We start from the raw sequence: 57491 nt of genomic DNA on the forward strand, positions 1-57491 counted from the left end.
TCCTGCGCACGAACGCCATGTCATGCTCGATGACGAGCACGGTGTGTTCGCCGGCCAGTGCCAGCAGGAGCTCGGCCGTCTTGTCGGTTTCGGCGGCGGTCATTCCGGCGGCTGGTTCGTCGAGAAGAATGACCTTGGGATCCTGGCTGAGGACCATGGCCAGCTCCAGCCATTGCAACTGGCCGTGAGACAATTCCCCGGCCTTGCGCTTTATGAAGGAAGACAGCCCCGTCCGTTCGGCGACCGCCAATTCCCGGTCGCTCGGCCCCCGCGAGAAGCGCCGGAACAGATTGTCGCGAACCTTGACGTACCGGTTGCTTGCGATCTGCAAATTCTCGAGCACCGTCATCTCCTTGAAGACGGCGGGTGTCTGGAATTTCCGGCCGACACCGCTGCGTGCAATCGCCGCCTCGCCGATGCCGGTGATGTTGCGGTCGCGCAGCCAGATTTCGCCTTCCGACGGGAGCACCTTGCCGCACAGCAGGTCGAGCAGCGTCGATTTGCCGGCACCGTTCGCACCGATGATGACCCTCAGTTCACCATCCTCGATGGACAGGTCGACATTGCTCACGGCCGGAAAGTCATCGAAGCGGACGGTGAGCTGGCGGGTCGTCAGAATGGGCGGGGTCGCGGCCTGCGGTCGCGCAGCCTGTATCCTGGTCACGGCGTTCATGGGTAAGCCTCCCGTCGCGAGGAATTGTCACGCGGGGTGCGTTCGAACCACGCCTTGATGAGGCCCACGAGGCCATTGGGCATCACCAGCACCACGAAAACGAACAACCCGCCCAGGATGATCGGCCAGACCGGCTGGAGCACGGCATTTTCGCTGGCATAGGAGCCGACGAAATTCACCAGCAGCGCACCGATGCAGGCCCCCAGCAGGGAGGCTCGCCCGCCCGTCGCGGCCCAGATCACCATGGAGATGCTGAAGGATGTCGCCATCAGGGAGGGCGAGGCGAACTCCGCCGTCAGGGTAAACAACATGCCTGCCAGCCCTGCTATGGTGGCCGAGAGGCAGAACACGAACAATTTGTAGCTCTCGACGTCATAGCCCAGATAGCGGGCCCGGGCCTCGTCCTCGCGGATCGCCTTGAGAACCTGTCCGATGCGGGCCGAAAGAAGCAGGCGAAGTCCGAGCACGACGAGGAACAGAATGCCGGCAACGGCGTAATAGACACTGGGCCCGTAAGGGTCGAATTCAAAACCGGCAATCGTCAGCGGGGCAAAGCTGGCAAGGCCGTTGAAGCCGCCGGTCAAGGGCTGATTGTTGATCACGAGCAGTTGCCCGATCAGCGCGAACGCCAGGGTGATGATGCTGACATAGACACCCGTCGTGCGCCGCTTGAACATGACATAGCCAAGTCCCGCGGCCAGGGCGCAGGGCACCAGCAATCCCGCCACCATGCCGATCGCGATCCATCTGAAAGGAATCCACAGGAAGGAACCCGGGGTCACGCAGCAAAGATCGCGCACGGCATCCGGCTGCATGTTGAGCAGCATCAGATCCGGCACGGGGTTGTTTTCCGGCACCGCCAGCGTGAGCGACATGGCAAGCATATAGGCGCCCATTCCAAAGAACAGGCCCTGGCCGAGGCTAAGTATTCCCGTATAGCCCCAGGCCAGACTTATCCCGACGGCACAGATTGCATAGACGAGATATGTCGCAACCCGATTGGTCCAGAAGCTGTTGAGGAAGAACGGGAGGGCGAACACCACCGCAAAGAACACTATGTAGGCGGCAATGGAAGTGCTTCGATATGTCATACGCTCATCCATGGTCTTTGGGAGTGTCAGCGGCTCTTGGTCACGAACAGGCCTTGCGGCTTGAACAGCAGGATGAGGATGACCACGGCAAACAGAACAGTGCGGCCATACACATCATTGAGCCAGGTGGCGACGAAGCTCTGAACCTCGCCGAGTATTCCGGCCGCGGCGAAGGTACCCAGCAACTGGCCCACGCCTCCGGCGACCACCACGAGGAAGGCGTCGACGACATAGGACGTTCCCATGTCCGGCGACACCGTCTTGAACCCGGAGACGAGAACGCCTGCTACACCCGCAAGGCCGCAGCCATAGGCGAAGGCGAGGGCATTGACCTTCTTGTCGTTGACGCCGCAGGCGGCAGCCGTGTTCCTGGCTACCGATACGGCTCTTAGCTGGCTACCAAATCGCGTGCGGTAAAGGAGCCACCAGGTCGCGGCCCCAAGCAGGACGGCAACCCCGAAGACAAAGGCCCGATAGACGGGGATATTGGCTCCCAGCAGATGCCAAGTCTGCTGCAGCTCGACCGGTACCGGGACATTTTGCAGGTCCGCTCCGAGCCCATCGATCTTGATGCCGAACAGTGCCAACCCGAAATGGATGCGGACGAGTTGCTGAAGAATGAGGGCGATGCCCCAGGTCGCCAGCAGAGTATCAAGCAGACGTCCGTAGAGGCGGCTGACGACCGAACGTTCGATCACCAGGCCGAAGATCGCCGTGACGAGGAACGCCAAGGGCAGGCACAGATAGATATTCAAGCCCAGATGACGGGTCGCCAATACGGTGACGTAGGCACCGATCATCACCATTTCGCCATGGGCGAGATTGATGACTTTCATGGTTCCGTAAATGATCGCAAGACCGAGCGCGACCATGAACAGGATCGACCCAATACTCAGCCCGATGACGAAGGTTTCCATCTCAAACCCGATCGCAAGTGGCCGGTGGCCGTGCAGCGCCTGCAACGGCCTGGAGTCCGACCGTTGACGCGTTAGAGCGATGCGCCGCTCGTGGTGCAGAGACGCTTCTCCGCGCTTTCCCCGACGCTGGAATAGGGGAGCGGCAGCAGCGGTTCGGGATATTGATCGACGATGTCGAGCAATCCATCGGCTCGTGTCTTGCCGATGCGGGGCGTCAGGTAGCTGTGGAGGTTTTGCGGGTCGATCGTGACCTTGCCTTGCGGGGCGTCGAAGGACATCCCGCCGACGGCCGAAACCACCCCTTTGGCCGAAAATTCACCGGCTTTTTCAGCCGCCATCGCCCACATGTGAACGCCGATATAGACAGCCTCCATGGCGGCATGGGTTACGGCATCGGCGCCGGCATAGGCCTTGAACGCCTTCACGAAAGCCTGGTTCTGCGGCGTTTCGACAGTCTGGAAATAGGGCAGTGATACGTAGCTGCCGAGGGCATATTCCGGCCCCATGGCCTTGATCTCGACTTCGGTCGTGGTCGAGGAGCACAAAGGCAATTTGTCGAAACTATAGCCCTGGTTGCGCAACTCGCGATAGAAAGCGACGATTGAATCTCCGACGACATTGGAAAAGATCACGTCCGCCCCGCTCGATCCGATCTTGGACACCATCGATGCCCATTCGGTGTGACCGAGCGGAAGATATTCGTCGCCGACCACTTCCATGCCGATCTTCTGGCAGATGGTTTTCGAAGTCTTGGCCATGCCCCGAGGAAAGGCATAGTCGGAACCGACGATGAAGAGCTTGTTGCGTCCGAGCTTCTTTTTCAGCCATGGCAACGAATTCTCGAGCTGCTGATTTGGGACCGCGGATCCGGCATAGAGCACGTTCTTGGAGCACTCCTCTCCCTCGTACCAGGTCGGCCATACCAGCAGGCTTTTGCGACGCTCGACCACGGGCAGAACCGCCTTGCGGCTGGCGGTGGTGTAGCAACCGAAGATGACGGGCACCTGGTCTTCCATCACCAGCTTGCGTGCTTTTTCGCTGTAGGTGCGCGGCTCGGAAGCAGGATCTTCGATCACCGGGCGCAATTGCTTGCCGAGCACGCCTCCTTTGGCATTGATCTCCGCAATTGCCATCTGGGCACATTGATTCATCGATTTCTCGACGATCGCCGTCGTACCGGTGAGCGAATACATGATGCCGACCGGCACCTCTTCGGCTGCCCAGGCGCGATCGCCCAGACGCAGGATGGCCGGTGCCGCCAGTCCCATAGCCGCAAATCCGCTTGCCTTGAGAAAGGCACGCCTTGTCTTGTCGTTCATTACCCCTCCTCTGCGCCTCGATGGGCGCGTCCTTGTCTTCGAGCCGCCCCTCGCGGCCGTGCAGGATCATTCGGAAGTCTCGCGGGCGTGCCGAGCACGCCCTGACCATTGCGGTCCAGCCTCTCCAATCTCGGCGGGAGGCTGCCGTCGAAAGACGATGAACTGGGTTCCTTCTTTTCGATGTGGGTCCTGCCGCCTGGGCGCACACAAGCCCCAGGCGACAAGGTCTGGTCAGAGATTTCGGATAGAGAGTAAAAGCATTGCCTCGCATGCGCCGGCTCGCGCATGCTCAGTGTCGCCGATATTGCAGGATAGGAGGCCAACAGCCTTGTCGGCCCAACCAAAACAAAAAACCCGCCAACTCCGAACGGGAGTTTGCGGGCTGCACAGCCAAATGGCGCGGACTACACTGTCCATCGCCGAGATTGACGCCGTTTCACCGGACGTCAACTAAGTTTCATACTAGGCACGACTTTCCTTGAACGTCAAGAGCTCATAAGCATTGATAATTGCGGTGGCGACATCGTCCATTGCCACGCGTTTGCCCATCGCCTGTTTGCGTATGCTTTCATAGGCTTCCGGCTCGCTGAGCCCCTGCGTTTCCATGAGGATGGTCTTGGCTCTCAAGATCCGGTTGTTGCCGGCGAGTTTGCGTTCGAGCTTGCGGATGCGCTTGGCCGCGCTTTGGCGCTCCATCCAGAGCGAACGGGCGATGATCAGGTTTGTGAGCAATCCGAAGGGACGAATGGGCCTCTCGATGACGGCCAGTGCCCCGCACTCCAGCACCACTTGCAGCGTGCTCGGATCCTCGAACGAGACGACGGCCAGGACGGCGGGGTCCGAAGGTTCGACAGGCCTGAAAAGGCGCAGAATCTTGTCCCGGTTTTCCTGCTCGATGGAGACCAAGACCACGACGGCGGTCGCACTCACGGCCTGTGGCAGCGGCCATGTCGTTTCACAACTGCAGCCGATACGGCGCAGATGTTCGACCAGCGCCACGCCCTGGGCATCGGGCGGATGTATGACCTGCACACGCAGGCCTTTGAGATCCTTGAGCAGATGGGCTGTCATCGCCTGCTCCCATCAGGCCTTGCGACGCGCGCGGGTCAGGCCGCTGGCCCAGCCATCATGCGCCGCCGTGACGAAATAAGGGTCCGGCCTTACCCGTGTCTCCGACTCCCAGATGACGTCGAATTTGCCTTGCGGATTGAGCCTGCCGATACGGGCCCACAGCTCCGTATGATGGTTGTCGGGGTCAATACGAATCCGCCCCTGCGGTGCGTCGAATTCCAAGCCCGCCAAGTGGCGCACAAGGGCGTCGGGATTGTCGGTCCCTGCCCGCTCAAGCGCCGCTGCGTAGAGATGTGTCTGAAAATACGCGGCTTCCGCGCTGGCTGTCACAGGCGCCCCCTCGCCGAAACGCTGTTTGAAAGCCGCAACGAAACGCCTGGCGGCAGGCGTGTCCAAGGTCTCGAAAAACGAGGCAGCCGTCAGGTGGCCTGCAGCCAATCCCGCCGGCATCAGGGCCACCTCGGCCTCGGTCGTCGCCAAGCTGGCAATGGGCATCGAATTGGGGTCGAAGCCCGCTTCACGATAGGCCTGATAGAGGAGCACCGCTCCCGTGCCAACGACGTTGGACACCAGCACGTCCGGCTTGAGCTCTCTTATACGTTTGATGACCTTGTCGAAGTCCTTCCGAACCGCTTCGACCGGAACATAAATCTCATCCAGAATCGTTCCATCGGCCAAGGTAACCAGATCGCTTACGACGCGATTATATTCATATGGAAAAACATAATTTGAACCAACCAGCAGAAATCTCTTGCCGTAATTCTCGATCAGATACTGCGCCAATTGGACAGCATTCTGATTTGACGATGAACCCGTGTAGAAGCAATTGTTGGAATATTCAAATCCTTCATAAAATGTAGGATAGAACAACAATCCGCGATAGGCCTCGATCTCCGGAAGAACGGCCTTTCGGGCCGTCGACATATAGCAACCGAAGATGGCCTGGATCCGGTCCTCGGTCAGGAGCCGAACGGCCAGTTCGCGATATCGACGCGCGGAACATTCCGGATCGTAGAATGTCGGCGCAATTCTTCGCCCAAGCACGCCTCCCGCAGCGTTGATTTCTTCGGTGGCCAGGAGCGTCGCATTTGCTTCGGCTATTTCCGCGGCAGCTGTTACGCCGCTCTTGGAAAATAGAACGCCGATTTTCCAATCGTCATTGGTCACAACTATCACCTGAGAACGGAGCACAGACAGGAATACGCCTGTCGGGCCGGTCGACAAAGGCGAGAGCGGGAAACGCCACTGTTTCTCCGGCTATAGGAGTATACTCGCACGGTGGCGAGCGCAATGCGTCACCAGCCCGGGACGGCATAGAGGGGTGGTGTTGCGAATCTCTCGGTAAGCGGCGTGCGACACTGGAGTGTCATCCGTCCTATGAACTGGGTTTCATGTGCAAAGCCAGCTATTTCGACGGTTCGGTAATCCCACTTCGTGTGCGCTGGTACCTAGAGCGCATCTTGGATCCGGCTCCAGGGCATGTGCGGACTTTATCGGAGCCCGATCCACCTGTGGCGCGAAGCTTGGCGATCATTTCCTCATTATTGGGCAGGGTCACTCGACTTCGATGTCGGGATATTTTCTTTCGAACAGCGAGATTACCTCGTCCGAGGCGTCGCCGCCCTCCCATGTGCGCAGCTTCTCCGCCTTGGCGCCGGCGACCACAACGGTCGTCGCCAACAGGGTAGCCATCACCCGTTCTGAAATCCGGTGCATGAACATCTTTCCCCTCCCCGATGAGAAAACCATCGAGGAAGAAGGCTGCGATAGCGGGCAGCGCCATTCCCGAAAGTTTGGGTATCCACCTTGGAACGCGGCGGCGCGCCTCGCTCAGACTTTCTGTTCCTTGCCGCGCTGCACGAGAATACTGAGCAGCGCCAGCAGGCCCGACCCGACCATCAGGAAGACGGAAACGGCATTCAGAACCGGCGTGGAACCCACCTTGACCATGCGATCATACATGGTGATCGTCAGCGGCGCGTCGGACCCCACCAGCATCAAGGTGGTGTTGAAGTTCTCGAAAGAGACGAGAAAGGCCACGACGAAGGCGGAGAACAAGGCCGGCGCCAGATAGGGCAAGGTGACGGTGCGGAGCACCCGCAGGCGCGATGCGCCCAGATTGAGCGCCGCCTCCTCCAGGGCCACGTCGAATTTGCGCAGGCGCGCCGCGATCACCAGCGAGGTGATGGTGACCAGGAAGGAAAACTGGCCGAGCACGACAAGGAAAGTGCCGGGCCGCAGAAAATCCCATTCCAGGCCGAGCCCGTCCTCCAAACCATTGGCGATGGCGCTTGCAAACACCAGGATGGAGATGCCGAGGATCACGCCCGGAATGACCAGCGGCACGATCATCAGCACATAGAGCAGGCTCTTGCCCGGGAACTGCTTGCGTTCGAACAGGAAGGCGTTGCAGGTGCCGACCACGACCGACAGGGCCGATACGACCAGGCCGATATAGAGCGAGTTCCACAGGCCTTCCATCAGCCGGCGATCATGAAACATACCGAGCTTCGGACCGCTGGTGCCGAAGAACCATTCCAGCGTGAACCCTTTCCAGGGCAGTGCCGGAAAGATCGAATCGTTGAAGGCGAAGATGGCGGCGGCGGCCAGGGGCGCGGCGAGGTAGAGGAAAAAGGCGAGCATATAGCCGCCATAGATCCAGCGCAGGAGAAGAGACTGAGGAGCGGCAACGTTCATTGGCTCAATCCTTCGCCACCGTGGAGGCCAGGTTCTGCCCGGTCAGCCGGAGCCCCAGCCACACGACCAAGGACGTGAACGCCAGGAGAAGCACGCCGAACGTGGCGCCGGACTCCCAGTTGTAACGGGTCACGAACTGCTCGTAGATCTGCTCGGTGAACCACATGCTGTTCTTGCCGCCAAGCAGGATCGGTGTCAGATAGCTTCCGGCCGTCAGCATGAAGACGATGATGCAGCCGGCGACGATGCCGGGCATGGCATAGGGCACGACGATGCGGCGAAACACGGTGAAACGGCTGCCGCCCAGATTGTAGCCGGCCTCGATCAGCGAATTGTCCATGCCGTCCAGGGTCGAGACCAGGGGAACGATCATGAACAGCACCACGGTGTAGACGAGGCCGATCACCACGGTGACATCGTTGTAGAGCAATTCGATCGGGCCGCTGGCAAGGCCGATATATTGCAGCAAGGCGGAGATCAGGCCGGTCTCGCGCAGGAGCACGATCCAGCCGAAGGCGCGCACGAGGTCGCTGACCCAGAGCGGGATCAGGCACATCAGGAACAGGGCCGCGCGCGAACGCTGATTGGCGATCTTGGCGATGTAATAGGCGACCGGGAAACCGACGATCAGGGCCAGGATCGTCACCAGCACCGACATCCAGGCTGTGCGCAACAGGGTATTCCAGTAGACGGGCTCGCGCAGGAAGTCGACGTAATTGGCGAAGCCGAAGGCATATTCGCCCGGCCCCAGCTTTTCGCGCAGGGACAGATAGCCGATGCCCAGCTGCGGCAGGACGATGAGCAACACCATCCACAGCGCAAACGGCGTGAACAAGAGGATCAGCGACAATTTGCCGACATCGGAACGGGGCATCGCGCCTACCCCGCCAGGCTGAAGCAGAGGCAGTGATCCCTCCGCCAGGAAATGTCGGTCCTGTCGCCCGGCTTGACCGGCGAGGATCCGTCCATCACGGCATGGCCGACTTCAACGAGACCACCGCCGTCCAGGCGCACCAGCACACGGCTGTTGGCGCCATTGAACAACAGACTGTCGACGACGCCGCCCAGCCGGTTGCCGTCCTGGTTCTCTCCCAAGGCGATGGTCTCGGGACGAACGAAGACCTCGACCTTGGCGCCGGCGGCGACCTTGCCGTCTCGCGCAACGGCGATGACCTCGCCGCCATCGTCAAGCGCGATGCGGGCCTGGCCATTGCTGAAGGCCGTCACCCGCCCAGGCCAGCGATTGGTATCGCCCACGAAGCCGGCGACGAAGCCGGTCTTGGGATTGTTGTAGAGCTCCTGCGGCGAGCCGATCTGTTCGAAGCGTCCTGCGTTCATGACAGCCACGTTGTCGGACATCACCAGGGCTTCGGACTGGTCATGCGTGATGTAGAGGAAGGTGGTGTTGAACTGGTGTTGCAGCTGTTTCAGTTCGATCTTCATCCGTTCGCGCAGCTTGAGGTCGAGCGCACCGAGCGGTTCGTCCAGCAGCAGCACATCGGGCTCCAGCACCATGCAGCGCGCAATCGCGATGCGCTGTTTTTGGCCGCCGGACAATTGCGAGACCTGCTTTTCGGCAACGCCCGGCAGGCCGATGCGCTCCAGCACCGAGGCGACCTTACGGCCAATGTCGGCCTTGTTCTCGCCGCGGCAGCGCAAGCCATAGGCAATATTCTCGCCGACATTCATCATCGGGAACAGGGCCAGATGCTGGAAAACCATCTTGACGCTTCGCTTGTTCGGCGGCGCGGAGAGGACCGACTTGCCCTTGATGCGAATGTCGCCGCTGGACGGCGCCTCGAACCCGGCGATCATCCGCATGAGCGTGGTCTTGCCGCAGCCGGACGGCCCCAGGATCGAAAAGAACGAGCCCCGCGGCACTTCAAACGAAACATCGTTGACCGCAACATACCGGCCAAACTTCTTGGTCAGGCTCTCGCATTCAAGATCGTGCATGGAAGCTCGTGAAATTAGGCTGAATGGCTGGTCCGCAGGGCTCCCAGCCCACGCGAACCGTTCATTGTCGTGGGCCGTGAAGACAGACCTTGGAGCAAGGTGCGATTTCCTCCAATCGCACCTTGCTCGCAGCTCTTTGTCTTGACGCATTTTTCCATTCGAAAAGTCCACCGACTTTTCTGGAAAGTACGTCAGTTGGAGGCGGCCGCCTTGATGCGTTCCAGCGCTTTGCCTTCCAGGTCTTCCAGACCCGCCGGGATATTGGCGAAGAACTTCAGATTGGCCAGCGCCTTGTCGTCGAAGGCCACTTTCACGGCTGCCTTCTTGTCATCCGGCAGGAGATCGACGCCGCCCTTGACCGCGGAGATCGCACCGGTCGAGTCCGACATCAGCTTGACGATATCGGGACGCAGGACGAAGTTGATCCACTTGTAGGCGGCTTCGTCGGCCTTGCCCTTGCGCGGAATGGCGAAGGTGTCGATCCAGGCCAGAGCGCCGGTCTGCGGCGGCACATAGACCAGGTTCTTGTTCTGGCCATAGAGCTTGAAGGCCGTCGAATCCCAGGCTTCCGAAGCCACGACCTCACCCGACAGCAGCAGCGTCGACAGGTCGTCACCGCCATTCCAGTAGGTCTTCACATTGGCCTTGCAGGCGATCATCTTCTCGGTCACCTCATCCAGCATCTTCTGGTAGGCAGCCTTGTCGCCATAGAGAGCGAAGGGGTCCTTGCCGAGCGAAAAGGCCATGCCGAGCAGGATCGTGCGCCTCAGCCGCATCGAGGTCCGCCCCTTGTACTGCGGATCGCACAGGTCGCCCCAGCCCTTGATGCCGGGAGCCTTCGAGGCGTCGACCACCAGGCCGGAGGTACCCCACTGATGGGGAACGGCATAGACCTTGCCGTCGATCGTGGCATTGGTCTTCACCGCTTCGAGCAGGTTGTCCTGCATGGCGGCAGTGTCGATCTTCGACAAATCGAGAGGCTTGTAGATGTTGTATTCCTGCTGCGCCGCAAAGATGCGGTCATGGCTGGGCTGGGCGAGGTCGAAACCCGCTCCTCCGGTTGCGCGCAGCTTGGCGATGATTTCCTCATTGTTGGAAAGCGTCACCTCGACATCGATGTCCGGATATTCCTTCTCGAACAACTGAATGACATTGTCGGGCGCATAGCCGCCCCATGTCAGTATCCGCAGCGTTTCGGCATTCGCCGCATTCGAGACGACGATGGCCGCGGTGGCGCCGACCAGCATTCCGATCAGTTTTTTCAAGATCACGGTTCCCTCTCAGAATAGATAGGCGGCCGATCGAGCTGTCAGCCTGCCTCCCTGCACGACTATGAAAGGCCTGGCTACGGCATATAAGGTCCACTCTCAATCAATGATGAGGCCGCTTGGCGGTTCGCCGGTCAGACCCGCAGCGTCACGGTTTTGGTCCGGGTATAGGCGGAAAGCGCAAGGAGCCCCTTTTCCCGGCCGATGCCGGAACGGCGATTGCCGCCGAAGGGCGTTTCGACGCCACCTGCGAAATATTCGTTCACGAAGACCTGGCCGGCATCGACATCCCTGGCGATGCGATGCGCCTTGGCGAGGTCACGGGTGAACAGGCCCGCGACCAGGGCATAGTCCGTGCAATTGGCTGCCGCGATCGCCTCCTCGACGCCGTCGACCACCTGCACGGCCAGGACCGGACCGAAGATCTCTTCCTGGATGATCGGATCGTGCCAATCGGCGCCGTCCACGATGGTCGGCTCGAAGAACCAGCCCTTGCCGGTCGCCGGATCCACGGTCACCTTGCCGCCGGTGACGATCTCGAGGCCCCGTGCCCTGGCTCCATCGAGATAGGACGCGATCTTGCCCAGGTGCTCGGCCGAATTGATGGCGCCGAAATCGACGCCCTCGCTCAGGCCATGGCCGATCTTGAGGCGGCGGGCACGCTCGACCAGCCTCTCGATGAACTGGGCATGGATCGGGCGCTCGATCACCAGCCGCGAACCGGCCGAGCAGATCTGCCCCGCATTTTCGAAGATCGCGCCGACGACATTGTCGAGCGCCAGCTCGATATCGGCATCCGCCAGGATGATGTTGGGCGATTTGCCGCCGAGTTCGAGCGTGACGGAAGCAATGTTCTGGGCCGCCGCCTTCATCACGTTGATGCCTGTGACGGTCGAGCCCGTGAAGGTGACGTGCCTGACATCGGGATGCGAAACCAGCGGAGCGCCGGCTGCGACGCCGGTGCCGGTCACGACATTGCAGGCTCCATCCGGCAGGCCGGCCTGGACCAGGATCTCGGCCAGCAGCAGCGCCGTCATCGGCGTCTGTTCCGCCGGCTTCACCACGGCCGTGCAGCCGGCGGCCAGGGCCGGCGCAATAGAGCGGCAGGTGGTCGACAAGGGATAGTTCCACGGCACGATATGGGCGGTGACGCCGACAGGCTCCTCGATCGAATAGGAGGTGTAGTCCGGCCCCAGCGGATAGGCCCTGCCCTCATGTTTGTCGGCGGCGCCGGCATAATATTCAAAGGCGCGCGCGGAACCGCGCACGTCGCCGCGGGCCTCGGCCAGAGTCTTGCCGCTGTCCAGCACCTCCGCGACGGCGAAGCGCTCGATATTCTCCCGGATCAGGCCAGCCGCGCGCATCAGCACACGCCCACGCTCGGCCGGCGTCGCCCTGCCCCATTCGCCGGCCAGAGCCTCCCTGGCGGATGCGACGGCGTCGGCGACATCCTCGGCCGTTCCCGCCGCAAATCGCGCATGCGGCTCCGCGCAGCCGGGATCGAAGCTTTCCATCGCCTGTCCCGATGCCGCCTGGCGCCAGCCGCCATGGATGAAATGCTTGGAGGGCAGCGGTGCGAAATCCTCGGCAACGATCGTGGATGTCTTGGTCATCACGCCACCTCGCTGACATGGTAGCTCGACCGGGCGAGCCATTCGGGATCGATTTCCACACCCCAGCCCGGTTCGCTCGAAACCGTCACCATGCCATCTTCGACCGCATAGGGCGATTTGACGAAGAGGCCTTCCTGCCAGGGATAATAGTCCGGCCCCTCGATCGAGAACTCCAGATACTTGCCCGCCCCCTCGATGGCGCGCAGCAAATGCATGGTGAACAGCGTCACGAGCCCGAGATTGGCGCTGTGCGGCGTCACCGGCAGCCCTGCGGCTCTCGCCAAGGCGCAGACACGCAGGGTACGGCTGATGCCGCCGAGATAGAGGATGTCGGGCTGGACGATATCGACGGCCCGCATCTCGATCATGTGCCGCCAGGTTGGGATCTCGCAATCCTGCTCGCCACCGGTCACGGCGATGTCCAGCGCTTCGGTCACTTCCCTGGTCTGCTCAAGCTCCCAATAGAGGCAGGGCTCTTCGAAATGCTCGATGCCATTGTCCTTGAGCAAGGCTCCGACCTCGATCGCCCGCCTGGGCGAGAAGCCACTATTGGCATCGACCAGCAGGGACGCCTTGTCGCCGAGCGCCTTGCGGATAGCAGGAACGATCTCCTCCGTACGCCCCGGCCATTCGTCGATGTCATGGCCATATTCGGCGGCGATGCGGAACTTGAAGGCGTCGAAGCCGAACTGATCCTGCAGGCGCTTGAAGCGGTCGGCTTCCGCCATCGGCGTGATGTCGCGTTTCATGGAGGAGGCGTAGGCGCGCAGCTTGCCCGGTGTCCCACCCAACAGGGTGCAGACGGGCAATCCGGCCACCTTTCCACGCAGGTCCCAGATCGCGGTGTCCAGGCCGCCGAGCGCCCGCTTCATATAGGAACCGGGAAATTTGTGTTCGCGCTCGATCACCCTGTCGGTAAGCGCATCGATATCGTCGAATTCGACACCGAGGACATAGGGCGCAACCTGCCGGTGCAACACGGTCGAGGTGATGTCGGAATTGTAGGTCGAAACCTGACCCAGTCCCTGGGATCCGTCCTCGGCCGTGATGCGCACGAAGCCGATGAATTGGGTGGAGAATGTCTCGATGCGTTTGATCTTCAAGTCCGCTCTTCCCGAAAATGCAAGCCAGTGCAATCGAGTTTGGCTACCAAACCGGTCCATAGGTCATAAGGTCCACTTTCGAAAAACCAGAAAGCCGGTTATGGCGGATCGGCGGACCAATGATTCACGGCGGTCGAGGCGAGATCGCCTGCAACCGTTCCGGGAAGTCGTAAAGCAAACGCGATTGAGTATATTCATCGCGCTATGCCGCGAACTCGCTGTTCAACCGTCGGGAAGCGCAGATAATGGTGAAGAGGTCCTCGGGCGAATTGTTGTTTTCGATCACCGTCGATCGCGCCTTGGACAAATCCATAACCACCCAGGTCTATAACGCGATCCGCCAGTTGATCACATCGGGCCACTTGCCTGCCGGCAAGCGCCTGCCGTCGAGCCGGACGCTGGCAAAGGAGTTGGCGATATCACGCACCACCGCGATGACGGTGTTCGAGCGCCTGACCTCGGAAGGCCTGATCGTCTCGCGTACCGGATCGGGTTCCTACGTGTCGGATCTTGCCGAAACCAGGAAGCCGGAACAAGCCCTGGTGGTTCAACCTCCCGGCCCGGTTTCCGCCAAGCTCGCCGACATCATTGCCGACGCCTCGCCGCGTTTCTTTCAGCGGCTGTCCCATCCGCACCGCGTACGCGCGTTCGTGACCGGACTGCCGGACTATGTCTCGTTCCCGATGGCGGTCTGGGCGCGCCTGACCGCGAAGCACTGGCGCGAGCCGCGTGAAGATATCATGGGTTATTCCGACGCCAACGGCCATCCGCGCCTGCGCCTGGCGATCGCGGAGCACCTGCGTGCCAATCGCGACCTTTCATGCGATGTCGACCAGATCTTCATCGTGAACGGTGCTCAGCAGGCCTTCGATCTGATCGGCCGTGTCCTTCTCAATCCGGGCGACCGGGTATGGTTCGAGAATCCCGGCGCCATTGGTGCACGCAACAGCCTGGTCGCATGCGGCGCCTCGATCGTCCCCGTACCCGTCGACCGGGAGGGGCTCTCCGTCGAGGCCGGTCTCGATCTGGCTCCGGACTTTCGCCTCGCCTTCGTCACGCCCTCGCACCAGCACCCGACAGGGGTGGAAATGAGCCTGGCGCGGCGAGCCGAACTGCTCGCTGTGGCCAACCGGAACGACGCCTGGATCATCGAAGACGACTATGACGGGGAATTTCGCTATGATGGCCGGCCGTTGCCGACCTTGAAAAGCGGTGATGCCGGTGAACGCGTCATCTATGTCGGCACATTCTCCAAAACGATGTTCCCTGCCTTGCGGCTCGGCTTCTACATCGTACCCAAACCTTTGGTGCCGGTCTTCCAGCGCATCAGCGGCGCATTCCTCCAGGGCGTGCCCTCCAGCATTCAGGCCGTTCTGGCCGCCTTCATCGATGAAGGGCATTTCGCCACCCATCTGCGCCGCATGCGCGAGATCTATGCCGGCCGCCATGCCGTCTTCCACGAAGCGGCCGCGACGCATCTTGCGGGACTGCTGCAGACGAACCGCTCCGTTGCCGGATTTCACGCGGTTGGCCGATTTGCATCACCGGCGATGCAGGACGAGAAAGTTGCGGCAGATGCCGATGCAGTCGGCCTGCTGGTCTCCCCCATCAGCCGGTTCTGCATCAATCAGATGCAGGATCGGGGCGGGCTGGTTCTCGGCGTGAGCGCGATCGACGAACGGGCCATCGCCAAGGGCGTGGAGGTGCTGGCCCGAGTTCTGGAGAAGCAGCCGATGTAAGGCGATCGATGGGGTCGCTGGGTATTGTCCCGCAGGATCATCGCCGCGGCTTTCTCAGCCACCATCATCGTCGGCGTATTGACCGGGCAGCTTCGGACCTTGGGGCACCGGAAACCCAGCAGTTATCCGGCATCGCTCCACTGTGGCAGATCCGCTTTTTTCTTTTCACTTCCAGCAACTGTCTGGCAAGAGAGCGTCATGAAAATCACGACGATAACTGCCCTCCTTGTCTGCAGCCTCGTTCCGGGAGGCCTGGGCGGCTGCGCGAGCACCGGCCATCCCGTATCCGCGGATGCATCGCATCTTTCAGGTGAACGTTATCCGGTGCGCCTCATCAACCGCGCCCGCTTTCCGGCCGATTTCGTCGTCGCAGATGTGAACTATCCTTCCAGCGAAGCTCGCGGCACCATCATTGTCGATACCAGGGCCAGCAAGCTCTTTCTGATCGAAGGCGATGGCAAGGCGCGGCGCTATGCCATCGCTGTCGGCAAGGCGGGCTATGCCTGGAAGGGCGTGGCCGGCATTCAGCGCAAAACTGAATGGCCATTTTGGTATCCTACCGACGAGATGCTCGCCCAGGCACCCGGCATGCCCGGCACCATCCCGCCAGGACCCGACAATCCGCTCGGCGCTCGAGCCCTGTATCTCTATGCCAATGGCAAGGATACGCTCTACCGCATCCACGGCACCAGCGAACCCTGGACCATCGGCACCAAGGCCTCTTCCGGCTGCATTCGGATGTTCAATGAGGACGTCATCGATCTCTACGCCCGTACCGGCGTCGGTGCCAAGGTGATCGTCGAATAAAGCCGGAGCGGCGCAGGTTGAAATAGGCGTCCAGCCCACCGCGGCGACAGCCGGAGCGTTTTGCAAGTCGTGGGTGACTTGGCACGCATGCGGAACGCTGCGGCAAGCTTGCCATGTGCCCGGTCTCGTACGGTCACTCGTCCTGACCCTTCGGCACTTGGTTTCTGAATATTCTTTCAAAGGCGCATCGGGATCCGCGTATGGATCGGTCGCGGATGAGGCGCGAGTGCAGCAATTCACGCGCGCCTCCGGACTTATCTTTGCCGAGGCAGATGGAAGGCCTGCCTACCAGTTATAGCGTATGCCGAGCGTGCCCTTGACGGTATAGTTGTCGCCGGCGCCCGCGGAGAGGGCGGTGGCATAGTCGGCCTCTCCATAAGCGCTCCAGGCATCGTTCCAGGCATAGGTGCCGCCCAGCCCGACCTCGCCCCACAATCTCTTGTTCTGCTGTTGCACCGAGACGTTGGCTACGTCGATCTTGGTGCCCTTCACAAACTGATAGGAGAGGTTGCCGATACCATAGACCTGCAGGCGGTCGGTCTTGTTGTTGGCGTTCTGCCAGCTCGAGAGATGCTCGATCCTGACGCCGATACGACCCTGCAGCGAGTTGCCCTCGCCCAATTCTTGCCTGGCACCGTTGACGTCGGTGAATTTTTCGAAATCGACGCTCGAATAGGCAAGCTGCGCCTGCGGCACCAGCGCCCAGCCGGAACCGAGATCCATGCGCTTGCCGGCCTCGATGCTGGCGGCGCCAGACCATCCCTGGTTATTGCCACCCGGCTTGTTGGACAGGCTCGAATCGTACCAGGTGAATTGGGCGATGGCATCGGCATAGAAGCCATTATTGCCGAGCCAGGTCAGATTGGCGCCGATGCCGTAGCCCGTCGTCGTGATCTTGCCCTTGGCTCGCGCCGCGAGCGTTGCGGGGTCACGGGTGATGTCGATGTCGGCGCGCGCGGTGCCGATGGTGCCGTAGGCACCGAGCGTCATCGTTCCCGTGGCGGACTCGTAAACAGCGCCCTCATAACCGGCCTGCATGAAGCCGAGGCTTTGCGTGTAGGACGAGCCGATTTTCGGATCAAAAGACGAATATTGCCCGCCGATACGCCCCCAGGCGCCCTGGCCATAGATCACCGGGCCGCCATTGGCATAGACGCTCGCCTGTTCGCCACTGACTCTGCATTTGAAGTTCTGGGCCGGATCCTTGCACCAGATTGTCTCCGGCGGAGCGCCGTTCGGCCAGACCCGGTTTCCGGTGCGCTGCTGCAGCGTACCCAGCGTCGCGAAGCTGAAATCGCTCAGGATCTGCGCATAGGGCAGAACGGTCTGCGTCGACTCGTTCAGGCCGACATTGCGCAGGAACCAGTTCTCATCCGTGGGCGTACCCGTATCCGGATCAAGGCCCCCCCTGAACAGATTGTAATCGTAGGCGCCCGCGGCAACGGCTCTGGTGAGATGAAAGGCGTCGGTACTCGTCGTTCCGCCATTTATCACGTGCACGACCTCGATGCCGTCATGGATGGTCGCCGCGCCGGGGCCGCCATTGTTGACAATGGTCAGGGCCGTCGAGCCCGTCGCCGTGCCGCCATCGATCACGATCTGGTCCGACGGCGAGCCATCGCTGCCCAGATAGGTATTCAGGACAACCGTGCCGATGGCGCCCCCCGTCCCTCCGACGAAATTCGACGTCGTCAGCGTCTTGTAGGCGCCCCCCGAAGGCGGTGTGAAGACGATCAAGCCGGTATTGTTGGTGGTGCTGGTTCCGGTGCTGTTGACCGTGGAACTGGCCGTCATGTTCCAGGTGCTGTTGGCATCGACGGTCATGTTGTCGGCATTGATGGCAACGCCGGTCAATACGCTGGACTTCAGCGTTGCATTGGCCCTGGCGCCCACCTCTCCCACGACGTTGCCGGTCATCGCCATGTTGGTGAAATTGCCGCTGGTGGTGCCGCCCAGGGCGTGCACCAAGATGCCGCTGCCCGTGGTTGGAGCGACCCCCGTCAGATCGGCGACGACGTTTCCTGCCGTACCGCTGATCAGATCGCCCGTGGCGCTCAGGGAGCCACCGGTCATCGTCACCTTGCCATCGCCCGTGCCCAGAATACCCGACGAGTTGTTACCCCCTGCCGTCACAGCGGTATTGGTCGTGGTTATCTGGCCATTCCCGGCGACGGAGAGGCCCGCGGCTGCATCCGTGGTGACGGTGGACGCATCGATCTTGACGACGCCTCCATTGCTCCCCGCTCCTCCCGCGTCGGCCAGGGCGCCGAACGCCCCTGTCCCATGGGTCGCGATCGTCGCATTCGTGGCGTCGATTTCACCCGTCACCCCCGCGTGGAGACCTGCCGCGGCCGTGCCGGATGTGTCTACAATCGTGCCGCCGGTAAGGGTGACCTTGCCACCACGAGCGGCCCAGACGCCATCAGCGGCCCTGTCAGTCTGGTTGCCTTGGGTGAAGATCGTGCCGCCGGTGATGGTGGCGATACCGGATTGGTCAGCCGCGACACCAATGGCACCGTCGCCGGTCGTGGTGATGTCGCTGTTCGTGGCCGTCAGCGTACTTCCAGTCCCGATGATGTTCGCTCCATTGGAATTCTTGCCGACATCGGCCTGGAGATAGAAGCCGCCGGAGTCCCCAAAGCCACCTTTATAGCCCGTGGTGACCTCGCTGCCGGTTACGACGATATTGCCGCCCCCCGCAATATTCAGGCCAGCGGCGGAGGGGCCAGTCGTGCGGACGATGGTATCCGTCAGAATGACATTGCTGGCCGTACCATTGCCGTCGGTCCCATCAGCCACCGCGCCGGCTGATCCGGTCTCATAGGTGAAAATACCGTAGCCCTTGAAGTCGATCGTGCCCCCCGCCTGAGCCACTGCGCCAGCACTGTTCGCACCATACGTGGTCACACTACTGCCATCGTTGACTTCGATCGTGCTGCCGAGGCCTTGGGCGACGAGAGCGGCCGAGTTATCAATCAGCGTTCCGTGATAATTGCCGGTCACGACAGCGCTGTTCCCATTGAGCGTGCCCGTCCCGCCGTTGGAAACGATCATCCCGGCACTGTTATTGCCATAAGTATTTATATAGCTATTATTCAGAATTAAGCTGCTGTCGGTATCTGAGACTTTCGCTCCCGCCGTGTTGTCTGCGCTAACGTATGCACTCAAAATGTTGAGGGTGATCGAACCTTTTGAATCGACGACAAGCGCTGAGCTGCCCGCGCCGTCAGTTATAATGCTATCGCTCTGACCTGTAATGCCGGTCATCTCAACGGTTCCACCGTTGGCCGCATAAACACCATAAGCGTTGACACCGCTTGTGACCACCGCTTGGACCCCGGTATCCGGCGGGACCTGCACTCCGTCGAAGTTCATATTTACATTGCTGCCAAGCCCGGTGGCATAAATGCCATGGCTGCCGTCGCCCCATGTATAAACGACTGCGCCAGTTGTTTTGATTTGACCGCCACTATCGGCGTAGAGACCGTAGCTGTTCGTTTCATTCGTAGTGACTTGGGCGAAATTGCTACTGGTTTGGTATATTCCATCGGATTCCGGCCTGCCGTTCAGGACAATGGTCCCACCGTCGGTCGCATGGGCACCGGAGCCGGGACCACTCGATTCCAGATTGACCTGGATGCCGGTGTATTGGCTTCCTGCGCCGGAGACGTTGACGACGTCCGTAGTGCTGCTCGACCGATCGAAAGTACCGATTGCATTCGAATCGACGCAGCTGTTGCCGGAGGAGATGTTGAGCGGCCCTGACGCCGGGGCGCATTGGGCCAGGGCCTGGGACGGCATCGCAGCTACCGCCAACATCGTCGCGAACAGCGCGCTCTCTATAAATAGCGCTCTGGAACTACACCCTTGAAGCAAGTGGCGAAGCACCGATGTGCGCCCTGCCATCCGCGCCGATCCGCCGCCCTGCGTCCCGCATGTCATGTTTATACTTGCCCCCTGGATTTCCGAACGCGAGACGGAAAAGAACGCTCTAATAATCGCTCACGCGATTACATCGATAGCACCATGCCGAAATATAACGCTCTGTTTGTGAAATACATCTGCCTGTTGTTTGTAGTTTTTTTGATGATGATGCAAACATGCAACAACCCCTTTACACGAAAGAGAAAGAGAGTGTCATTTAGCGACAGAATGTGCCAGTCATCGCTTGCTCCACACTCTAATCACAGGTACTGGAACATTAGCTTTATCTTAACGACGTCAGGCCGCCTTGCTCATGGCAGGCCTTGAACACGAGCTTGTTTTCAAGCGCGCCGGTCTCGCCCTGGATCCTGGTTGCCGGCGACAGCCGCCATCATTGCCATGCCGTCGGGCCCCGTCGAACGCAGATCACGGCACCTGGCACCGCCTCGCCGGACCGTCTGTGCACCATGCGCGCAGCGACCCCGGTATCCTGCCCACTTGATCTCACCCTGCGCGAGCCGAAACTCGTAGTCCTGAATTCCGCCCCACCCAGCAGGGGCAAAGACCATGGCTGGATCGCAACCCGAGATGCCAATGTCATCGGTCGAGGAGAACGCCGCAATCCTGTGGCAATAGGCAAGCCGATGGAAGCGACCTCGGCCCATCTCGATCCATCGACGTCTTCCACATATTCCCCAATCGGGCTTTGGCCGATGCCTTCGCCCGAGCAGCAACGGGAGGCTTCTCCACGAATCCCGAGGATGTCGAGCGCGAAGAAGCCCCTATGGGATGTCGCGGCGTTGAAGGATATGACTCCAACTCGCGAGAACATTCCCGACGCAGCGCAAGAAATCAGAATTTATAGCTGACCCCGAGGGTCGCGGTGGTCTGATCCCATCCAGACTTCACAGATCCCAGCGGCGTATCATATGTTTTCTTACCGAAATCGGTGTAGCGCACTTCTGCACGACCGATCCAATTTTCGGCAAATGCGTATTCGACACCCGCACCGGCAGTCCAACCGACATGCATCTCGCTTGAGCTTCCACGAATGCGCCGCAAATACCAGGTATTGTCAATGACAAGCAGTTTATAGCCCGTTGTCGAAAGTTCGGCAGAACCTGTGGCGATGCCGCCTGTCGCATAGATAAGCAGATTGTCGATTGCGTAACCCGCACGAAGGCGGGCCGAGGCCTGCCACTTGCTGTCGAGTGAGAGGCTTCCCGTCCCCACCGATCCCTTGAATATATGGCGTCCCTTGACATCGGAATAATCAACGTCGCCCTCGATGCCGAGGACAAATTGGTTGATCTGATAGTTGTAACCGGCATGAGCGCCGCCCACGAAGCCGTCAACGTTGAATTTGTCGGCCATAATCGACCCGACATTGGTCACATTGACACCGCCGATTATTATGACGCCGCCGCCGATGGTCCCCCCACCGCCGGTGGGGGCCCCACCGCCGAAATAACGGCTTTGATTGTCGTTCTCGCTACCCCAGCCATAGCCGGCATGAATACCGACGTAAGGACCGGACCAATCATAGGCCATAACGAGGGGACGGGGAGACGGCTGGGATGGCGAAAGATCCGCAGCGAAAACGGAAGTGGCCGTCGTCGCCAGCAAGACGGCAAAGATTGCACTGGTATGATACACGGAACGCATCGAAATCCCCCAAAAAAACCGCCCTTTACTCTTATGGGTTTATCTGAAATTTTGCTGTGATATATATGCAACATTGTAGTAAAATTTAGTATAAACTGACTATACAGATCTCTATTTTGACGTTTACTTTCAAACGCATACACATAATGTCACTATATGACATAAAGTTATTTTTTGCTTTAGGCGGCATTAACCAAGATGGAGGCGGCCGCGAGGGCGATGATGGCTTGGAAGTTTCGCCCTATTCCGGCTGCCAGCTCCGGGCTGTTGAAGAGAGCCCTCCAAACAGGGCGGCTGTTATCACTCGCATGCCAAATGAGAGGATTTTTGAGATGATGCAGAGTGGCTTGTTGGGAAGGAGCGTCCGATTACGCGCCGCTTGGTGAAGCCGGCGATGCTGGACGCGCTCGCAGCTAGAAAGCCTGGAAAACATCTGGCTCCGCACATCATCATCGGAGCGAATGACTTCTGGCAGACGGGCAAAGTTGGGAATGAAGCCGCAGGTGCCCATCGGGCACTCCTGCCATCAACTTCCCCGCAATCCGGAGGTACTTTTTAATTACAGAAAGCAGGCTTGTTTTTTTCCTATTCGGCGAAAGTGAAACCCTGCCCGCGGATTGCGTGCAAGGGCAGGAGCATGTTGGATTTGTTCGCTCTCCGCCGCAGGCGGCTTACGATAGTGTCAAGATGGGCATAGTTAAAATCATAGATATCCGCGCCCATGGCTTCGACGAGCGCACGCCGCTCGACGGTGTTACCGCGTTCCCTGAACAGGCATCCCAAGAGAAGCTGTTCGGAGACAGTCAAGCGCAGTCGGTGGCCCAGGCCGTCAATGAGTGTCCACCCTCCTTCCACCAACGCCCATTGCGGGATTTGAGGAGAAGGCGGCACCTTACGATGCCTGTTGACGCGATTGTGGACCGCTATCACGGTAGCGGCCAGTTCCCGAACATCGACGGGCTTGACGAGATAGGCATCTGCGCCCTTCTCAAGGCCGGCAACTCGGTCGTCGACAGACCCCCGCGCCGTAGCCATGACGATCCCGATCGATTGCGACGCTCGCAAATGGGCCGCTACGGACAGGCCGTCTTCGCCCTTCAGGCCAATGTCGAGGACAACGATTCCGGATGGCATGGCAGCATAGGCCCGGTACAAGGCCGCAGCGCTGCCAAACCCATGTACGTTCAAGCCCAGTCTGGATAGGCCGAATACCATCTCTTCGCGAAAATCCTCATCGTCATCAACAAGATAAACGAGAGGGGCGATCGCAATATTGCCTTGCGTAGTCTCCTGCACGGACATCCATCCACCTTCCATACGACACCCAACGCCCTCCGTTGGAACGGCACGCAGTTGAAACAAACCGGGCAAATTTGCGGGAAAGCTCTTCACGTCCTTGATGGTTCACACCACCCGCTCGCCCTGCCCGTTGGTCTGGGGATGGTTGGGTAACAAGGCCGCCCGCGGTCCGCCTCTCGCTATGCCCGAACAGACTGCGGTCGGGGCCTGCGGAAATAGCTGCCGGTCTGTCAGTTGTCTTTGAATGGGGGCGACATACGGATTTTCCATTGCGGGATTGCAGAATTTGATCAGCGCGACCGCGGGTCGAGCTCCATTCCACGTTCCGTTTTTATGCCCAGGAGCGAAGCACTGGCGCATCGGATGTTCATCCGATAGACGGCGTTTTTGGTTGAGAATCCGTCGCCTCGTTGTAATGATGCAACAGTTGTTTTAGCTGCGGCTGGCCAACAACGATTCTCGTCTCTCTCACTGCTATGCTATGCTGAACTCCACAGACTCCTTTGAAACCCGGGCTTCGGAAGTAGAAGACCTCCCCTCCATCGACGAGATATCGGCGCTCATCGGCACGATTTATGATTGCGCTCTCGACCCAGGCCTGTGGGAGTCGATGCTGGCTGGCATCAAACAAATGTTGCGCGCCCACAATGCCTCGCTGACCATGATCGACCTGGTTGGCGGCAGGGCCTCGCTCATCAAGACCATCGGGATCGCCCCCTATTGGCTGGAGCGCTTTCAGCTCTATGGAGAAGAGATGGCATCCTGGGAGCGCCTGCCGGCCCTCCGCGATATGCCCATCGACGAACCACAGGTGTTTTCGCGCCATCTCACCGCGGAGATCCAGTCGCAATCACCGATGCTTAAGGAATGGGGCGAGCCACAGGGCATCGTGGATTCGATTGGGTTGACATTGATCAACAGCCCGACCCGGCAAGCCCATCTCGGCCTCAACCGCCACAGGGATGCCGGCATCTATACCGACCGCGAGGTAACGATCGGACGAATATTGGTGCCGCATATCAGGCGCGCTGTAACGATCAGCGATCTTCTGGATATGAAAACCGTGGAGCAGCAGGCTCTCGGAGCAACACTCGACAGCGTGACCGCCGGCATCGTTATCGTTGCGGGCGAAGGGCGCATCATGCACGCTAATGAAACGGCGCAGCGCATGCTCGATGCGGGATCGCCGATCCTGTCTTCCGGCGGATGTCTGGCCACGGCCGACTCTCGCATATCTGAAGAACTGCGCAAGGCCATTGCGATGGCCCAGGAAGACGAAACGCAACTTCCGGAGGCAGGGTTGGGTGTGCCTCTCGGCAAGGCCGACGGGATCGCAGCCATCGCTCATATCCTGCCACTCGCCCGCGGCCAGCGCAGAACAAGGCTCGTGCCCCAGGCAACGGCTGCCGTCTTCGTCGCACTCGACGCAACCCCGCTGCCGACCGACCTCGGAGCTGTCGCCCGCATGTTCGGATTGACGCCCGCCGAGATACGTCAGCTCGAGCAATTGATAGGGGGCGCGACACTCCGCAAGGCGGCGGCAGCGCTACAAGTCAGCGAGGCGACCGCCCGGACACATCGCGAGCACATCTTTGCCAAGATGGGTGTATCGCGACAGAGTGATCTCGTTGCGCTTGTCAGGCGCCTCGTCCCGCCGGTCCGCCGGCCCAACGGCCGATAACATCAAGGGGAAAGCAGAGCGCCCGCCCATGCGCGGTGACGCTCTATCGCCTGCTGCAGGTTTCGTGGACACCGAGATTTGGCGGGCGGTCTCCAAGCGCGACACCATCAGATGGCCGAGCCAGACAGGTAGTGGCCGGGTGTGGCCCCGCCTTTCAGGCGGCGACTGCTTCGAATTGATCCTTGAGCCGAAGGGGGGATCGAAGGCAACGCAGCCCTGCCGCCTTTGCATCACACGAACCACTTCGCCCCCGCCCAAAGTCGTGACCGCCGCGCCCAATGATTTGGGGGGCCCAGCATCGCTTAGACATGCCATTTGATACATCGATCAGCCTGTTCAACGCGGTTGTTGAGATCTCGGCTCTGGTGAATGCGAGTCGGTTCCGGGGGTCTCCCGGATCTACCCTGCAGGCGGTTCTCCGTCTGGCTTCCGTCAATGACAAAGCGATCAGGTCGGCCATGGCGGCTCAAGGCCGTTCGCAAGAAACATTTGGCGGCTGGCAGGCCGCGATGCTCGCTGAACCAGAATTCGACTGTATCGCCGCCTGCGTCGATCGCTCGATAGAATATATCGAACGAGGCCGCGGACCTTGATGTAGGTCTTGCTACTCCGCGCTACCCTGCGGGTCATCCATATGCCATTTGGCTCTGACAGCGTGCTTGTGCCGGTCGAGGCGCTCCAGCAACAATGGCGAAAAGTGAATGACCCAGCGATGGATCGTCGAATTGTCGATGGCCTTTTGGCCATCATTTCCTTCAGATCCCGCAAACTCAACCCGTAGGCCAGATACCAACGTACGCAAGTCAGGAGCACCGGTCGGTCGAAATGACGGCCTTTCAACCTCATGAAATACGCTTCTCAGATGAAGACGCTTTCATATCAGGCCTACATTCCCAGAAAATCTAAAACACAATCAATTTTATTTGAAAAACCCTCGCAATACATATGTATTTCAGATTCTTATTCTCCGTTTTTATTGATAGATATATTTATATTTCATAATATATAAGATTTTTTTAGAATTCAAGTTTACATAATGGAGATACACACGCTCTCTATTCGGGAAAAGTAAAACCAAGCCCGCGAATAGCATGCAAGGGCAGAAGCATGTTGGATTTTCTAGCCCTCCGGCGCAGGCGACTTACGATGGTATCAAGGTGGGCATAGTTGAAGTTGTAGGCATCCTCACCCATGATTGCGGCGAGCACGCTGCGCTCGACGGTGTTGCCGCGCTCCTTGAACAAACATCCCAAGAGGCGCTGCTCGGAGACGGTCAGGCGCAGGCGGTTGCCCAGGCCGTCAATGATTGCCCAGCCCCCTTCCACCAGAGCCCATTGCGGAGCTTGAGGGGGAGCCGGCGCCTCACGGTACCAGTTGACGCGATTTTGGACTGCCACAATCGTGGCAGCCAGTTCCCGAACATCGATGGGCTTCACCAGATAGACATCCGCGCCCTTCTCAAGGCCGGCAACCCGGTCGTCGACAGCCCCTCGGGCCGTAGCCATGATGATCCCGATCGGCTGCGATGCCCGCAAATGGGCCGCTATGGACAGGCCATCTTCGCCCTCCAGGCCAATGTCGAGGACAACGATTTCAGGAGGCATCACGGCATAGGCCCGGTACAGGGCCGCGGCGCTGTCAAATCCATATGCGTTCAAGCCCAGTCTGGACAGGCCCGACACCATTTCTTCGCGAAAATCCTCATCGTCATCAACAAGATAAACGAGAGGAGCGCTCGCGACGTCACCCTGATTAGTCTCTCTTGCGAACATCGACGTCCCCCGATGTTGGAATTATTCAGCCTTATCGTTATGAATACACTCTACGTTTGCCGCATATGTCCGGCGATATTATCGTTTTCTTACTCGCCAAGGATTTCTGACATTCAAGACACTCTGATTGTCTTGACGCCTTCCAAACGCGGCGCTTGTTATTAGTGCCGCTGATACGACGAACGTTCGCGCCACCAATCCTGCGTCTGCAGTTTCCAATAGGTGAGCTGCGCAACCGACAGGCCCGCCAGACCGCCGGCCCAAACCAGACCGAAAGGCGCGAACAGCATGTACCGATCGGATTGCCCGAGGATGGCTTCCGCGATGACCTTGCCGCCAATTGCCGTGGTGTTCAGGCCGTGGCCGCCAAATGCGGTGCAATACCAGACCCCCGCCTGCAATCGGCCGATCTGAGGCATGAGATGCCTCGCATAGGACATCAGCCCCGACCAGGACGTTTCAATTCTGAGATCGGCAAGTTGCGGATAGGTATTGGTCATCTCACGACGCAACTGGGTCGCCAATGCAGCGGGTGAAGCAACCCTGGTGGTGATCCGGCCGCCCCATAACAAGCGCTTCCCGCCGTCCACCACGCGGTAGTAATCACCGGCTCGCCTGCTATCGAGAACTGCGTCAGTAGTCGTTATCGCGTTAGCAATGAGGTCCGGCTGCTCTTCGGAAAGCATCACATAGGTGGCGATCGGCAGATAGGCGCGCTTCAACTGTGGAACCAGTTCCGTTGTGTAGCCCCCGGTCGCGATCACGACATGCCGCGCCTTGACCTGGCCGTTGACGGTGCGAAGTGTTTTTTCTGGCCCAGACAGGTCGGCGGATATTGCACTGCTGGATTCGAACACCTTCCCGCCTAGGCGCTCGATTTCTCGAGCGATCGCGCGCAGATAGTTCAACGGGTGCATGTGAAAGGCCCGTGGGTCGCGCAAAGCCTGAAAGTAACGATTCGAACGAAGAGCACTTCGCACTTCATCCGGCTGCATATATTCGACGGAATAGTCGAACTCCCGTTGGAGCTGTTCGGCCTGGGCCCTCAATTCATCGCCATTTTCATGGCGCGAAACGCTCATTATTCCATGGATGGGGGCGGCCGAGGCGATGTTCAAATCGTTGATCGTATCGCGGACGAACTTCATGCCTTCGATCGACAACCTATGCAACGCGCGTGCCTTGTTCTCTCCCACAGCGCGTTCAATGGCAGCCTGTTCATTCGCATAGCCTGGAAAGACGAAGCCGCCATTGCGACCCGAGGCGCCCCAGCCGATGCGTTGCGCCTCCAATACGGACACGGACTGCCCGCTGCGCGCCAACTGTAGCGCGACGGTCAGGCCGGCAAGTCCTCCCCCAACGATGCAGGTATCGCACTCGACGCTCTCACGCAGAGCAGGAAATGGCAGATCCTCAGTGAGAGTTTGCCTATAGAATGTGTCGATATAACCCATTTTCCAGGCCTTCCTATCAAGTTTGTAGCGGCGACAGGCACTGGGCTCCGAAGTCGAGCCGGCCGGGATAATCTTCCTGTCGAACACATCGGACCCGCCATTTCTGCGCAGGCGATACGATTGGTTTGAATGAGTATGCCGTGGGGACGCAGAGGAGATTGGCCTTCTGCATCCCCACAAGTACCCTGCAAGCACTCGCGACGACGGCTAGCTGCCGTGCCGCGGCATGATCAGGCAGGGTACCGGCGAGTTCTGGGCGATCTTGCCGGATTTCGAGCCGAGAAAGACCCGCGCAATCGGCCCGAGGCTGCTCGAACCGATCACCAGGATCTCGGCGCTGGCCCAGAGCAGGGAGTCAAACGCCGACTTCCAGGTCTTGCCGTCACCGATCTCGCTGGTGAGCTGGATCGCGCCGTCCCAATCCGCCGTCATCTCGTCGAGCGTCACCTGGGCCTGCTCGCGCATGGTGTTGGCGACCATGTTTTCGGCATCGTATCCCGCCCCGGTGGGGTACATCTGCTTGTCACGCACAATCAGGGTGACGAGCCTGAGCGGCACCTCGAAAATACCGCACAGCTCGGCGCTTTTTCGCACCACGACCGCCGAGGCAGGCGAAGGCGAGAAGGCGCAACTGATACGCCTGACGACACTCCTGGGATCGGGTAGATAGCCGCGGGGCGCGATGGCAATCGGCAGATCGGCCGAATGCAGCAGCCCCGTCGCCACGCTCCCCTCGGCGAAGCGCCCGGGCGGCGCCGAGCGGGACGAGCCCACGACGATGCAATCGGCGCCCATGTCCTGGGCGGCCCGCAGCAGCCCGTCACGCGCGGACTTGGCGGGAACCGCGATGAAATCGGCATCGACATCGCTCGATATCGATGCCTTTGCCTTTGCGAGCGACTTCTGCGCGTTCTGCAGGACAAACTGCGCATATTCGGCGTCGACCCGCGCCAGGGAGGGCGGCCCCCATGTCTCGGGCACCACGGTGACCACCGTGAGTGAACCTTCGCTCGAGCGCGCCAGGAGGGAACCGAGCGCCAGTGCTTCACGACCGCCCTGATCGGGCGACAATCCCACGATGTACCTCATTCCGCAGCCTCTGGCGCCATGGCTTCAAGCCTGGAGCGCCGCATGGAGTAGCCAAAGTAGACCAACGCTGCGAGCACCAGCCAGGCGCCCGTCACGGCGAAAACCGTCCAATGCAGCTGGAAGATCAGATAGAGGCAGCTCGCGATGCTCAGGATCGGCAGGACCGGGAAGAAGGGAACGGTGAAACCCCGCGGCATGTCCGGGCGCTTGTAGCGCAGGATGATCACACCGGCCGAAACGACCATGAACGCCGAAAGCGTGCCCATGCTGGTCAGGTCCCAGAGCATGTCGGACGGCACGAAGGCGGCGATCAGCGCGACGAAGATCGACACAAGGATCGTGCAGGCCACGGGTGTCATCGAACGCGGATCGACCCGATGCAGAATCGGCGGCAGCAGCCCGTCGCGCGAGATGGCAAATAGGATTCTGGTCTGCCCGTAGAGCGAGATCAGCGTGACGCTGAAGATCGAGATCACCGCGCCGGCTGCCAGGATATTGGCCGGCCAGGCAGCGCCGGTGATGTTCTGCAGGATGGTCGCCAGCCCGGCTTCCTGGCCCGCGAAATCATCGGGCTTCTGTACGCCGAGACCGGAAAGCGCCACGAGAATGTAGAAGCCCGTCACGATGACGAGGGCGATGATGATGGCAAGCGGCAGGTTGCGCTTGGGATTGACGACCTCCTCGCCCGCCGTCGACACGGCATCGAGACCGACGAAGGTGAAGAAGATCGAGCCTGCCGCAGCCCCGATCCCGACCCATCCGTGGGGCGCGAACGGGGTGAGGTTCTCCGCATTGAATGCGCTACCCGCGATCAGGATGAACATCGTCAGAACGGCGAGCTTGATCAGCACCATGATGGTGTTCGCCGTTGCCGATTCCTTGGATCCGCGCAGCAGGAGGATGCAGCAAAGGCCGATCAGGATCACAGCCGGCAGGTTGATCACACCTGAACCCTCGCCACCGAACTTCATGGCGTAGGCACTGCCTCCACTCGGGTCGATGGTGATAGGAGCGTGTGTCAACCAATGAGGAAGGCCGAATCCGAAGAGATTCTCGATGAGTTTTTCGACATATTCGCTCCAGCCCACCGCGACCGCCGCGCCGGAAATGCCGTATTCCAGCACGAGGCACGAGGCCACGAAGAAGGCGACGCCCTCGCCCAGCGTGGCATAGGCGTAGGAATAGGAGGATCCCGAAACCGGGATCATTGAGCTCATCTCTGCATAGCACAGCGCCGTCAAACCGGCCGCTATGCCCGCGATCACGAATGCGACGATGACTGCAGGACCCGCCTTGGGCACCTGTTGGCTCAGCACAAAGAAAATACCGGTACCGATAGTGGCGCCGACACCAAACATCACAAGCTGGAATAAGGTGATTGACCGACCAAGTGTAGCGTGGTCACCGCCGCCTCCCGATGAGTCAGAGATCAGCCGTTCTATGGGTTTTTTTCTCAGCAGACGATTAGATAAAGACTGTGTATTTTCCATGTAATTCCCCTTTTTATTTTATTATATGTGGACTCTTGGCTTCTTATTTATTTTTGTAAGTGGTATTTTTATTTATTTGAACAAGCCTCTCCATTTTCGGAAGCAGATGCATCCAAACTTCAATAGGCTTGTTCCGATTGTCAGGAAGCCTTAGCCATCAGTCATACGAGAGGATCGAGCGCCTCGTAATTGACTGGGGCCTTTTGGCTGCGCATGAACTTTTGATCGGATATACCGGTGTTGCTATAAAGGGATTATGCATCCATATAATTATTATGCAAGCGCATAATTAGCGAATTTGGTCTCATGCGCTTTGGAAAAGAGAGGTTAATGATGGCTACCTCGTTTCGGCGGGCTCCCGACTTCGATCGTCGTGCGGATCTGGTGGACGCGACCCTCGACTGCATCGCCGAGTTCGGCATTCAGGGAACAACCGTGCGCTCTATCGCGGCTCGCGCTGGCGTCACCAACGGACTGATCCGCCATCACTTCGCATCGAAGGACAATTTGATCGTCGCTGCCTATCGCCGCACGATTGAAATCATCACGGAGCCGCCGCTTGCCGTAGCCTCCTCGGAGGGGCCGCCACATGACAAGATGTGCCGCTTCATCGCGGCAAGCGTCAGCGGGCCAGCCGCCGATCCCCGCGTATTGTCGCTATGGGCAGCTTTCATCAGCCAGGTCCACCTCAATCCCGACCTGGCAGAGGTGCGCCGAGAGAAATATCTCGCCTGTAACGATGCCTGCGAAGCACTCATCGTCGATGTGCTGACGTCCGAAGGGCGCAATCCCACTGTTTCGGAGCGTCAACGTCTCACGACCGCCGTCAACGCCCTCATCGACGGGTTGTGGCTGGAATGCTGCCTCGGTGCCAAGGAAATCGATGAAAGCCAGCAGATCAAAATCGGGCTTCAGTCCGTGGCAAGTCTCCTGGGAGTGACATTTCCCTGAGAGCCTTCTCCGATTGGGGTCATTGACGTCAAGCTGGGTGTGCAAAGGTTCGAGAGCCTGCGTCAGTTCATAGGATATCGCGGCCTCGTTCCCGGCAAGCGATCGACCGGCGAGACAGGCAGACGGGGTGGCATCACCAAGGCGGCGAATGGCCGCTTCCGCCATAGGCTAGTCGAGAGCGCCTGGACCTGAAGTCATGCTCCGACGGTCGGCATGAAGAAGCCATTTCGGTGACGAGGCCGAAACGCCCGTCTTCCGTGCCGATGAGAAACCCTGGGGATAGTCAAATGCAAAACTGCCGCTGCGACGGGGCCCCCGCCCTCCCTTTGATCACGCGGACGCGAAACGGCTGCCGCCGGAAAGAGCGGGCGCCAAGCTGCAGGGCGATCGGCACTCCGCCCTTTCGTCGTTCAGGCAAACCAGCCCTTTTCGGCGACCCGCTGGTCGCACATGTCCAGGCGGGGATGAGGAGCCACGCCCATCACCTTTTGTGAATAGCCATCAAGATAATCGCCGACCGCGTAGCACACCATGCCGCCGTCATCATGGATCAGGCGCTGCATGTCTGCGTACATCTGTGCGCGTTTGGCCTCATCCGTCTCGACGCGGGCCGCGATAAGCAGCCTGTCGAATTCAGGCCTACGCCAATGCGTGTCGTTCCAGGAGGAGGTTGAGAGGAATGTCTGCGAAAGCTGCATGTCGACATTCGCGCGGCCGCCCCAATAGACCGCGCAAAAAGGCTCCTTGAGCCAGACGTTCGACCAATACCCGTCGCCAGACACGCGCGTGACTATCAGGTCGATGCCCGCCTGCTTCATCGCTTCCTGATAGAGCACGCCAGCATCGGTCGCGCCGGAATAGGCGCCTTCCGAAACCTTGAGCTCGAGCTTCGGCGAGCCGGCCTTCTTGTAGTGGAAAGCCGCTTTGCCCGGATCGTAGAGTGTCTGCGGCACATCCTTGGCATAATATCGGTGCGACGGACTGATCGTGGTGTCGTTGCCGATGGTTGCGTAGCCCTGGTAGACGGTGTCGACGATCTTCTTCCGGTCCATGCCGTATTTCAGCGCCAGGCGCAGATCGCCGCTGGTGTAGGGATCTGCATCGCACAAGGCCACGAAAGCAAAGCGGTTCCCGGTGCCCTTGCTCTGAACGATTTTGGAATCGGGCGACGACGTCATGATATCCATCGTCTTGGCATCGAGGCGGTTGATGGCATCGACCTGGCCAGCGAGCAGGGCCTGCATACGGGCAGTAGCGTCCGGAATGTATTGCAATTCGATGGCGTCGAAATTGCCACGGCCCGACTTCCAATAATTTCCCGTGTTCTTCGTGACAATGCGGATGCCAGGCTCGAAGGTCTCGAGCTTGTAGGCGCCCGTGCCGTCGGGCCTGGCGAAGTTGTTGAAATTGTTCGGCACGCACAGAATATGAAAGTCGGTCAGGTTGTAAGGCAGATCGAGATTGCCGTCCGAGAGCGTGATCTGAATCTGATGCGCCGACAGTTTCTTGACATCGGCGATGGAGCTCAACACCGCCTTGGCAGCCGATTTGGTATCTCCCCGGTGCAGATTGATCGAATAGATCACGTCATCTGCGTCGAGGGTTTTGCCCGAGTGGAAGGTCACGTCTTTGCGTACGTTGAAGATCCACTCCCTGGCGCCGGGCTTGGCCTCCCAGCTTTCAAGGAGTTCGCCCTTGGGCAGGCCGTCGTCACCGATTTCGACCAAACCGTTGCAGATCTGGTAGCCGCAGGAGATCGGAATGGAGTCGTCGGTGGTGCGCGGATCGAGACTGTCCGAATTCGAACCGCCTTCCATGCCCAAACGCAGCGTCCCGCCCTTCCTGGGCATGCCGGCCGCTTGGGCCGGGGCGCCAGGCAGGCCAAGGCCTCCTAGACTGAGGCCGAGCGCCGCGGCACTTTTCATCAATTCACGACGATCGAGGATCAAGCTCGAGCCTGCGTAATGTGTCTTTTTATTCGTCATGTCGGCGTTCCCCTAGGCAGCTCCGAAGAGCGAACAATTTTGTGGTTCAAGCTATCGCAAAAGGTCTTCCTCAAACGGGAAGCGGGACAGCAACTCAGTCCCTGTCTCAGTAATCAAAAGCTGCTGCTCCAGCTTAACGCCCTCACGCCCTCCCTCGAGACCGATATAACTCTCGACACAGATCGTCATGCCGGGCACGATTTCTCCGTCATATCCAGAGCCCGGGAAATCTGCTTCATGGTATAGATAGGGATACTCACCCGTCATCCCGCAACCATGGGCGGACAAATAGTAACGATTGGCGTAGTACTTCCCGGGAATGTCCCATGCTTCCCTCGCATAGTCGCGAAAACTCATGCGAGGACGGAGGATCGCCATGTTGTGGTGCAATTGCTCATGGGCGACCTTGTAGAGCGTCCTTTGCTCGTCCGTTGGTTTGGCCGGCCCGGAGTGGAATGTTCGCGAGAAGTCCGAATAGTAACCGTGGCACCCGACCACATCGGTATCCAACGCGATCAATTCATTTGAACCAATCAGGCTCTCGCTGGTCTCCTGGAACCAGGGGTTCGTTCGCTCGCCCGCGCTGAGCAGGCGCGTTTCGACGTAATCGCCGTTCTGGGCAATGATCGAACGATGAAGGACCGACCAAAGCTCCACCTCCGTCAGACCAGGGCGAATTGCCGCCCGCAGTTCCGCCACGCCCCGTTCGGTGGCACGAAGGGAGGCGTTGACACATTTCAGTTCTTCAGCGGATTTGACCGATCGTGCGAGTTCGACGGGATATTGTGCGTCCACGACCCGCATGCCGCCGGCATTGAGCTCGATGGCAACGCCGGCGTTCATCCGCTCGATGCCGACCGTTGCCCTGGGACCAACCAATTTCGAAATCTCAGTGGCCATGTCGCGAGCCCACCTTCGCTCGGCCTCCGCGATCTTCGGGCCGGCCGCGACAAAGCTGGCGGTCCGTGCCGGGCGGACCTCGCCGACGGTCTCCAAGCCATCGGCCAGATGCATGCAGCCGGTGAATTCGTAGAGGATCGAGCGGTCCTGGGTGAGCAGCAGGTACCGAGACGGTGCATTCCGCATGGAGAACACCTGCATGTTTCTCGCACCCGTCGCGTAACGAATATTGACGGGATCGGAGAGGATGAGCGCGTCGACGTTCTGCCTGGCCATTTCCGCCCGGACGCGCCCCAGGCGATATCCCCGGACCGCGACAAGATCGATGCCTTCATCCGCCGGTTCACGGTCAAGCTGGGCCAACCCATTCAAATCGCCGCGATCCGCGTGCCAATACAACTCGGCCATAACGCCCTGCCCCTCACTAGAATGATTATTAAGTGATTGAATACAGGAAAGTTTTTTAGCCGTAATCCCTTCAAATTTTCCCAGAAAATGATAACCTGTGGTTATGCTCCGTTACCGCACTCGGCTGCCGCCGCTGGACACGCTCGTCTTTTTCGAAGCCGTCTTTCGACTGCGAAGCTTTACGAAGGCTGCGGACGAACTGCTTGTGAGCCAGGCTGCCGTGAGCAAGCGAATCCGGCAGCTCGAGGATTGGCTCGAGACCTCTCTATTCCTCCGCGACGGCCACAAGCTATTGCCGACCCAAACTGGAATGATACTGGGCGAATGTGCAGGTAATACCCTGCAATTTCTCGATCAGACTCTCGGCAATCTGCGTGTCCACGGTGATCCTGTGGTTCGCATTGGATCGATGACAGCAGTCGGTATGTTTTGGTTGCAGGGCAGATTGCGCAATTTCGCGTTTAGCAACGAGGCCTGCCCCTATAGTCTTACGCTGAGCGACACGCCTGGCGACTTTCTTACGGGAGGATTCGACCTGGTGCTTGTCTACGGTGACGGAGACATGCCGGGTTGGCTCATCCATCGATTGTTCGACGAGGAGCTTGTTCCCGTCGCCAGCCCGCAAGTTGCCGATGCTTTTGGGCGCGGCGACATCCGAGCGCCGCGACTTGACTATCGAAGAATGGCTCCGGATTGGGTGAACTGGCCAATTTGGAGCAAGCAGCGCAGCGTTCCAGCTCTGGATGCCCTGCCCCGACAGCTCTGCTCCAGCTACGCACAGTCGATTGGCTTGGCGCTCGACAGCAAGGGCGTCGCTTTAGGAAGTCTACCCATGTTGCAGGAGGAACTCGATGCAGGGCGACTGGTCCGCCTGCCAGTCGAGGGACTGCGGACACAGCGGGCCTACTGGCTCGCCAGATTTGAAACGCAATCGCCCCATAAAGGGGTTCTGGCTGCGTGGAACGCGCTCACGAAGGCGCCCTAATCGAGCTACCGCCGGTGGCGCGAGAAGTATGTGGGCCTGATGCCTGCCGGGATGAAGCGTCTGCGCCGACAGAAGGACGAGAATGCCCGGCTGAAGCGGATCATGGCCGCCCCTCAGCATCTTGCTGCGCAATGAAGCCGCAGACGGAAATGCGCACAGATCAGCCTGATCGCCGCAACCGGTTTCATGCAGCCTGGCTGTTGCCGATCGACAGGCGCATCGTCTCGCGCGCTGCAGCAAGGTGGGCCCGGCAGGTGCGCTCGACTGCGCCGACATCGCGGCTGAGGAGGGCGTCGATATAATCGAGATGCTGGTGGATCGCCGCAATGTTGCGGGCTTTCTCGTCCACCTTGTTCCACTGGTAGTGGTAGTGGAAGATGATCGAGATGATCTGATAGAATTCGACGACGAAACGGTTCTCGGAGGCATCGTAGATCAGGCGATGCAATTTCTCGTCGAGGGCCGAGAAATCGTGGAACCGGGTCTCCGCCATGGCCAGAAGTATCACATGCTCCTCGCGGATCGCCCTGATCTGCGCCCAGATCGGTGCATCGGCCGGCAGGGTCGCCACCTTCCGCGCCGAACTCAGTTCGAAAAGCTCACGGATTTCCGAAAGCTCGGCCGCAAAATCAGTGGTAATTCCTCGGAAGATCCAGGTGCTGTTGGGTCGCTGCACCAGCAGGCCGTAATGCCGCATCTGCTGGAGATATTGCCGCACCATCGTGGTTGATACGGAAAACTGGCGCGAGAGCTGTGCAACATTGATCGGGTTGCCCGGACGGATGTCGGCACGCAGGATCCATTCCATGAACGAGCGCTCGACCTGGACGGAGCGCTGCTCGGTCTCCTCCTCGGGAAAATAATCGCTTGGCCGGGGACGGCGCAGGACATCACGCTCCCGCAGGATCCCGGCCTGCTGCAAATCAACGATCGCCGTTCGAAGAGTCGTGCGGCTGATCTGCAGTTCCTGCGCGAGCCTGGCCTCGGGTCCCACCAGACACTCGATTGCCGGATCGGCCAGCCGATGCAGCAGGCCATTATAGGCCTTCTTGTAGACGCTCTTCGATCGCATGGCGCCGCCACTGGTTTATTAGACATTTTAAACCGATTGACGCAGCCCTACCGCGTCGCCATCGTCCCGGTCAAGGGCCATGCCCTGCAAGAACAACGGGATCGCCCCGCTGTACCGCTTTTGGTGCAGACAAGCGGATCCTGCCAGGAAGGCAACGTCTGACGAAAGGGCGCCGTTCGCGCACCGCATGACCTATCAGTTCGACTTCACATCATTGCTGCCCTATTGGCGGGATTTTGCCGAAGGCGTGTGGCTCACGCTGCAGCTTTCCGCGTGGTCGACACTGCTCGGCTTCGTCTGCGGCACACTCTGTGCGGTCGCCCGCACCGATGGCGCGCCTTGGCTGCAGCGTCTCGTCGGCGGCTATGTCGAGGTGATCCGCAACACCCCACTGCTGGTCCAGATCTTCCTGATCTATTTTGGCATCGCAGTGCTCGGCATCCATCTTTCCGCCAACCTGGCGGCGGTGCTGGCGCTGGTGGTGAACATCACCGCCTATACCTGCGAAATCATGCGGGCCGGCATCGAGTCCGTGCACAAGGCGCAGATCGAGGCTGCCGATTGCCTCGGCCTCAGCCGCCGCCAGACCTATTGGCACGTGATCCTGCGCCCCGCAGTGGAGCGGGTCTATCCCGCCCTGACCAGCCAATATGTGCTGCTGATGCTGGCGTCCTCGATCACCTCCCAGATCTCGGCAGAGGAGTTGACGGCCGTCACCAGCCGCATCCAGTCCGATACCTTCCGCAGCTTCGAGACCTACATCGTCACCGCCCTGCTTTATTTGCTGCTTTCCTTCGTCGTGCGTGGCGCTTTCTGGGCGTTTGGCATGCTGATCTTTCCGCGCAAGCGCCGATTGGGGACATCGCTGTAACATGCCGAGTTTCGGGCTCTATCATCTGGTCTTCCTGCTGCAGGCCGCCTTGTGGACGCTGGCCCTCTCGGCGCTCGCCTTCATCGGCGGTGGCATCCTCGGCTTCGGCATCGCGCTGGCGCGCATTTCCGACAGTCGCATCCTGCGCCTGCTTGCCTCCTCCTATGTGCAGATCGTGCAGGGCACGCCGCTGCTGATCCTGCTCTTCCTGATCTATTTCGGCCTGGCAATCTTCGGCCTCGATCAATTGCCGGCCCTCGTCGCTGCCGGCATCGGCCTGACGATCTACGCTTCCGGTTTCCTCGGCGAGATCTGGCGCGGCTGCATCCAGTCGGTGCCGAAGACGCAATGGGAGGCGGCCGAATGCCTGGCGCTGACGCGCTGGCAGCGCATGACGCGGGTGATACTGCCGCAAGCCCTGCGCATCGCCACCGCTCCCACCGTCGGTTTTCTGGTGCAGATCGTCAAGAACACCTCGCTTGCCTCGGTGGTCGGCCTGGTCGAGCTCAGCCAGGCCGGCAAGCTGATCAACAACTCGACCTTCCAGCCCTTCAGCGTCTTCATCTGCGTCGCGGCGCTCTATTTCATCATCTGCTACCCGCTCTCGGTCTGGAGCCGGGGGCTGGAGAGGAGGCTCAATGTCGGCCGTCGTTAAGCTCGACAACGTTCACAAGAGCTTCGGCGCCGTCGAGGTGCTGAAGGGCATTTCCTTCGAGGTCGGCCGCGGCGAAGTCGTCGCCATCATCGGGCAGTCTGGCTCGGGCAAGTCGACGGCATTGCGCTGCATCGACGCGCTGGAGGCCATTCAATCTGGCACGATCGACGTCTGCGGCCATCAGGTTCACAGCCCGGCGCTCGACAAGCGCGCGCTACGCCGCGATGTCGGCATCGTCTTCCAGAGCTACAATTTGTTCCCCCATTTGACGGCGGAACAGAACATCATGCTGGCACCGGTCTGCGTGAAGTCGCTGTCGAAATCCGCCGCGCGCGAACTGGCCCGTGACTGCCTGCGCAAGGTGGGACTGGAAGCCAAGGCCGATCACTATCCCGAGCAGCTCTCGGGTGGCCAACAGCAGCGCATCGCCATCGCCCGCTCGCTGGCGATGCAGCCCAAGGTGATGCTGTTCGACGAGGTGACCTCGGCCCTCGACCCCCAGCTCACCAGCGAAGTGCTGAAGGTGATGGAGGATCTCGCCCGCGGCGGCATGACCATGATCCTCGTCACCCATGAGATGGGCTTTGCTCGCCGCGTGGCGACCAACGTCATCTACATGCATCAGGGCCAGGTCTGGGAACAGCTGCCCGGCAGCCGGCTGGCCGATCCGACCACGCCCGAACTGCGCGACTTCATCGCCAACGAACTCTAAAAACAAGCAAAGGAAGGGAAACGACATGAAACGCAGGCAATTCCTGCTGGCCGGCGCTGCCGTGCTCTTCGCGCCGGCGGTGGTGCGCGCCGACACGCTCGACACCATCCGCGGCCGCAAGAAACTGATGATCGCGCTCGATCTGGGCTCCCCGCCCTATGGCACGATCGATGCGGCCATGAAGCCGACGGGCGCCGATGTCGAGACGGCCCAGTTGCTGGCTGCCGACATGGGCTTCGACCTCGATATCGTGCAGGTCACCAGCCCCAATCGCATCCCCTTCCTGCTGACGGGCAAGGCCGACATGGTCATCGCCAGCTTCAGCGTCACCGATGAGCGCAAGAAGGTCATCGATTTCTCCGATCCCTACGGCGTGATCCAGTCGGTGATCGCGGCCAGGAAGGACATCACGATCAAGGACGATGCCTCCCTCGCCGGCTTGCGTGTCGGCACCACGCGCGGCAGTTCCAACGACAAGGAACTCACCTCGCGCGGCACCAAGGCCGAGATCGTGCGCTACGAGGACGACGCCACGCTAGTCACGGCGCTGGTATCGGGGCAGATCGACATCATGGCGACCTCCCCAGGCATCATGCAGACCGCCAACACCCGCGCACCCGGCGCGCCCTATGAGATGAAATATGTCCTGCGCGTCTTTCCCTATGCCATCGGCCTGCGAAAGAACGAGGAGCCGCTGCGCACGGCGCTGAACGAATGGATCCACACCAATCTGCGCAACGGCAAGCTCAACGCCATCTACAAGAAATATGTCGGCGCCGACCTGCCGGCGGAAATGCTCAAGTGACATGAAAGCCCTGATGATCGAAAGCGAGGGGCGCACGCGTTTCCATGACGTGGCGTCCCCTCGGGAAGGCGATGGCGAGATCCGGGTGGCCGTACGCCATGTCGGCCTGTGCGGTAGCGACCTCAACACCTATCGCGGGCTCAATCCGCTGGTGCAGCTGCCCCGCATACCCGGCCATGAAATCGGCGGCGAGGTCATCGCGGCCGGCAGGAACGTGCCGTCGGAGTTTACGCCCGGCAGACGCGTCATCGTCATGCCCTACACCCATTGCGGCCGCTGTGCCTCCTGCCGCAAGGGGCGCACCAATGCCTGCCGCTACAACCGCACCCTCGGCGTGCAGCAGGATGGCGGACTGGCCGAGGAGATCGTGCTGCCCGCCGCCAAGCTGATCCTCAACGACACGTTGGCGCCGCGGCATCTGGCGCTGGTCGAACCACTCTCGGTGGGCTTTCACGCCGTGGGGCGCGGCCAGGTGGCCGCGGGTGAGCGCGTGGTCGTGCTCGGCTGCGGCATGATCGGCATGGGCGCGCTGATCGGCGCCGTCGCCCGTGGCGCCGAGGTAATCGCGGTCGACATGAGCGCGGAAAAGCTCGCCCTCGCCCGGCGTTTCGGTGCGGCGTACACCATCGACGCCAGCGCGCAGGACGTGGTTGCCGAAGTCTCGGCCCTGACGGGAGACGATGGGGTGGACATCGCCATCGAGGCCGTCGGCCTGCCGGCGACCTTCACCCAATGCATCACCCTCGCCGGCTACTCCGGCCGTGTCGTCTATGTCGGCTATTCCAAGGCGCCGGTGACCTACGACACCCAGCTCTTCAATCTGAAGGAGCTGGACATCAGGGGCTCGCGCAACGCGACGATCGAGGACTTCCGCGCGGTGATCGCCTGGCTCGAAGGCATCGGCGACGAGGCCGATGCGCTGATCTCGCGCATCATCCCCTTTGCGGAGGCAGAGGAGGCCCTGCCCTTCTGGGACGGCAACCGGGACAGTCTGAAGGTGGTGGTGGCGCGATGAATCTGCAGCAGGCTTTCGGACTGGCGGGCAAGACCGCCCTCATCACCGGCGGGGGGTCGGGCCTGGGCTTGGCCATCGCCCAGGCGATGGCCGCGGCGGGCGCCAAGGTCATTCTGGCGGGCCGGCGTGCCGAGGTGCTCACCGAAGCGGCCGCCGGCATTGACGGCGCCGTCTGCGAGACGGTGGACCTGGCCGAGGTCGACACCCTGGCCGGGTTCGCGAAGAACGTAGAGACGCGGCATGGCAAAATTGACATATTGGTCAATAATGCCGGCAACACCATCAAAAAGCCGTTCGAGGAGACGTCTCTGGCCGAGATCGACCAGGTGCTCGACGTGCATCTGCGCGGCGCCCTGGAACTCACGCGCACCGTCATCGCCGGCCAGGCCGCGCGCGGCGCCGGCAATGTCATCTTCACCGCTTCGATGACGTCCTTCATCGGCCAGCCCTTCGTGATGGGCTACACCGTGGCCAAATCGGCCCTGCTCGGCGCCGTGCGCGGGCTCTCGGCGGAATTTGCCGCCCGCGGCGTACGCGTCAACGGCGTGGCCCCGGGCTGGATCGATACGCCGCTCTACCGCAAGGCCACCGACAGCGATCCCCAGCGCCGGGCCAAGATCCTCGGCCGTATCCAGATGAACCGGGTCGGCACGCCCGAGGAGATCGGCTGGGCCTGCGTCTTCCTGGCCTCGCCTGCCGCCAGCTACGTCACCGGCCAGACGCTGGTGGTGGATGGCGGCGCCCTAGTTGGTTTTTGAGAAGGAGTAAAGTCCATGCCGATCGCGACCAAGCGCAGCGACGAAGAAACCTTTGCACTGCTCAAGGAACGGTTGTTCACGGCCGTCGTCGGCGACGTGCTCGACGTGATGGGGCTGCGCAAGCAGTTCCTACCAGCCGGCATCGGCCCGCTGCAACAGCCGATGCGCATCGCCGGCCGCGCCATGCCGGTGCTGGAAGCCGATATCTTCGCCGAAGGCACCGAGCTTTCGGCCGGCCCGCTCGCCAGCAAGCCCTTCGGCATCATGCTCGAGGCCCTCGACGACCTGAAGCCGGGCGAGGTCTATGTCGCCTCCGGTTCCTCCCTGCGCTATGCCCTGTGGGGCGGGCTGATGTCGACACGCGCCACCCATCTCAAGGCGGCCGGCGCCGTGCTGAACGGCTATGTACGCGATGCGGCCGATATCGAGGCGCTGGGTTTTCCGACCTTCTGCCGCGGTGTCTACGCCCAGGATCAGGGCGTGCGCGGCAAGGTCATCGATTTTCGCACCGCGATCGAGATCGAAGGCATCCGCGTTGCTCCGGGCGATCTCGTGTTCGGCGATCGCGAAGGCGTCCTGATCATTCCGCGCGAGGCGGAGGAGGAAGCCATTGCCCGCGCCCTGGAGAAGGCCTCGACGGAGAACCAGGTCGCCGTCGCCATCCGCAACGGCATGAGCGCCTGCGAGGCGATGGCGACCTTTGGCGTGATGTGAGGCCACAACCATGCAGCTGGACCCTCGCCTGCTCCATCTCTCGCCGCTCGACAATGTCGTCGTGGCGCGCGAGAGCCTGGCAGCGGATACCGTGCTGATGCTCGACGGCCAGGCCTTCACGCTGGCCGCAGCCGTGCTGCGCGGCCACAAGATCGCCTGCCGCGCCATCACGCCCGGCGAGAAGATCATGAAATACGGCGCACCGATCGGCTCGGCCATCCAGCCCATCGCACCGGGAGAGCACGTGCACCTTCACAACATCAAGAGCGACTATACGGCGACCCACATCATCGGCTCGCCCGAGGCAAAGGCAGAGTGATGCAAGGCTATCTTCGCAGCGATGGACGCAAGGGCATCCGCAATGTCGTCGCGGTCGCCTATCTGGTGGAATGTGCCCATCACGTGGCCCGGGAAATCGTGCGGCGCTTTCCCGACCAGCCCGTCCACCTGATCGGCTTCCCCGGCTGCTTTCCCAATGCCTATGCCCAGCGCATGATGGAGCAGCTTTGCACCCATCCCAATGTCGGCGCGGTGCTGCTGCTGTCGCTGGGCTGCGAGAGCTTCAACAAATATTCGCTGGCCGAGGCCGTCGCCTCGACGGGCAGGCCGGTGGAGACGCTGACCATCCAGGCCAGCGGCGGCACGCGCAGCACCCTGGAAGCGGGATGCAACTGGGTCACCGAGCAGCTCGACCTACTGGCAAGCCAGCCCACCGTGCCCATGGCCCTCGACGAACTGGTGGTCGGCACGGTCTGCGGCGGCTCGGACGGCACCAGCGGCCTGACCGGCAATCCTGCGGCGGGGCGGGCCTTCGATCACCTGGTCAAGGCCGGCGCCACCTGCATCTTCGAGGAGACGGGCGAACTGATCGGTTGCGAGGAGATCATGGCCGCGCGCGCCGTGACCCCCGCCCTCGGCGAGGCCCTGCGCCAATCCGTGGCGAAGGCCGCACGCTATTATGCCACGCTCGGCTATGGCAGTTTCGCGCCGGGCAATGCGGATGGTGGCCTGTCCACCATCGAGGAAAAGTCGATGGGCGCCTACGCCAAATCGGGTTCCTCACCCATCTCCGGGCTGATCAAGCCGGGCGATGTTCCCCCGCGCGGCGGCCTCTATCTCATGGATGTCGTGCCGGACGGGCCGGTGCGGTTCGGCTTTCCCAACATTTCCGACAATGCTGAGATCGTCGAGATGATCGCCTCGGGCTGCCATCTCGTGCTCTTCATCACCGGGCGCGGCTCCGTCTCCGGATCCGCCCTCTCGCCCGTCATCAAGATCTGCGCCAATCCCGATACCTATCGACGCCTCGAAGAGGACATGGATGTCGATGCCGGTCGCATCCTGGAAGGCCGCGCCTCGCTGGACGAAGTCGGGGACGAGATTCTCACCCTGATCCAGGATGTCGCCTCGGGCGCAATGACGAAATCGGAGGAACTCGGCCACCAGGAGTTCATCCTCACCTACAAGGCCTTCGAGCCGATCGGTCCTGCCTGCCTACCGACCCGCTGAGGCGGCCGGCAGGCAGCCGCCGCGTTAGGAAATCAGGTCGAGTCGGATTCTGATTTTCGGGGGCTTATTCAAAAAAGATATGCCCCTATCGGCGTCTATCACGAAGACATTTCTCATGAATTTGGTCGACACGAGGGGACGCTCCCTGGGAGCTCACTGAGCGGCTTATCTCGATGGCGGCACGGGAGAACATCCATATCATAGCGGGCCAGGCGGAGAGCGCAGGCGGGCGCCATCATAACACGGCAGTGCTTGCCGACCACGAAGGGCTCATCGTCGCGATGAAGGCCATCTGCCCGGCCAGCCGCGTCATCACCAGCCGGCGGCAGCCACGCCGGCGATGAGCCGGTCGGGCGGCCCGCGATCACCTCCCTCAGGCTCCAGCCGACCAGGAGGATCGTGCAGAACCCCAAGCGGAGTCCTGCACGAAAGGCAGGCGGGTCACGCAGTTCCCGTCTTTTCCAGGAGGTGGAGCAGGTCCGGATGATGCTTGGCAGCAACATCCGGATGGGAGCGCAGGCGGCTCTTGAGATGGTTGATGCCCACCTCCCGGAAGATGGGATTGAGCGGGTCGACCGTTACGCCGCGCTCGCTGCGCTTGAGCTCTTCGGGCAGCGGGATAACCGGTATCCTGGCGTGATAGCGGGCACCGAGGAAGAAGGCGACCGAAAAGCGCTCCGTGCCGCTCGGCGGCGTCACGACGTCATGAACGTCGGCGCGCACGAAACCGTTCGTCGCCATTTCCAGAAGCTCGCCGCTGTTGATGACGAAGGTGCCGGCTACGGGCGGGGCATCGATCCACACGCCTGCTTCGGTGCGAATGCGCAGGCCCGGCGTCGTATCCTGCAGCAACACGGTGACGAAGCCGCCATCCTTGTGCGCGCCGACCCCCTGGTCGCTGCCGGCGGCCTCGCGACCGGGGTAACGGATGATCTTGAGAAGCTGCGAGGGCGAGGGTTCATAGATCTCGGCAAAGGCGTTCTCAGGTTGGCCGAGCGCAAGTGCCATCGCCTTCAGCACGTCGATGCCGATGCGCGTGACCTCCGCCTGATAGCGCAAGAGCAGCGGCTTCAGCTCCGGCAGTGCTTCCGGCCATTGGTTCGGACCATAAAGCCGGTTCCACGGCGTGTCGGGCCCCGCCTCGACAGGCTCGCCCTCGGTGTTGATGTCGAGCTGCTCGCGCCAGTCCCGTTCACCTCGCGTACGCTCGTAGCCGGCCCGGTTATAACCGCGGAAATGCGGAGACCTCACCATCTCGATCTTCAGCTTCTCGTCCTCAGGCAGTGCGAAGAAACGCTTTGAGGCAGCGAGCACGTCATCGATCAGGCGCTGGGGCACGCCATGGCCGGTCATGTAGAAGAAGCCATGGTCATGCAGAACGCTGGTCAATTCCTCGATGAAGGCTTCCCGTTCGGCCGGAGCACCGTAAAAGCGCGAGAAATCGACTGTCGGCAAATGGGCCGCTTGGGGGCGGGTCGTCATGTCATGGCTCCTGGAAAGCAGGTCTGGTGGTCGTGGTGGTGGCCGGCACGATAGTCGTCGTTGGGCGGATCGTCATGCCGGCGATGAGCGATATCGGAGGATCGAGGTTGAAATGATGATCTGCGGACGACGGCAACGGCAATGCCCCACTGTCGGCCGCACGGGTTTCGATGATGCAGTCAGCGGCGATGCTCGAGGGCCCGGACCAGGCGATCGCCGAGCGTCTGGAGAAGCTGCACCAGAACGACGAGCACGACGATGGTCGCAAACATCACCTGGTTGTTGAAACGTTGGTAGCCATAACGGATAGCGAGGTCGCCAAGCCCGCCTCCGCCGACGACGCCGGCCATGGCCGAAAAACCCACCAGCATGACCACGGTCAGGGTCACCCCGGCCAGGATTGCCGGCAGCGCTTCCGGCAGGAGGACTTTTTCGATCACATGCCGCAACGTACCGCCCATCGCGAGCACGGCCTCGATCCTGCCCTTCTCCACCTCCGCCAGCGCCGCTTCGACGATACGGGCGAAGAACGGAACGGCGCCAATGGTCAGCGGCACGACCGCCGCCGTGCTGCCCAGGCTGGTACCGACGATCAGCCGGGTCAGCGGTATCAGGGCGATCAGCAGAATGACGAAAGGCAGCGAGCGCCCGACATTGACCACGAGCCCGATCAAGCTGCTGAGCCAGGGCGCGACGACCAGCCCACCCTGCCGGGTCACGAACAGCAACACACCGAGTGGTAGCCCGACGGCTATGGTCACCAGAGCGGACAACGCGACCATATAGAGGGTTTCGCCGGTCGCATTCACCACGAGCACCAAGAGTTCAGTCCAGCTCTGGGGTGTCATATCAGCTCCGCCCGAACGCCGCGGTCATTGAGGAAGTCGAGGACGCCCGCAAGATCGAGCCCTCCTTCGGGGCTGCGGAAGCCGACCCGCAGGCGGCCTACGCGCTGTCCCGCGATGGTTTCGACTCCGCCCCCCAGCAAGGTCACGCCGATGGAATGCTGCTGAGCCAGGGTGCTGAGCACCGGCGAGGCCTCGACCGCGTCGACGAAGGTCAGCTCGGCCATGGCTTCATCGCTCCTGTCGCCCCATGCGCAATCCGGCAGCAGAGCGCGGCCGAGCAATGACGCGGGATCGGCGACGAGCGTGGTGAGCGGGCCTGCTTCGACGACCCTCCCCGCACTCAGCAGCGCGGCAGAATCGCAGATCGCCTTCACGACACCGAGCTCATGGGTAATCAGCACGATGGTGACGCCAAGCCTTGCATTGACGTCTCGCAGCAGGTTCAGGATGGACCCCGTGGTTTCGGCATCCAGGGCGCTTGTCGCCTCGTCGGACAGCAGGACATCCGGCTCGGCGGCCAAGGCCCGCGCGATCCCGACGCGCTGCTTCTGCCCTCCGGAAAGCTGGGAGGGAAAGGCCCGGGCCTTCTCCGCCAAACCGACCAAGTCGAGCAGTTCCTCGACCCTGCGTCGACGTGCCTCGCGCTTGATCCCGAGAATTTCCAGCGGCACCGCGACATTGTCGGCAACATTGCGCGAGTGAAGCAAATGAAAATGCTGGAAAATCGTGCCGATGCGCCGGCGTTGCCGCCGCAATTCGCTCGGTGGTAGCGCGGTCAGATCGCGGCCGCCGACGATGATGCGGCCGACGGTCGGCCGTTCGAGCAGGTTCAGGCATCGGATCAACGTGCTCTTGCCAGCCCCGCTGCGCCCAAGCACGCCGAAGACCGCTCCCTTTGGAATATCGAGCGTGACGTCGTCGAGCGCCACAAACTCGCGGCTACCCTGCGCATAGACCTTACGCAGCTTCTCAATGCGGATCATGATGATTTCCGATCGCCACGGCAAAGCCCCGCCGCGATGCGGCGGAGCCTCGGCCCAATATGGCCAACCGTGTCAATTGTTCACGGGAATGACGGAGCCTTGATAGTGCTCGCGGATGAACTTGGCGACTTCCGGGGATGTCAGCAGCTTGGACAAGCGAGCGATCCTGGGATCATCCGCCAGCTTCGGCGTGGTGACCAGGACATTGGCGTAGGGATTGCCTTCCGCATTCTCCAGTCCGAGAGCGTCCTTGGCCGGGCTGAGACCGGCTTCCAGGGCGTAATTGCCGTTGATGACCGCAAGGTCGACGTCATCCAGCGAGCGAGGCAATTGCGCTGCCTCGATTTCGAGTATCTTGAGGTGCTTTGGATTGCCTGCGATGTCCTGCGGGGTGGCAGCTTGCTTGTCGGGTGCATCAAAGCCTGCCTTCAGCCTGATCAGCCCCTGCGCCTGCAACAGATAGAGCGCCCGGCTGAGATTGGTGGCGTTGTTGGGCACAGCCACGGACGCTCCGTCCGGCACCGCCTCGAAGCTCTTGTGCTTGCGGGAATAAACCCCGAGCGGCTCGATATGAACCGTCGCGGCAACCGCGAATTTCTGGCCCAAGGCCTGTTCCTGTGACCGCAGATAGGGAACGTGCTGAAAGTAGTTGGCATCGACATCGCCGCTGGCGAGCAGCTCATTCGGATTCACGCCCTGGCTCAACTCGACGATCTTGAACTGGAAATCCGGCGCCAGCTTCTGGACGAACGCGAGTATCTCCGTATGGGGGACAGGATCAGCCGCGATACGAAGAGGGGCGTCGGCGGCGAATGCGGACAAGCTCAGCGCCACGGGCATGATCGCGATCGCTGCGATCCTTGCAAGGCGCGTCGTCAAGATACGGAGCATTGAAGACCAATCCTTCTGCTGGTCGGGTTTAGTGGAAACGGGCAATTTCAACCTCTGCGGCCCCAAAGGGGTGCGAGAAGTTTGCCGTGAGCAAAGCCATGTGAGGTCTGACCCGTCACGAGTTCCGTCGATATTCGTGTTCCAGGCGCATGGCTGACCAAAGGCGCGCGGAAGATCCGGAATAGGGCGGGATGAATGAGCATCGAGACAGGCAAGCGTGATGGCGAGAGGCGACATGCACCGCGCTGCGAATGCACGCCTTCCCGGGGGAAGCGGCAGTCGAGTCGGGACGTATCGATCTTTTGTATATAAAATCTATTAAATTAATAGACAAATAAAATTCTTCATGGGAAGAGGGAGCCTCAATCACAAGCCCGGTCGCCATGCAGCGCTCTGGCAAGAGAGCCGAAGGACAATGACATTGCTTCCCGAGAACCACGGCAAGGCCCGGCTGGGCGTGCCTGCAATCGCCCTGGCCCTGGCGGCCAGTTGGGCCCTGCCGACCTGGGCCGGAGAGACCCTGGATCGCGTCAAGAAATCCGGACAGGTCGTCGACGTCCTGGTCAACGATTATCCGCCCTTCGGATTCATCAATGCCAAGAACGAGCTCGACGGCTTTGACGTCGATGTCGCCCGCGCTTTTGCCGACAAGCTCGGTGCCAAGCTCAAGCTGGAGACACCGGGCTGGGAGGCCATCATCAGCGGCAAGTGGTCCGGGCGCTGGGACGTGGCGATCTCATCGGCCACGCCGACCGAGGAAAGGGCCAAGGTCGTCGACTTCCCCGTCATCTACTACAGCGCGCCAGCCGTGCTGGTGGTACACCAGGATGAGAAGACCATTCGGTCGGTCGCCGACATCTCCGGCAAGAAGGTCGGCGTTGGCACCGGCTCGTCCTATGAAGCCTATGTCAATCGCGACTTCGCCATTCCCGGGCACAAGGCGATCGCCTTCCCTTTCAAGGATGCTCTTGCCGTGCCGGGCGATGAAACCGTGAATTTTCAGAACCTGGCCCTCGGCCCGGGGGTTCGCCTCGACGCCATCGTCGCCTCGCTGGCGACGGCCAGGGGCGGTATCGAAACCACCAAGAAGCTGAAAATCGTCGGCGATCCCCTGTTCGCCGAGCCCAACGCGATCGTGACCGACAAGGGCGACCCGGAATGGAACGCCGAAATCAAGCGCGTGTTCGGTGACCTGAAGGCGGATGGTACCCTGGCCAGGATTTCCAACAAATGGTTCGGCACGGACATCACCAAAGATGTCGATTGAAGATGCGGCGGCGGGAGCCGGTCGGCGCATCGGGCCCCTGTCCGTTCCCGGGATAGGCCGCCTTGGTTTCCGGCAAAAAGTCTGGCTAGTCTGGGCGGGCATGCTCGCCATCCTGGCATTTGGCTTTCTCGCGCTGGGACTGGATCTCGCGCTGATCCGCCAGAAGCTGCCCTTCCTGCTCGGCCTCAGGCTGACTGCGGACGGCTTTCTCCAGGGAGCTGCCCTCACCGTCTTCATCACGGCCATTTCGATGATGCTGGCGCTGATCGTCGCTATCCTGGCCGCACTGGGCCGCCTTTCCGCCAACCCCTTTGCCTTCGCCGCAGCAACTTTCTACGCCTCGCTTTTTCGCGGCACGCCGCTGCTCGTCCAAGTCCTGATCATCTATCTGGCACTGCCGCAACTCGGCATCGTGCTATCGGCGCTGAGTTCGGGCATCATGGCCCTGTCGCTGAACTACGGCGCCTATCTTGCCGAGATCATCCGCTCGGGAATCGCGGCCATCCCGCGCGGACAGACCGAGGCGGCAATGGCGCTGGGCCTGCGACGCTGGCAAATCGGCATCAAGATCGTCGCGCCACAGGCCATGCGCATCATCATCCCGCCGGCGGGAACACAGTTCGTCTCCATGCTGAAAGATTCCTCGCTGGTCTCGCTCATGGGACTGTGGGAATTGAATTTCCTGGCCCAATCCTATGGGCGTTCGACCTTCCACTACATGGAAATGCTGACGGCGGCGGCAGCAATCTATTGGCTGCTTTCGATCGGATTGGAGCTCGTCCAGTATCGTCTCGAGCTGAAATTCGGCCGAGCCGCCGCAACCGCTCGCCCTTGAAAGTCAACGCAACATGAATAGCAAGATCAATGGCTTCACCATCCTCGATGGCGGCATGGGACGATTGCTCGAGCGCCTCGGCGCGCCATTTCGCCTGCCCGAATGGTCGGCCCTGCCTCTGATCGAGGCGCCGCATTTCGTTACCGAAGCGCACAGCCTCTATGTCGAGAGCGGCGCCGACATCATCACCACCAACTCCTACGGCATCGTGCCCCATATGATCGGCGAGGAGCGTTTCGCCGCGCAAGGCGCCGGCCTGGCGGCGCGCGCCGGCAGCCTGGCCCGCACCGTGGCCGATCAAGCCCGGCGCCCGGTTCGCGTTGCCGGATCATTGCCCCCGCTTTTCGAAAGCTATCGCCCTTCGCGTTTCCAGCCCAGCCGCGCGCCCGCGATCCTGAGCGCCCTGGTCGAGGGCCTTAGGCCTCATGTCGACTTCTGGCTGATCGAGACCCAAAGCTCGACCGCGGAAGCCTTCGCCGCCATCGAAGCCGTGCGCCCGACCGGCCTTCCATACTGGGTATCCTATACGTTGCGCGACGAGGATGGCCGCCGGGGCCCGCCGCAACTGCGCTCCGGCGAGGCTGTCGGGCAGGCCGTGACGCAGACGCTGGAACAGGGCGCAGCCAGTATCCTGTTCAACTGCAGCCAACCCGAAGCGATGACACAGGCCGTCGAAGCGGCGAGCGCAGCCATTCATGCTTCCGGTGGAAGGGATATCGGCCTGGGCGTTTATGCCAACGCCTTTCTGCCCGAGCCCCCGTCCGATACGCCCTATGCCGGCATTTCACAGATCCGCAGCGACCTCGCCCCCGACAATTATCTCAAATGGGCACGACATTGGGTCGATCGCGGCGCGACGATCGTCGGTGGCTGCTGTGGCATTGGCCCCGAGCATATCGAGGCCATCCATCGTTTTCGTCAACATCCGGAGGCTGCATACTGATCTTGCCAGCCAGGCGATCACCCCACGCCTTCAATTGCTCCGATGCAAAGGCCGTCATGGTTGATCCGCCTGTATGGTGGGCGCCCGAATGCAAAAAACCGCCCTGACAATCAAATCAGGACGATTAGTGACTTATGACAGAATTGGTTGCGGGGGCCTGCAACCAATTCTTACGCCGTGGCACGCCACAGTGCCCCAAACCGCGATCTCACTCGACCGATTACAATGTAGGCAATTGGCTGAACCCCTATCGGTCAGGTCTCCTCTACTGCCGATTTGCCTTGCGTCGTCAGAACTTCGACCTAACGAAAATTCGCGATGACCTCTTCTGCCTTGTGCCCCATGCATGGCATTCCGTGATCTTCCTCCGCGTCCTATGACATACTAAAAGATGGACCGGTTTCCGAGGTTTGGGCCAATTTTTAACATATAAATCAATATACTTCACGCTTCGGTACTGTTACCAATCTGCCACATCAGGTAGCGAAAGTACGGCAGTCGACAGAGAGCAACGGGCAATCTATTTGACTTAAGGAAACCCCCCTTCATATGTTCGAGAGAGGCAACACGGCTTTAGACGCCCGCGAGGAAAGAATCCATGTTCAAGGCAGCATTTGTTCCAACCGTGATGGCCGCGGCCCTGTTCGCGGGCTCTGCATCGGCTGCCGACCTTGCGCCGCAGGCGGCCGAACCGGTTGCGCCGGTCGCCACCCTCTACGACTGGACCGGCCCGTATGTCGGCCTGCACGCCGGCTATGGCTGGGGCCGCGAAGACGACAATCAGAGCCACCTATTCTCCGAGAATGGGCCCGTCGCGACGAATGTTGCCGACAAGTTCAACATGAACGGTTTTGTCGGCGGCGCGCATGCCGGCTACAACTACCAGATCGACCAATTCGTGATCGGCGGCGAAGCCGACATCGACTACACTGATCTCAAGGGCAGCCATCTTTACAGCTATTCGGGCGGGAGCGTCACCGGACGCCTGCAGATGAAGAGCGAGTGGCAAGGTTCGCTGCGGGTTCGTGCCGGCTACGCCATCGACAATATCCTGCTCTATGCCACCGGCGGTGTTGCCTTCGCCAATGGCAAGCTGTCCGACCGGGGCCAGTCCTTCGGCACCCCCTATGCGTCGAGCGACGACAACACCCATATCGGCTGGACCGTCGGTCTGGGCGCTGAATATGCCTTCACGCAGAACTGGATAGGCCGCGCCGAGGTGCGCTACTCCGACTTCCAGAAGAAGGGTTACGAAACGGCCAATGGCCGGGTCAAGGCCGGCTGGAATCAGACCACGGCGACAGTAGGCGTCAGTTACAAATTCTGAGTGGCCAGCCGAAACGCCAAGGCGGCAGTCTGTTCGGGCAGTTCGAAGCCGGCGTGTGCATCAACCCCGCCAGACAGTGGACCTCGTCGACCTAGATGATACGCAACAGGTCTCCGGCACCCGATATCGTTCCAACCGATAATGCAGGCGCCGGTCCTCGACATGCGGGGAATAGGGCATCGCTCGTCATCCGAGATATGCCCGGCAGAGCCTGGATAGAGTGATACGCCGTGATGAGACAGTATCAAGCGTACTTTGTCGCAACGTCGATGGAACCCCGATCCGATGCACTGAAATGAAGCAGCCGAAAGCTGTCTTCATCACGCCGATCCTTCCGGATGAGACCGGCAATGGTCTTGCAATGCGGATGGGAATGTTCGCTGAAGCCATTCGACGATTTGCGACGCTGGATCTCGTTTTGGTTCCGGTCGCCGGCGGGCCGGTATCGCCCACGCCCTATCTCATGAGGCTGGGCGTCGGTCTGCATGTGGTGCCGGTAGCAGGCCGGGCCGAAACACATTTCCAGTTTCTCTGCCGCCTTGCCGACGACACAAAACGTCTGGCTGCTTTCAAGGCCTATGGCAAGCCAAGCCTTGCCAGCTATTTGTCTGCCCCCGTCGTCGGGGAGATCCGGCGGATCGTCGCGGCCTGCAAACCCGATCTCGTTCATATCGGCAGATCATATCTTGTCCCCTGCCTTTCGGTTCTGCCCGAGGGGATAACGGCAACGCTCGATCTCGATGAGGATGATCTGACCTCCTTCTCGTCGCAGGCGCGTCTGGCGCGAGCCGGTGGTGACGAGCACAAGGCCGAATGGCTGGAGCAGGAAGGACGGGCCTGCGATTCGCTGATCGGACGCCTGGGGCCGTCTTTCAGGCTGCTTTTCGTGGCAAGCCATCGAGAGGCTGCGCTGCTCCGGCGGCGGCACCCGCCAATCGATCCGGTGCCGGTGGAGAATGCCGTCGGAATACCCCGATATCGGGATCGGCTGGACGATGGTGAGACGCTGCTGTTCGTGGGCGCGCTGTCCTATCCCCCGAATGCCGAGGGGATTGCCTGGTTCGCCAGGGCTGTCCTGCCAAGGCTGAGAAGCAGGAGCGGAGCCGCTTGCCGTGTCCTCGTCGCGGGCGCCCAGCCACCCGCCGCGATAAGGGCGCTGGACCGTCATCCCCGTATCCATCTTCTTGGGCAAGTTCCTGACCTCGGCATGTTTTATCGACGTTCGGCTCTCGCTCTTGCCCCGCTCCACGCAGGAGGCGGCACGCGTATCAAACTGCTGGAGGCCGCAGCTCACGGCGTGGCCAGCGTTTCCACATCCCGGGCGTCGCAGGGCATTGGCTGGCCCGAAGGATTGGCTGGCTGGACAGCAGACAGCGCAGGGGAATTTGCTTCCGCTTGCCGCGAAGCGCTCAGCCATGCCCACGAACGCGAATTGCGGGGATCCCGATCACGCACCTGGGTTCGTCGACATCATGATCGCGCCTTGCTGAAGGCCCGCATCGCGCGGATGATACGGCAATTGCTGCCAGAGACACAATTCCAACAAGGCCCCTCGACATGACCGATACTCCCGAACCGCTTTTTGAGAAAAAATCCGATGTCGAGTGCAATGAGCTTCCGGACGGGTATGTCATCTATGACCGTCAACGCGACAAGGTTCATTTCCTAAACTTCACTGCGGCAGCCCTGTACGAATTGTGTGACGGCACCAATACTGTATCGGCCATGGTGGAGATCCTGAGAGAGGCTTTCGAGCTGCCCGGTTCTCCCAGGGCGGAGGTAGAGGCCTGCTTGTCGGAACTGCGTTCGGAGGAACTCATTCTGCAGTCCAACCGAGTGACGGCTGATTGACACCTCACCCGATCAATTGATAGAACTTTGCGTTAAGCAGTGCTTGTTACCCGGGACACCGCTTGAAACTGACATTGGGGACGAGATGGCTACTGCAACTCCTGCTATTGGAACGAACCCGGCAAGCGCGACCCCGCCGGTCGTCGCCAAGAAGGTGCTTTCGTTGGTTTCGAAGACGAAATACGAAGCGCCCAAGGTCGTCTCCTTTGCGATCGACGATATGAAGACCCATACGGCGCTCGCGCTCGCCGGCAATGTCTGAACTGTTTTGATCGAAACGCTGAAAATCTCGATCCTGGACTTGCCCGAATTTGGCTTGTCCAGGTGATGCAGCGGTGATCACGCTTTCGGATTTCGCTATTTGTGAGTCGACAGGCCTTGGACGGACGAGATAAACTCACCGTTGCAGCGGCGATGATCGTTCGAAACGAGCAGCACCATCTTGCGGCCTGCCTCGATACCTTGGAAGGGGCACTCGACGAGATCATCGTCGTCGATACCGGCTCCACTGACGGCACCATCGAATTGGCGTCACGCGCTAGCGTCAAGCTCCTCCACCACAAATGGGCCGACGACTTCGCTGCTGCCCGAAATGTGGCGCTGGACGCGGTTTCCTGCGACTGGGTTCTCTATATCGACGCGGATGAACGCCTCGGCCTGCCTGATGGTGGCAGGCTGGCAGATTACGTCGATCCGGCTGCAATAGCAGCCTTCGTGCGCTTTCGTCCCAAGACTGGCTTCACGCGGTATCGCGAATGGCGCCTGTTTCGCAGCGAGCCGTCAATTCGTTTTGTCGGCCGGATTCACGAGTCGATGCGCCCCTCCATCCTTGCCGCCGCTGACCGACATCACCTGCCGATCGTCCAAACCAGAGTCGAACTCTATCATCTGGGCTATGATGGCGAGCAGGCGCAGAAACATGCCCGCAACCTGCCTCTTCTACAGGAGGCGGTTCAGCTCACACCGGAGCGGGTCTACTATTGGTATCATCTTAGCGAGACGCTTGCGGCGATCGGGCGCACGCCGGAGGCGATCTCGGCGGCCTGGACGGGCCTGGAATGGGGACAGCGCAAACCTGCGTTAGAAAACCGTCCCGCAATGAGCCTGATATTCCAGTATTTGGCCCGGACCGAACTCGATGCCGGAAACGATGCCTTGCGATTGATCGACGAGGGGCTGGAGTTCGAACCCGCGGACCACGCACTGGCTTTTTTGCGCGGCCAGGCATTGCTTCGCGCGGGCCGTGCAGAGCAGGCGCTGGACATCGCCCTGTCGCTTGGCTCGATTGATCCGGATGGTCTCTTGGACGGCGTTCTTGCCTTCGACCGCCGCATCTTCCTGGATATGGCGTGTGAGCTGGCGGCTCTCGCCTGCCTGCGGCTAGGTCGACGCAAAGAAGCCGCCGCTCATTACAGTCGGGCTGCGGCTCTGGCCCCCGACAGCCTTGCCTATCGAGTCAAGGCCGCCGCTCTCGGTGCGTGTTCACTGCCCTGATCGCGCCGCCGTGGAGACCTCGATGCCGATTGATCGCAATCTAGTGCTCGTACATACTGAAGGATGGCAGGATCTCTCCGACTTTCTCGCCATCAAGGTGCATGTCGAGCGCATGGCGCCAGACATCGAGGTCTTCATTGCCTCGAACTTGTCCCCTTCTTCCTTCACACGCAAGAAAGCCGCCGCCAGGCCCTGCCTGGTGTTCTCCCCCGTGAAGCTGCTGACATTCAGACCAGATCGAGGCCGGCTCTATGTCGGCCAACCGATGTCCAAGATGGTGGAGATGCAGCGCCTACTGTCAGCCGGCCTACCAGTACCCGCGTTCGAGGAGATTCGGCCAGGCATGGTCCTGTCGCCGGATGTCTATGGTCCCTATGTCGTGGTGAAGCCGTCGTATGAATTGGCGTCATGGGGGCAAGGCATATCTCTGCACCGTACAGAGAATGTGCTGTACCAGGCTCCGTCGGACTATCCGGAGGAACATCCCGGCCGACATGGGCCGATGGTCGTTCAGAAGTTCATCGATTGTGGTTACGCCATGACCTGCCGCGTCCTGACCTTGTTCGGAACGCCGATCTTCTCGCTGCTACGGGAGTCCACCGTTCCGCTCGCACTCGACGGCTGCGACGGCCCGTTCGAGCAGGCCGATTTCATGCCTGCGCCGCCAAATACCATCGTGCAGATCGCCCGAGACCCCGACATATTGGCTTTCGCCGCTTCCGTGTACGAAGCGATGCCCGACATTGCCCTGCAAGCTTGCGATATCCTGCGTGACAAGCATGGCAAGCTTCATATTCTGGAAATCAATCCCGGCGGCGGCACCTGGATGTTTTCAAGCATCAATGCACCGAACTACAGATCCAGGCTTGGCCTTGACGATCTGGCGGCACCGTTCGATGCCTTTCATACTTGCGCGACGATTCTCATAGAGCGTACCCGCGCCGAAGCAATTTAAGTGGAGAGTCGAATTGCCCGTTCGAACCGGAGACACTGTTTCCATAAGGAGCGCCGATCCGTCGGTCCTTGTCCTCACACCGGTGAAGGATGCGACCCCACACCTAGCCCGCTATCTGGAGTTGATTGAGAAACTGGAGTGGCCAAGGGCCCGCTTGAGCATAGGACTTCTGGAGGGGGATAGCACAGACGGAACCTGGGACAGTCTGCAGGAACTCAGGCCCAGATTATCGAAGCGCGTGTCGCGCGCATCGCTCTTCAAGCGTGATTACGGCTTCAGAGTGCCGTCAGGCGTGCCACGCTGGGCTCCCGAGATTCAACAGGCGCGCCGCCAGATCCTGGCGCGTGCCCGCAACCAATTGTTGTTTCGCTCTCTGCGGGATGAGGACTGGGTGCTATGGATCGATGTCGACTTAGTCGACTATCCTGCCAATGTCTTGCGTCGCCTTATCGCCACCGGATTTGAGATCGTGCATCCTCATTGTGTTACCAGTCCGGGAGGACCGACTTTCGACCAGAACGGCTGGAGAGATCACGGAGCCAAGATGTTGTGCGACCTGCGCGGACGTGAAGCTGTCCGCCTGGACGCAGTCGGCGGGACGATGCTGCTGGTGAAGGCCGACCTGCATCGCGACGGCCTGATCTTTC

Annotated in this window: 52 protein-coding genes and 1 pseudogene (2 of these 53 running past the window's edge); 25 read left to right on the plus strand and 28 right to left on the minus strand. The window is 60.7% G+C overall.

From position 1 onward, the window contains the following. From urtD to BA190_RS17925, 13 genes are all read right to left on the minus strand, one after another. Positions 1 to 673, minus strand: the 5' portion of a protein-coding gene (gene urtD / locus BA190_RS17870; protein WP_068290282.1) for an urea ABC transporter ATP-binding protein UrtD. Its footprint begins 125 nt before the window's first position; the window shows 673 of its 798 coding nt (coding positions 1–673); its start codon is at positions 671 to 673; its stop codon lies off the left edge, out of view. After that, positions 670 to 1764, minus strand: a complete 1095-nt coding sequence (gene urtC / locus BA190_RS17875) for an urea ABC transporter permease subunit UrtC (protein WP_068290283.1) — start codon at positions 1762 to 1764, stop codon at positions 670 to 672. Before urtC ends, urtD begins: the two co-directional genes overlap by 4 nt. A gap of 26 nt (positions 1765 to 1790) precedes the next feature. Next, positions 1791 to 2681, minus strand: a complete 891-nt coding sequence (urtB, locus tag BA190_RS17880) for an urea ABC transporter permease subunit UrtB (protein ID WP_068290284.1) — start codon at positions 2679 to 2681, stop codon at positions 1791 to 1793. Positions 2682 to 2752: 71 nt separating this feature from the next. Further along, positions 2753 to 4000 (minus strand): transporter substrate-binding domain-containing protein, encoded by a 1248-nt coding sequence (locus BA190_RS17885; protein ID WP_068290286.1) that lies wholly within the window; start codon positions 3998 to 4000, stop codon positions 2753 to 2755. Positions 4001 to 4462: 462 nt separating this feature from the next. Continuing rightward, positions 4463 to 5071, minus strand: coding sequence for an ANTAR domain-containing response regulator (locus tag BA190_RS17890; protein WP_068290287.1), 609 nt, complete (start codon positions 5069 to 5071; stop codon positions 4463 to 4465). 12 nt (positions 5072 to 5083) lie between these two features. Then, positions 5084 to 6238 (minus strand): transporter substrate-binding domain-containing protein, encoded by a 1155-nt coding sequence (locus tag BA190_RS17895; protein ID WP_156771574.1) that lies wholly within the window; start codon positions 6236 to 6238, stop codon positions 5084 to 5086. Between the two features lie 387 nt (positions 6239 to 6625). After that, complete coding sequence (locus BA190_RS35985; RefSeq protein WP_156771575.1) at positions 6626 to 6787, minus strand: hypothetical protein; 162 nt, start codon at positions 6785 to 6787, stop codon at positions 6626 to 6628. Positions 6788 to 6901: 114 nt separating this feature from the next. Beyond that, positions 6902 to 7768, minus strand: a complete 867-nt coding sequence (locus BA190_RS17900; protein WP_068290288.1) for an ABC transporter permease — start codon at positions 7766 to 7768, stop codon at positions 6902 to 6904. A 4-nt stretch (positions 7769 to 7772) separates the two neighbouring features. Further along, complete coding sequence (locus BA190_RS17905) at positions 7773 to 8642, minus strand: ABC transporter permease (RefSeq protein WP_068290289.1); 870 nt, start codon at positions 8640 to 8642, stop codon at positions 7773 to 7775. A gap of 5 nt (positions 8643 to 8647) precedes the next feature. Further along, positions 8648 to 9724 carry an ABC transporter ATP-binding protein gene (locus tag BA190_RS17910; RefSeq protein ID WP_068290291.1) on the minus strand — a complete coding sequence of 359 codons (1077 nt, stop codon included), beginning with the start codon at positions 9722 to 9724 and terminating at the stop codon, positions 8648 to 8650. A 191-nt stretch (positions 9725 to 9915) separates the two neighbouring features. Further along, complete coding sequence (locus BA190_RS17915) at positions 9916 to 10989, minus strand: extracellular solute-binding protein (RefSeq protein WP_371260340.1); 1074 nt, start codon at positions 10987 to 10989, stop codon at positions 9916 to 9918. Positions 10990 to 11126: 137 nt separating this feature from the next. Then, entirely contained in the window at positions 11127 to 12605 is a 1479-nt protein-coding gene (locus BA190_RS17920; RefSeq protein ID WP_068290299.1) for an aldehyde dehydrogenase family protein, read from the minus strand. Continuing rightward, entirely contained in the window at positions 12605 to 13708 is a 1104-nt protein-coding gene (locus BA190_RS17925) for a mandelate racemase/muconate lactonizing enzyme family protein (protein ID WP_068290300.1), read from the minus strand. The genes BA190_RS17920 and BA190_RS17925 overlap by 1 nt, the downstream gene beginning before the upstream one ends. A 245-nt stretch (positions 13709 to 13953) precedes the next feature. On the opposite strand from BA190_RS17925, the gene BA190_RS17930 reads away from it, so the two are divergent. Together BA190_RS17930 and BA190_RS17935 are read left to right on the plus strand one after the other, a co-directional pair. Continuing rightward, positions 13954 to 15447, plus strand: coding sequence for a PLP-dependent aminotransferase family protein (locus tag BA190_RS17930; protein WP_245314800.1), 1494 nt, complete (start codon positions 13954 to 13956; stop codon positions 15445 to 15447). Positions 15448 to 15645: 198 nt separating this feature from the next. Further along, positions 15646 to 16254: a L,D-transpeptidase gene (locus tag BA190_RS17935; protein ID WP_068290301.1), complete on the plus strand. Its 609-nt coding sequence runs from the start codon at positions 15646 to 15648 to the stop codon at positions 16252 to 16254. Positions 16255 to 16539: 285 nt separating this feature from the next. Here the strand turns inward: BA190_RS17935 and BA190_RS17940 are convergent, their stop codons facing one another. The 3 genes from BA190_RS17940 to BA190_RS17955 form a co-directional block, all read right to left on the minus strand. Further along, positions 16540 to 20055 carry an autotransporter outer membrane beta-barrel domain-containing protein gene (locus BA190_RS17940; protein WP_162275135.1) on the minus strand — a complete coding sequence of 1172 codons (3516 nt, stop codon included), beginning with the start codon at positions 20053 to 20055 and terminating at the stop codon, positions 16540 to 16542. A 975-nt stretch (positions 20056 to 21030) separates the two neighbouring features. After that, positions 21031 to 21843: an outer membrane protein gene (locus BA190_RS17950; protein ID WP_068290307.1), complete on the minus strand. Its 813-nt coding sequence runs from the start codon at positions 21841 to 21843 to the stop codon at positions 21031 to 21033. A 585-nt stretch (positions 21844 to 22428) separates the two neighbouring features. After that, positions 22429 to 23145 (minus strand): response regulator transcription factor, encoded by a 717-nt coding sequence (locus tag BA190_RS17955; RefSeq protein WP_068290308.1) that lies wholly within the window; start codon positions 23143 to 23145, stop codon positions 22429 to 22431. A 478-nt stretch (positions 23146 to 23623) separates the two neighbouring features. Between BA190_RS17955 and BA190_RS17960 the strand changes: the two genes are divergently transcribed. Continuing rightward, positions 23624 to 24823 carry a helix-turn-helix transcriptional regulator gene (locus BA190_RS17960; RefSeq protein ID WP_068290309.1) on the plus strand — a complete coding sequence of 400 codons (1200 nt, stop codon included), beginning with the start codon at positions 23624 to 23626 and terminating at the stop codon, positions 24821 to 24823. A 154-nt stretch (positions 24824 to 24977) separates the two neighbouring features. Here the strand turns inward: BA190_RS17960 and BA190_RS35370 are convergent. The 5 genes and pseudogenes from BA190_RS35370 to BA190_RS17985 form a co-directional block, all read right to left on the minus strand. Further along, positions 24978 to 25669 (minus strand): annotated as a pseudogene (locus BA190_RS35370) (IS6 family transposase). A 209-nt stretch (positions 25670 to 25878) separates the two neighbouring features. Beyond that, positions 25879 to 26595 carry a response regulator transcription factor gene (locus tag BA190_RS17970; protein WP_068290312.1) on the minus strand — a complete coding sequence of 239 codons (717 nt, stop codon included), beginning with the start codon at positions 26593 to 26595 and terminating at the stop codon, positions 25879 to 25881. Between the two features lie 161 nt (positions 26596 to 26756). Next, a complete protein-coding gene (locus tag BA190_RS17975; RefSeq protein ID WP_068290314.1) occupies positions 26757 to 28049 on the minus strand; it encodes an FAD-binding oxidoreductase in 1293 nt (430 codons plus the stop codon). Positions 28050 to 28256: 207 nt separating this feature from the next. Then, entirely contained in the window at positions 28257 to 29138 is an 882-nt protein-coding gene (locus BA190_RS17980; protein ID WP_068290316.1) for a universal stress protein, read from the minus strand. Beyond that, positions 29135 to 30628 (minus strand): APC family permease, encoded by a 1494-nt coding sequence (locus BA190_RS17985; protein ID WP_068290318.1) that lies wholly within the window; start codon positions 30626 to 30628, stop codon positions 29135 to 29137. Before BA190_RS17985 ends, BA190_RS17980 begins: the two co-directional genes overlap by 4 nt. A gap of 330 nt (positions 30629 to 30958) precedes the next feature. Between BA190_RS17985 and BA190_RS17990 the strand changes: the two genes are divergently transcribed. Continuing rightward, on the plus strand, positions 30959 to 31579 hold the full coding sequence (locus BA190_RS17990) for a TetR family transcriptional regulator C-terminal domain-containing protein (protein WP_068290320.1): 621 nt from the start codon (positions 30959 to 30961) through the stop codon (positions 31577 to 31579). Between the two features lie 39 nt (positions 31580 to 31618). Then, a complete protein-coding gene (locus tag BA190_RS35375; RefSeq protein WP_371260341.1) occupies positions 31619 to 31771 on the plus strand; it encodes a transposase in 153 nt (50 codons plus the stop codon). Between the two features lie 218 nt (positions 31772 to 31989). On the opposite strand, the gene BA190_RS17995 is transcribed toward BA190_RS35375, so the two are convergent. Continuing rightward, on the minus strand, positions 31990 to 33564 hold the full coding sequence (locus BA190_RS17995; protein ID WP_068290321.1) for an ABC transporter substrate-binding protein: 1575 nt from the start codon (positions 33562 to 33564) through the stop codon (positions 31990 to 31992). 51 nt (positions 33565 to 33615) lie between these two features. Further along, positions 33616 to 34872, minus strand: coding sequence for a Xaa-Pro peptidase family protein (locus BA190_RS18000; RefSeq protein ID WP_068290322.1), 1257 nt, complete (start codon positions 34870 to 34872; stop codon positions 33616 to 33618). A gap of 103 nt (positions 34873 to 34975) precedes the next feature. Between BA190_RS18000 and BA190_RS18005 the strand changes: the two genes are divergently transcribed. Next, positions 34976 to 35857 carry a LysR family transcriptional regulator gene (locus BA190_RS18005; protein WP_068290324.1) on the plus strand — a complete coding sequence of 294 codons (882 nt, stop codon included), beginning with the start codon at positions 34976 to 34978 and terminating at the stop codon, positions 35855 to 35857. Between the two features lie 184 nt (positions 35858 to 36041). On the opposite strand, the gene BA190_RS18010 is transcribed toward BA190_RS18005, so the two are convergent. Next, positions 36042 to 36929: an FCD domain-containing protein gene (locus BA190_RS18010; protein ID WP_068290331.1), complete on the minus strand. Its 888-nt coding sequence runs from the start codon at positions 36927 to 36929 to the stop codon at positions 36042 to 36044. Between the two features lie 187 nt (positions 36930 to 37116). Between BA190_RS18010 and BA190_RS18015 the strand changes: the two genes are divergently transcribed. From BA190_RS18015 to BA190_RS18055, 9 genes are read left to right on the plus strand one after another with little or no spacing between them, the layout of a single operon-like run. Then, positions 37117 to 37800 carry an amino acid ABC transporter permease gene (locus tag BA190_RS18015; RefSeq protein ID WP_068290334.1) on the plus strand — a complete coding sequence of 228 codons (684 nt, stop codon included), beginning with the start codon at positions 37117 to 37119 and terminating at the stop codon, positions 37798 to 37800. Position 37801: 1 nt separating this feature from the next. Next, positions 37802 to 38455 carry an amino acid ABC transporter permease gene (locus BA190_RS18020; protein ID WP_068290336.1) on the plus strand — a complete coding sequence of 218 codons (654 nt, stop codon included), beginning with the start codon at positions 37802 to 37804 and terminating at the stop codon, positions 38453 to 38455. After that, complete coding sequence (locus BA190_RS18025; RefSeq protein ID WP_068290338.1) at positions 38439 to 39167, plus strand: amino acid ABC transporter ATP-binding protein; 729 nt, start codon at positions 38439 to 38441, stop codon at positions 39165 to 39167. The genes BA190_RS18020 and BA190_RS18025 overlap by 17 nt, the downstream gene beginning before the upstream one ends. Before the next feature lie 25 nt (positions 39168 to 39192). Next, positions 39193 to 39972, plus strand: coding sequence for a transporter substrate-binding domain-containing protein (locus tag BA190_RS18030; RefSeq protein ID WP_068290340.1), 780 nt, complete (start codon positions 39193 to 39195; stop codon positions 39970 to 39972). A gap of 1 nt (position 39973) precedes the next feature. After that, entirely contained in the window at positions 39974 to 40987 is a 1014-nt protein-coding gene (locus BA190_RS18035) for a zinc-binding alcohol dehydrogenase family protein (protein ID WP_068290343.1), read from the plus strand. Beyond that, the gene (locus tag BA190_RS18040; RefSeq protein ID WP_068290345.1) at positions 40984 to 41745 is read left to right on the plus strand and encodes an SDR family NAD(P)-dependent oxidoreductase; all 762 of its coding nucleotides are present in this window, start codon (positions 40984 to 40986) and stop codon (positions 41743 to 41745) included. Before BA190_RS18035 ends, BA190_RS18040 begins: the two co-directional genes overlap by 4 nt. A 15-nt stretch (positions 41746 to 41760) precedes the next feature. After that, positions 41761 to 42459, plus strand: coding sequence for an RraA family protein (locus tag BA190_RS18045; protein WP_068290351.1), 699 nt, complete (start codon positions 41761 to 41763; stop codon positions 42457 to 42459). A 10-nt stretch (positions 42460 to 42469) separates the two neighbouring features. Further along, positions 42470 to 42778, plus strand: coding sequence for a UxaA family hydrolase (locus tag BA190_RS18050; protein ID WP_068290353.1), 309 nt, complete (start codon positions 42470 to 42472; stop codon positions 42776 to 42778). Continuing rightward, complete coding sequence (locus BA190_RS18055; protein ID WP_068290355.1) at positions 42778 to 43968, plus strand: UxaA family hydrolase; 1191 nt, start codon at positions 42778 to 42780, stop codon at positions 43966 to 43968. The genes BA190_RS18050 and BA190_RS18055 overlap by 1 nt, the downstream gene beginning before the upstream one ends. 441 nt (positions 43969 to 44409) lie before the next feature. Here BA190_RS18055 and BA190_RS18060 read toward each other — a convergent pair whose 3' ends face one another. From BA190_RS18060 to BA190_RS18075, 4 genes are all read right to left on the minus strand, one after another. Then, positions 44410 to 45450, minus strand: a complete 1041-nt coding sequence (locus BA190_RS18060) for an isopenicillin N synthase family oxygenase (protein ID WP_068290359.1) — start codon at positions 45448 to 45450, stop codon at positions 44410 to 44412. A 179-nt stretch (positions 45451 to 45629) separates the two neighbouring features. Continuing rightward, entirely contained in the window at positions 45630 to 46298 is a 669-nt protein-coding gene (locus BA190_RS18065; RefSeq protein ID WP_068290361.1) for a methionine ABC transporter permease, read from the minus strand. After that, positions 46295 to 47281, minus strand: coding sequence for a methionine ABC transporter ATP-binding protein (locus BA190_RS18070; protein WP_068290363.1), 987 nt, complete (start codon positions 47279 to 47281; stop codon positions 46295 to 46297). The genes BA190_RS18065 and BA190_RS18070 overlap by 4 nt, the downstream gene beginning before the upstream one ends. Positions 47282 to 47353: 72 nt before the next feature. Beyond that, entirely contained in the window at positions 47354 to 48409 is a 1056-nt protein-coding gene (locus BA190_RS18075; RefSeq protein ID WP_245314802.1) for a MetQ/NlpA family ABC transporter substrate-binding protein, read from the minus strand. 178 nt (positions 48410 to 48587) lie between these two features. On the opposite strand from BA190_RS18075, the gene BA190_RS18080 reads away from it, so the two are divergent. The 10 genes from BA190_RS18080 to BA190_RS35380 form a co-directional block, all read left to right on the plus strand. After that, positions 48588 to 49439, plus strand: a complete 852-nt coding sequence (locus BA190_RS18080; RefSeq protein WP_068290369.1) for a transporter substrate-binding domain-containing protein — start codon at positions 48588 to 48590, stop codon at positions 49437 to 49439. Beyond that, positions 49429 to 50274: an amino acid ABC transporter permease gene (locus tag BA190_RS18085; RefSeq protein WP_082979835.1), complete on the plus strand. Its 846-nt coding sequence runs from the start codon at positions 49429 to 49431 to the stop codon at positions 50272 to 50274. Before BA190_RS18080 ends, BA190_RS18085 begins: the two co-directional genes overlap by 11 nt. A 13-nt stretch (positions 50275 to 50287) precedes the next feature. After that, positions 50288 to 51217, plus strand: a complete 930-nt coding sequence (locus BA190_RS18090; RefSeq protein ID WP_068290370.1) for a homocysteine S-methyltransferase family protein — start codon at positions 50288 to 50290, stop codon at positions 51215 to 51217. 598 nt (positions 51218 to 51815) lie between these two features. Continuing rightward, positions 51816 to 52544, plus strand: coding sequence for an outer membrane protein (locus tag BA190_RS18095; protein WP_068290371.1), 729 nt, complete (start codon positions 51816 to 51818; stop codon positions 52542 to 52544). A 295-nt stretch (positions 52545 to 52839) separates the two neighbouring features. Then, entirely contained in the window at positions 52840 to 54105 is a 1266-nt protein-coding gene (locus BA190_RS18100; RefSeq protein WP_068290373.1) for a glycosyltransferase, read from the plus strand. Then, the gene (locus BA190_RS18105; RefSeq protein WP_068290374.1) at positions 54102 to 54395 is read left to right on the plus strand and encodes a PqqD family protein; all 294 of its coding nucleotides are present in this window, start codon (positions 54102 to 54104) and stop codon (positions 54393 to 54395) included. Before BA190_RS18100 ends, BA190_RS18105 begins: the two co-directional genes overlap by 4 nt. Positions 54396 to 54480: 85 nt before the next feature. Continuing rightward, the gene (locus BA190_RS35990; RefSeq protein WP_156771576.1) at positions 54481 to 54657 is read left to right on the plus strand and encodes a hypothetical protein; all 177 of its coding nucleotides are present in this window, start codon (positions 54481 to 54483) and stop codon (positions 54655 to 54657) included. A 116-nt stretch (positions 54658 to 54773) separates the two neighbouring features. Then, complete coding sequence (locus BA190_RS18110) at positions 54774 to 55889, plus strand: glycosyltransferase family 2 protein (RefSeq protein WP_156771577.1); 1116 nt, start codon at positions 54774 to 54776, stop codon at positions 55887 to 55889. Positions 55890 to 55911: 22 nt separating this feature from the next. Further along, positions 55912 to 56844: a hypothetical protein gene (locus BA190_RS18115; RefSeq protein ID WP_068290377.1), complete on the plus strand. Its 933-nt coding sequence runs from the start codon at positions 55912 to 55914 to the stop codon at positions 56842 to 56844. A gap of 13 nt (positions 56845 to 56857) precedes the next feature. After that, positions 56858 to 57491: the 5' portion of a hypothetical protein gene (locus BA190_RS35380; protein ID WP_082979836.1), read on the plus strand. It continues 161 nt past the right edge of the window; 634 of the gene's 795 nt are visible here — the first part of the coding sequence; the start codon lies at positions 56858 to 56860; the stop codon falls past the right edge of the window.

Source organism: Labrys sp. WJW, from assembly GCF_001676615.1.
In the GTDB taxonomy this organism is placed as follows: domain Bacteria; phylum Pseudomonadota; class Alphaproteobacteria; order Rhizobiales; family Labraceae; genus Labrys; species Labrys sedimenti.

Excerpts from the sequence above, each read along its gene's own strand:
- BA190_RS18030 (WP_068290340.1), top strand. The coding sequence starts at position 39,193 with ATGAAACGCAGGCAATTCCTGCTGGCCGGCGCTGCCGTGCTCTTCGCG.
- BA190_RS17975 (WP_068290314.1), bottom strand. The coding sequence starts at position 28,049 with ATGGGTTATATCGACACATTCTATAGGCAAACTCTCACTGAGGATCTG.
- urtB (WP_068290284.1), bottom strand. The coding sequence starts at position 2,681 with ATGGAAACCTTCGTCATCGGGCTGAGTATTGGGTCGATCCTGTTCATG.
- BA190_RS18095 (WP_068290371.1), top strand. The coding sequence starts at position 51,816 with ATGTTCAAGGCAGCATTTGTTCCAACCGTGATGGCCGCGGCCCTGTTC.
- BA190_RS18070 (WP_068290363.1), bottom strand. The coding sequence starts at position 47,281 with ATGATCCGCATTGAGAAGCTGCGTAAGGTCTATGCGCAGGGTAGCCGC.
- BA190_RS18000 (WP_068290322.1), bottom strand. The coding sequence starts at position 34,872 with ATGGCCGAGTTGTATTGGCACGCGGATCGCGGCGATTTGAATGGGTTG.
- BA190_RS18080 (WP_068290369.1), top strand. The coding sequence starts at position 48,588 with ATGACATTGCTTCCCGAGAACCACGGCAAGGCCCGGCTGGGCGTGCCT.
- BA190_RS17980 (WP_068290316.1), bottom strand. The coding sequence starts at position 29,138 with ATGAGGTACATCGTGGGATTGTCGCCCGATCAGGGCGGTCGTGAAGCA.
- BA190_RS17900 (WP_068290288.1), bottom strand. The coding sequence starts at position 7,768 with ATGAACGTTGCCGCTCCTCAGTCTCTTCTCCTGCGCTGGATCTATGGC.
- BA190_RS17955 (WP_068290308.1), bottom strand. The coding sequence starts at position 23,145 with ATGTCCGTGCAGGAGACTACGCAAGGCAATATTGCGATCGCCCCTCTC.
- BA190_RS17995 (WP_068290321.1), bottom strand. The coding sequence starts at position 33,564 with ATGACGAATAAAAAGACACATTACGCAGGCTCGAGCTTGATCCTCGAT.
- BA190_RS18035 (WP_068290343.1), top strand. The coding sequence starts at position 39,974 with ATGAAAGCCCTGATGATCGAAAGCGAGGGGCGCACGCGTTTCCATGAC.
- BA190_RS17940 (WP_162275135.1), bottom strand. The coding sequence starts at position 20,055 with ATGCCGTCCCAGGCCCTGGCCCAATGCGCCCCGGCGTCAGGGCCGCTC.
- BA190_RS18075 (WP_245314802.1), bottom strand. The coding sequence starts at position 48,409 with ATGTCGCCTCTCGCCATCACGCTTGCCTGTCTCGATGCTCATTCATCC.
- urtC (WP_068290283.1), bottom strand. The coding sequence starts at position 1,764 with ATGACATATCGAAGCACTTCCATTGCCGCCTACATAGTGTTCTTTGCG.
- BA190_RS18100 (WP_068290373.1), top strand. The coding sequence starts at position 52,840 with ATGAAGCAGCCGAAAGCTGTCTTCATCACGCCGATCCTTCCGGATGAG.
- BA190_RS17885 (WP_068290286.1), bottom strand. The coding sequence starts at position 4,000 with ATGAACGACAAGACAAGGCGTGCCTTTCTCAAGGCAAGCGGATTTGCG.
- BA190_RS18010 (WP_068290331.1), bottom strand. The coding sequence starts at position 36,929 with ATGCGATCGAAGAGCGTCTACAAGAAGGCCTATAATGGCCTGCTGCAT.
- BA190_RS18025 (WP_068290338.1), top strand. The coding sequence starts at position 38,439 with ATGTCGGCCGTCGTTAAGCTCGACAACGTTCACAAGAGCTTCGGCGCC.
- BA190_RS18090 (WP_068290370.1), top strand. The coding sequence starts at position 50,288 with ATGAATAGCAAGATCAATGGCTTCACCATCCTCGATGGCGGCATGGGA.
- BA190_RS18085 (WP_082979835.1), top strand. The coding sequence starts at position 49,429 with ATGTCGATTGAAGATGCGGCGGCGGGAGCCGGTCGGCGCATCGGGCCC.
- BA190_RS35990 (WP_156771576.1), top strand. The coding sequence starts at position 54,481 with ATGGCTACTGCAACTCCTGCTATTGGAACGAACCCGGCAAGCGCGACC.
- BA190_RS18040 (WP_068290345.1), top strand. The coding sequence starts at position 40,984 with ATGAATCTGCAGCAGGCTTTCGGACTGGCGGGCAAGACCGCCCTCATC.
- BA190_RS18020 (WP_068290336.1), top strand. The coding sequence starts at position 37,802 with ATGCCGAGTTTCGGGCTCTATCATCTGGTCTTCCTGCTGCAGGCCGCC.
- BA190_RS18065 (WP_068290361.1), bottom strand. The coding sequence starts at position 46,298 with ATGACACCCCAGAGCTGGACTGAACTCTTGGTGCTCGTGGTGAATGCG.
- BA190_RS17970 (WP_068290312.1), bottom strand. The coding sequence starts at position 26,595 with ATGTTCGCAAGAGAGACTAATCAGGGTGACGTCGCGAGCGCTCCTCTC.
- BA190_RS18060 (WP_068290359.1), bottom strand. The coding sequence starts at position 45,450 with ATGACGACCCGCCCCCAAGCGGCCCATTTGCCGACAGTCGATTTCTCG.
- BA190_RS17905 (WP_068290289.1), bottom strand. The coding sequence starts at position 8,642 with ATGCCCCGTTCCGATGTCGGCAAATTGTCGCTGATCCTCTTGTTCACG.
- BA190_RS18050 (WP_068290353.1), top strand. The coding sequence starts at position 42,470 with ATGCAGCTGGACCCTCGCCTGCTCCATCTCTCGCCGCTCGACAATGTC.
- BA190_RS18005 (WP_068290324.1), top strand. The coding sequence starts at position 34,976 with ATGCTCCGTTACCGCACTCGGCTGCCGCCGCTGGACACGCTCGTCTTT.
- BA190_RS17985 (WP_068290318.1), bottom strand. The coding sequence starts at position 30,628 with ATGGAAAATACACAGTCTTTATCTAATCGTCTGCTGAGAAAAAAACCC.
- BA190_RS17930 (WP_245314800.1), top strand. The coding sequence starts at position 13,954 with ATGGTGAAGAGGTCCTCGGGCGAATTGTTGTTTTCGATCACCGTCGAT.
- BA190_RS18115 (WP_068290377.1), top strand. The coding sequence starts at position 55,912 with ATGCCGATTGATCGCAATCTAGTGCTCGTACATACTGAAGGATGGCAG.
- BA190_RS17950 (WP_068290307.1), bottom strand. The coding sequence starts at position 21,843 with ATGCGTTCCGTGTATCATACCAGTGCAATCTTTGCCGTCTTGCTGGCG.
- BA190_RS17890 (WP_068290287.1), bottom strand. The coding sequence starts at position 5,071 with ATGACAGCCCATCTGCTCAAGGATCTCAAAGGCCTGCGTGTGCAGGTC.
- BA190_RS17935 (WP_068290301.1), top strand. The coding sequence starts at position 15,646 with ATGAAAATCACGACGATAACTGCCCTCCTTGTCTGCAGCCTCGTTCCG.
- BA190_RS17990 (WP_068290320.1), top strand. The coding sequence starts at position 30,959 with ATGATGGCTACCTCGTTTCGGCGGGCTCCCGACTTCGATCGTCGTGCG.
- BA190_RS35985 (WP_156771575.1), bottom strand. The coding sequence starts at position 6,787 with ATGCACCGGATTTCAGAACGGGTGATGGCTACCCTGTTGGCGACGACC.
- BA190_RS18015 (WP_068290334.1), top strand. The coding sequence starts at position 37,117 with ATGACCTATCAGTTCGACTTCACATCATTGCTGCCCTATTGGCGGGAT.
- BA190_RS18055 (WP_068290355.1), top strand. The coding sequence starts at position 42,778 with ATGCAAGGCTATCTTCGCAGCGATGGACGCAAGGGCATCCGCAATGTC.
- BA190_RS17960 (WP_068290309.1), top strand. The coding sequence starts at position 23,624 with ATGCTGAACTCCACAGACTCCTTTGAAACCCGGGCTTCGGAAGTAGAA.
- BA190_RS18105 (WP_068290374.1), top strand. The coding sequence starts at position 54,102 with ATGACCGATACTCCCGAACCGCTTTTTGAGAAAAAATCCGATGTCGAG.
- BA190_RS17910 (WP_068290291.1), bottom strand. The coding sequence starts at position 9,724 with ATGCACGATCTTGAATGCGAGAGCCTGACCAAGAAGTTTGGCCGGTAT.
- BA190_RS17920 (WP_068290299.1), bottom strand. The coding sequence starts at position 12,605 with ATGACCAAGACATCCACGATCGTTGCCGAGGATTTCGCACCGCTGCCC.
- BA190_RS18045 (WP_068290351.1), top strand. The coding sequence starts at position 41,761 with ATGCCGATCGCGACCAAGCGCAGCGACGAAGAAACCTTTGCACTGCTC.